Source organism: Microbacterium sp. NC79, from assembly GCF_019061125.1.
Lineage (GTDB): Bacteria > Actinomycetota > Actinomycetes > Actinomycetales > Microbacteriaceae > Microbacterium.
In genome coordinates, this window is sequence record NZ_JAHQYI010000001.1 from 1,727,174 (window position 1) to 1,784,844 (window position 57,671).

Annotated in this window: 55 protein-coding genes (2 of these 55 running past the window's edge); 4 read left to right on the forward strand and 51 right to left on the reverse strand. The window is 62.7% G+C overall.

Features of this window, described 5'->3' with window-relative positions:
• The 31 genes from KTJ77_RS07800 to infC form a co-directional block, all read right to left on the reverse strand.
• On the reverse strand, positions 1 to 180 hold the 5' end (the start) of the coding sequence (locus KTJ77_RS07800; protein ID WP_217337844.1) for a gamma-glutamyl-gamma-aminobutyrate hydrolase family protein. The gene continues 543 nt to the left of window position 1, outside the view; the window shows 180 of its 723 coding nt (coding positions 1-180); its start codon is at positions 178 to 180; its stop codon lies beyond the left edge, outside the window.
• A gap of 81 nt (positions 181 to 261) precedes the next feature.
• A complete protein-coding gene (locus KTJ77_RS07805; RefSeq protein WP_217337845.1) occupies positions 262 to 1,044 on the reverse strand; it encodes a 3-oxoacyl-ACP reductase in 783 nt (260 codons plus the stop codon).
• Between the two features lie 35 nt (positions 1,045 to 1,079).
• On the reverse strand, positions 1,080 to 2,468 hold the full coding sequence (locus KTJ77_RS07810; RefSeq protein ID WP_217337846.1) for an aldehyde dehydrogenase: 1,389 nt from the start codon (positions 2,466 to 2,468) through the stop codon (positions 1,080 to 1,082).
• Between the two features lie 31 nt (positions 2,469 to 2,499).
• Entirely contained in the window at positions 2,500 to 3,873 is a 1,374-nt protein-coding gene (locus KTJ77_RS07815; protein WP_217337847.1) for a glutamine synthetase family protein, read from the reverse strand.
• A 25-nt stretch (positions 3,874 to 3,898) separates the two neighbouring features.
• The gene (locus KTJ77_RS07820) at positions 3,899 to 4,627 is read right to left on the reverse strand and encodes a FadR/GntR family transcriptional regulator (RefSeq protein WP_217337848.1); all 729 of its coding nucleotides are present in this window, start codon (positions 4,625 to 4,627) and stop codon (positions 3,899 to 3,901) included.
• A 15-nt stretch (positions 4,628 to 4,642) separates the two neighbouring features.
• Positions 4,643 to 6,190: an amino acid permease gene (locus tag KTJ77_RS07825; RefSeq protein WP_254367397.1), complete on the reverse strand. Its 1,548-nt coding sequence runs from the start codon at positions 6,188 to 6,190 to the stop codon at positions 4,643 to 4,645.
• A gap of 162 nt (positions 6,191 to 6,352) precedes the next feature.
• Positions 6,353 to 6,928, reverse strand: coding sequence for an NUDIX hydrolase (locus tag KTJ77_RS07830; protein WP_217337850.1), 576 nt, complete (start codon positions 6,926 to 6,928; stop codon positions 6,353 to 6,355).
• A complete protein-coding gene (locus KTJ77_RS07835; RefSeq protein WP_367948901.1) occupies positions 6,921 to 8,573 on the reverse strand; it encodes a CTP synthase in 1,653 nt (550 codons plus the stop codon). Before KTJ77_RS07835 ends, KTJ77_RS07830 begins: the two co-directional genes overlap by 8 nt.
• Before the next feature lie 157 nt (positions 8,574 to 8,730).
• Entirely contained in the window at positions 8,731 to 11,472 is a 2,742-nt protein-coding gene (locus KTJ77_RS07840; protein ID WP_217337852.1) for a DUF2207 domain-containing protein, read from the reverse strand.
• Positions 11,473 to 11,560: 88 nt separating this feature from the next.
• Positions 11,561 to 12,367 carry a hypothetical protein gene (locus tag KTJ77_RS07845; protein WP_217337853.1) on the reverse strand — a complete coding sequence of 269 codons (807 nt, stop codon included), beginning with the start codon at positions 12,365 to 12,367 and terminating at the stop codon, positions 11,561 to 11,563.
• 66 nt (positions 12,368 to 12,433) lie between these two features.
• Positions 12,434 to 13,258, reverse strand: a complete 825-nt coding sequence (locus KTJ77_RS07850) for a DUF4184 family protein (RefSeq protein ID WP_217337854.1) — start codon at positions 13,256 to 13,258, stop codon at positions 12,434 to 12,436.
• Positions 13,259 to 13,276: 18 nt separating this feature from the next.
• Complete coding sequence (gene tyrS, locus KTJ77_RS07855; protein WP_217337855.1) at positions 13,277 to 14,578, reverse strand: tyrosine--tRNA ligase; 1,302 nt, start codon at positions 14,576 to 14,578, stop codon at positions 13,277 to 13,279.
• Positions 14,579 to 14,655: 77 nt separating this feature from the next.
• A complete protein-coding gene (locus KTJ77_RS07860; RefSeq protein WP_217337856.1) occupies positions 14,656 to 15,078 on the reverse strand; it encodes a hypothetical protein in 423 nt (140 codons plus the stop codon).
• Positions 15,079 to 15,195: 117 nt separating this feature from the next.
• A complete protein-coding gene (gene argH, locus KTJ77_RS07865; protein ID WP_217337857.1) occupies positions 15,196 to 16,617 on the reverse strand; it encodes an argininosuccinate lyase in 1,422 nt (473 codons plus the stop codon).
• The gene (gene argF, locus KTJ77_RS07870) at positions 16,614 to 17,549 is read right to left on the reverse strand and encodes an ornithine carbamoyltransferase (protein WP_217337858.1); all 936 of its coding nucleotides are present in this window, start codon (positions 17,547 to 17,549) and stop codon (positions 16,614 to 16,616) included. The genes argH and argF overlap by 4 nt, the downstream gene beginning before the upstream one ends.
• The gene (locus KTJ77_RS07875; protein ID WP_217337859.1) at positions 17,546 to 18,754 is read right to left on the reverse strand and encodes an acetylornithine transaminase; all 1,209 of its coding nucleotides are present in this window, start codon (positions 18,752 to 18,754) and stop codon (positions 17,546 to 17,548) included. The genes argF and KTJ77_RS07875 overlap by 4 nt, the downstream gene beginning before the upstream one ends.
• A complete protein-coding gene (gene argB / locus KTJ77_RS07880; RefSeq protein WP_217337860.1) occupies positions 18,751 to 19,656 on the reverse strand; it encodes an acetylglutamate kinase in 906 nt (301 codons plus the stop codon). Before argB ends, KTJ77_RS07875 begins: the two co-directional genes overlap by 4 nt.
• Complete coding sequence (argJ, locus tag KTJ77_RS07885; RefSeq protein ID WP_217337861.1) at positions 19,653 to 20,810, reverse strand: bifunctional glutamate N-acetyltransferase/amino-acid acetyltransferase ArgJ; 1,158 nt, start codon at positions 20,808 to 20,810, stop codon at positions 19,653 to 19,655. Before argJ ends, argB begins: the two co-directional genes overlap by 4 nt.
• The gene (gene argC / locus KTJ77_RS07890; RefSeq protein WP_217337862.1) at positions 20,807 to 21,853 is read right to left on the reverse strand and encodes an N-acetyl-gamma-glutamyl-phosphate reductase; all 1,047 of its coding nucleotides are present in this window, start codon (positions 21,851 to 21,853) and stop codon (positions 20,807 to 20,809) included. Before argC ends, argJ begins: the two co-directional genes overlap by 4 nt.
• A gap of 240 nt (positions 21,854 to 22,093) precedes the next feature.
• Complete coding sequence (locus tag KTJ77_RS07895) at positions 22,094 to 22,849, reverse strand: polyphosphate polymerase domain-containing protein (protein WP_217337863.1); 756 nt, start codon at positions 22,847 to 22,849, stop codon at positions 22,094 to 22,096.
• The gene (locus KTJ77_RS07900) at positions 22,849 to 23,496 is read right to left on the reverse strand and encodes a DUF4956 domain-containing protein (protein WP_217337864.1); all 648 of its coding nucleotides are present in this window, start codon (positions 23,494 to 23,496) and stop codon (positions 22,849 to 22,851) included. Before KTJ77_RS07900 ends, KTJ77_RS07895 begins: the two co-directional genes overlap by 1 nt.
• Before the next feature lie 188 nt (positions 23,497 to 23,684).
• Complete coding sequence (gene pheT, locus KTJ77_RS07905) at positions 23,685 to 26,210, reverse strand: phenylalanine--tRNA ligase subunit beta (protein ID WP_217337865.1); 2,526 nt, start codon at positions 26,208 to 26,210, stop codon at positions 23,685 to 23,687.
• Positions 26,210 to 27,250: a phenylalanine--tRNA ligase subunit alpha gene (gene pheS / locus KTJ77_RS07910; protein ID WP_217337866.1), complete on the reverse strand. Its 1,041-nt coding sequence runs from the start codon at positions 27,248 to 27,250 to the stop codon at positions 26,210 to 26,212. The genes pheT and pheS overlap by 1 nt, the downstream gene beginning before the upstream one ends.
• Before the next feature lie 149 nt (positions 27,251 to 27,399).
• Positions 27,400 to 28,302, reverse strand: coding sequence for an amino acid ABC transporter permease (locus tag KTJ77_RS07915; protein ID WP_217337867.1), 903 nt, complete (start codon positions 28,300 to 28,302; stop codon positions 27,400 to 27,402).
• Positions 28,299 to 28,955, reverse strand: coding sequence for an amino acid ABC transporter permease (locus KTJ77_RS07920; RefSeq protein ID WP_217337868.1), 657 nt, complete (start codon positions 28,953 to 28,955; stop codon positions 28,299 to 28,301). The genes KTJ77_RS07915 and KTJ77_RS07920 overlap by 4 nt, the downstream gene beginning before the upstream one ends.
• A 63-nt stretch (positions 28,956 to 29,018) precedes the next feature.
• Entirely contained in the window at positions 29,019 to 29,933 is a 915-nt protein-coding gene (locus tag KTJ77_RS07925) for a glutamate ABC transporter substrate-binding protein (protein ID WP_217337869.1), read from the reverse strand.
• 34 nt (positions 29,934 to 29,967) lie between these two features.
• On the reverse strand, positions 29,968 to 30,717 hold the full coding sequence (locus tag KTJ77_RS07930) for an amino acid ABC transporter ATP-binding protein (protein WP_217337870.1): 750 nt from the start codon (positions 30,715 to 30,717) through the stop codon (positions 29,968 to 29,970).
• A gap of 209 nt (positions 30,718 to 30,926) precedes the next feature.
• Positions 30,927 to 31,733, reverse strand: coding sequence for an RNA methyltransferase (locus KTJ77_RS07935; RefSeq protein WP_217337871.1), 807 nt, complete (start codon positions 31,731 to 31,733; stop codon positions 30,927 to 30,929).
• A 116-nt stretch (positions 31,734 to 31,849) separates the two neighbouring features.
• Positions 31,850 to 32,236 carry a 50S ribosomal protein L20 gene (gene rplT, locus KTJ77_RS07940; RefSeq protein WP_217337872.1) on the reverse strand — a complete coding sequence of 129 codons (387 nt, stop codon included), beginning with the start codon at positions 32,234 to 32,236 and terminating at the stop codon, positions 31,850 to 31,852.
• Between the two features lie 32 nt (positions 32,237 to 32,268).
• Positions 32,269 to 32,463 carry a 50S ribosomal protein L35 gene (gene rpmI, locus KTJ77_RS07945; RefSeq protein ID WP_217337873.1) on the reverse strand — a complete coding sequence of 65 codons (195 nt, stop codon included), beginning with the start codon at positions 32,461 to 32,463 and terminating at the stop codon, positions 32,269 to 32,271.
• 64 nt (positions 32,464 to 32,527) lie between these two features.
• Positions 32,528 to 33,154 carry a translation initiation factor IF-3 gene (gene infC / locus KTJ77_RS07950; protein WP_217338397.1) on the reverse strand — a complete coding sequence of 209 codons (627 nt, stop codon included), beginning with the start codon at positions 33,152 to 33,154 and terminating at the stop codon, positions 32,528 to 32,530.
• A gap of 245 nt (positions 33,155 to 33,399) precedes the next feature.
• Between infC and KTJ77_RS07955 the strand changes: the two genes are divergently transcribed.
• Positions 33,400 to 33,807 (forward strand): DUF1844 domain-containing protein, encoded by a 408-nt coding sequence (locus tag KTJ77_RS07955; RefSeq protein ID WP_217337874.1) that lies wholly within the window; start codon positions 33,400 to 33,402, stop codon positions 33,805 to 33,807.
• A gap of 52 nt (positions 33,808 to 33,859) precedes the next feature.
• Here the strand turns inward: KTJ77_RS07955 and KTJ77_RS07960 are convergent, their stop codons facing one another.
• The 6 genes from KTJ77_RS07960 to KTJ77_RS07985 form a co-directional block, all read right to left on the reverse strand.
• A complete protein-coding gene (locus KTJ77_RS07960; RefSeq protein WP_217337875.1) occupies positions 33,860 to 34,627 on the reverse strand; it encodes an SseB family protein in 768 nt (255 codons plus the stop codon).
• Positions 34,611 to 35,357, reverse strand: coding sequence for a bifunctional 1-(5-phosphoribosyl)-5-((5-phosphoribosylamino)methylideneamino)imidazole-4-carboxamide isomerase/phosphoribosylanthranilate isomerase PriA (gene priA / locus KTJ77_RS07965; protein WP_217337876.1), 747 nt, complete (start codon positions 35,355 to 35,357; stop codon positions 34,611 to 34,613). Before priA ends, KTJ77_RS07960 begins: the two co-directional genes overlap by 17 nt.
• Before the next feature lie 41 nt (positions 35,358 to 35,398).
• The gene (gene hisH / locus KTJ77_RS07970) at positions 35,399 to 36,046 is read right to left on the reverse strand and encodes an imidazole glycerol phosphate synthase subunit HisH (protein WP_217337877.1); all 648 of its coding nucleotides are present in this window, start codon (positions 36,044 to 36,046) and stop codon (positions 35,399 to 35,401) included.
• Positions 36,043 to 36,648 carry an imidazoleglycerol-phosphate dehydratase HisB gene (gene hisB / locus KTJ77_RS07975; protein WP_217337878.1) on the reverse strand — a complete coding sequence of 202 codons (606 nt, stop codon included), beginning with the start codon at positions 36,646 to 36,648 and terminating at the stop codon, positions 36,043 to 36,045. Before hisB ends, hisH begins: the two co-directional genes overlap by 4 nt.
• 2 nt (positions 36,649 to 36,650) lie before the next feature.
• Complete coding sequence (locus tag KTJ77_RS07980; protein ID WP_217337879.1) at positions 36,651 to 37,730, reverse strand: histidinol-phosphate transaminase; 1,080 nt, start codon at positions 37,728 to 37,730, stop codon at positions 36,651 to 36,653.
• Between the two features lie 126 nt (positions 37,731 to 37,856).
• Positions 37,857 to 38,261 carry a LysM peptidoglycan-binding domain-containing protein gene (locus tag KTJ77_RS07985; protein WP_217337880.1) on the reverse strand — a complete coding sequence of 135 codons (405 nt, stop codon included), beginning with the start codon at positions 38,259 to 38,261 and terminating at the stop codon, positions 37,857 to 37,859.
• A gap of 244 nt (positions 38,262 to 38,505) precedes the next feature.
• Here KTJ77_RS07985 and lexA point away from each other — a divergent pair, with 244 nt between their 5' ends.
• On the forward strand, positions 38,506 to 39,201 hold the full coding sequence (gene lexA / locus KTJ77_RS07990) for a transcriptional repressor LexA (protein WP_217337881.1): 696 nt from the start codon (positions 38,506 to 38,508) through the stop codon (positions 39,199 to 39,201).
• A 163-nt stretch (positions 39,202 to 39,364) separates the two neighbouring features.
• Here lexA and metE read toward each other — a convergent pair whose 3' ends face one another.
• Positions 39,365 to 41,680: a 5-methyltetrahydropteroyltriglutamate--homocysteine S-methyltransferase gene (metE, locus tag KTJ77_RS07995; protein WP_217337882.1), complete on the reverse strand. Its 2,316-nt coding sequence runs from the start codon at positions 41,678 to 41,680 to the stop codon at positions 39,365 to 39,367.
• Entirely contained in the window at positions 41,677 to 42,621 is a 945-nt protein-coding gene (locus KTJ77_RS08000; protein ID WP_217337883.1) for a methylenetetrahydrofolate reductase, read from the reverse strand. Before KTJ77_RS08000 ends, metE begins: the two co-directional genes overlap by 4 nt.
• Before the next feature lie 229 nt (positions 42,622 to 42,850).
• Here KTJ77_RS08000 and KTJ77_RS08005 point away from each other — a divergent pair, with 229 nt between their 5' ends.
• On the forward strand, positions 42,851 to 44,734 hold the full coding sequence (locus KTJ77_RS08005; RefSeq protein WP_217337884.1) for a prolyl oligopeptidase family serine peptidase: 1,884 nt from the start codon (positions 42,851 to 42,853) through the stop codon (positions 44,732 to 44,734).
• Here KTJ77_RS08005 and KTJ77_RS08010 read toward each other — a convergent pair.
• A complete protein-coding gene (locus KTJ77_RS08010; protein ID WP_217337885.1) occupies positions 44,727 to 45,401 on the reverse strand; it encodes a YitT family protein in 675 nt (224 codons plus the stop codon). The two genes, KTJ77_RS08005 and KTJ77_RS08010, sit on opposite strands and share 8 nt — an antisense overlap.
• Complete coding sequence (gene hflX, locus KTJ77_RS08015; protein WP_367948902.1) at positions 45,401 to 46,876, reverse strand: GTPase HflX; 1,476 nt, start codon at positions 46,874 to 46,876, stop codon at positions 45,401 to 45,403. Before hflX ends, KTJ77_RS08010 begins: the two co-directional genes overlap by 1 nt.
• 188 nt (positions 46,877 to 47,064) lie before the next feature.
• Between hflX and KTJ77_RS08020 the strand changes: the two genes are divergently transcribed.
• Positions 47,065 to 47,706, forward strand: a complete 642-nt coding sequence (locus tag KTJ77_RS08020) for a class I SAM-dependent methyltransferase (protein ID WP_217337886.1) — start codon at positions 47,065 to 47,067, stop codon at positions 47,704 to 47,706.
• A 23-nt stretch (positions 47,707 to 47,729) separates the two neighbouring features.
• Here KTJ77_RS08020 and dapF read toward each other — a convergent pair whose 3' ends face one another.
• The 10 genes from dapF to KTJ77_RS08070 all read right to left on the reverse strand — a co-directional run.
• Positions 47,730 to 48,608 (reverse strand): diaminopimelate epimerase, encoded by an 879-nt coding sequence (dapF, locus tag KTJ77_RS08025; protein WP_217337887.1) that lies wholly within the window; start codon positions 48,606 to 48,608, stop codon positions 47,730 to 47,732.
• 38 nt (positions 48,609 to 48,646) lie between these two features.
• Positions 48,647 to 49,558 carry a tRNA (adenosine(37)-N6)-dimethylallyltransferase MiaA gene (gene miaA, locus KTJ77_RS08030; RefSeq protein ID WP_217338399.1) on the reverse strand — a complete coding sequence of 304 codons (912 nt, stop codon included), beginning with the start codon at positions 49,556 to 49,558 and terminating at the stop codon, positions 48,647 to 48,649.
• A 2-nt stretch (positions 49,559 to 49,560) separates the two neighbouring features.
• Entirely contained in the window at positions 49,561 to 51,117 is a 1,557-nt protein-coding gene (miaB, locus tag KTJ77_RS08035; protein ID WP_217337888.1) for a tRNA (N6-isopentenyl adenosine(37)-C2)-methylthiotransferase MiaB, read from the reverse strand.
• Positions 51,118 to 51,193: 76 nt separating this feature from the next.
• Entirely contained in the window at positions 51,194 to 52,213 is a 1,020-nt protein-coding gene (locus KTJ77_RS08040) for a regulatory protein RecX (RefSeq protein ID WP_217337889.1), read from the reverse strand.
• Positions 52,210 to 53,250 carry a recombinase RecA gene (gene recA, locus KTJ77_RS08045; RefSeq protein WP_217337890.1) on the reverse strand — a complete coding sequence of 347 codons (1,041 nt, stop codon included), beginning with the start codon at positions 53,248 to 53,250 and terminating at the stop codon, positions 52,210 to 52,212. The genes KTJ77_RS08040 and recA overlap by 4 nt, the downstream gene beginning before the upstream one ends.
• Before the next feature lie 278 nt (positions 53,251 to 53,528).
• Positions 53,529 to 53,750, reverse strand: coding sequence for a DUF3046 domain-containing protein (locus KTJ77_RS08050; protein ID WP_217337891.1), 222 nt, complete (start codon positions 53,748 to 53,750; stop codon positions 53,529 to 53,531).
• A gap of 6 nt (positions 53,751 to 53,756) precedes the next feature.
• Entirely contained in the window at positions 53,757 to 54,083 is a 327-nt protein-coding gene (locus tag KTJ77_RS08055; RefSeq protein ID WP_217337892.1) for a helix-turn-helix domain-containing protein, read from the reverse strand.
• A 209-nt stretch (positions 54,084 to 54,292) separates the two neighbouring features.
• Positions 54,293 to 54,775: a CinA family protein gene (locus KTJ77_RS08060; RefSeq protein ID WP_217337893.1), complete on the reverse strand. Its 483-nt coding sequence runs from the start codon at positions 54,773 to 54,775 to the stop codon at positions 54,293 to 54,295.
• Entirely contained in the window at positions 54,762 to 55,346 is a 585-nt protein-coding gene (gene pgsA, locus KTJ77_RS08065) for a CDP-diacylglycerol--glycerol-3-phosphate 3-phosphatidyltransferase (RefSeq protein WP_217337894.1), read from the reverse strand. The genes KTJ77_RS08060 and pgsA overlap by 14 nt, the downstream gene beginning before the upstream one ends.
• Positions 55,346 to 57,671, reverse strand: the 3' portion of a protein-coding gene (locus KTJ77_RS08070; protein WP_217337895.1) for a DNA translocase FtsK. Its footprint extends 467 nt past the window's final position; the window shows 2,326 of its 2,793 coding nt (coding positions 468-2,793); its start codon lies beyond the right edge, outside the window; its stop codon occupies positions 55,346 to 55,348. Before KTJ77_RS08070 ends, pgsA begins: the two co-directional genes overlap by 1 nt.

The following is a 57,671-nucleotide window of genomic DNA, read 5'->3' on the forward strand; positions in this document are numbered from 1 at the left end:
GGCGAGCGCCTGGGCGTGAGCCGCGGAGGCAACCGGCGGCAGCAGCACGACCGCGCCTCCGGCATCCTCAATCGCTTGCGCGTATTCGGCGGGAAGAACGTCAGCCGCAATCGGCTCCCAACCGCGCCATGCGGCTTCTTGCCGATAAGTGGTCACGCCAATCGTGGGAATCACAGTCACGATCTCTCCTGCACAACGGGTTGTTAGGTTTGGGGTTCACGGCGGCGGTGCGCGAAAGCGAAAGCACCGCCGCCGTTGGCCTCAGTCGATCCAGTCGCTTTCCAGCGGAGTCACGTATGCGTGCGACAGTCCGCCGTCGACGAGAAACTCCGTGGCCGTGATGAAGCTGGACTCGTCAGAACCAAGGAAGGCAACAGCATTTGCCAGCTCTTCTGGTTCCGCAAACCGCCCCATCGGGATGTGCACGAGGCGCCGTGCCGCACGCTCGGGGTCTTTTGCGAAGAGTTCTTGCAGCAGCGGAGTGTTGACCGGCCCCGGGCATAGCGCGTTGACACGGATGCCTTTGCCAGCAAACTGCACCCCGAGCTCACGGGTCATCGCGAGCACGCCACCCTTCGATGCCGTGTAGGAGATCTGCGAGGTTGCCGCCCCCATCAGCGCCACGAATGAGGCGGTATTGATGATGGAACCACTGCCCTGCTCCATCATGTACGGAAGCACGGCCTTGCAGCAGTAGTAGACGCTGGTCAGGTTGACGTTTTGCACCAGATTCCACGCCTCAATGTCTGTCTTGAGGATCGAGTCATCCGATGCGGGACTAATGCCGGCGTTATTGAACGCGATGTCAATGCGACCGTACGTCGCCTTCGCCTGGGCGAACAGGTTCTCGACCTGATCCTTATTGGTGACATCGACCGCGACAAAAAGCCCGCCGAGTTCGTCGGCGATCGCCTGACCGTTGGACTGCGGGAGATCACCAATGACGACCTTCGCGCCCTCCGCGACGAACTTGCGAGCTGTCGCGAGACCAATTCCGCTTGCGCCACCCGTGATGACGCCGACTTTGCCTTCAAGCTTGCCCATGAATACTGCCTTTCCTGTGAAAATCTGTGCTGCCACTACTCGGTGGCGATAAAAACGTTCTTGACGTCGCTGAATGAATCTGGCGCGTCGGGACCAAGCTCACGCCCGAGGCCCGACTGTTTGAACCCACCGAATGGCGTCCAATAGCGAACAGACGAGTGCGAGTTCACCGACAAGTTGCCGGATTCCACGCCGCGTGCGACGCGAAGCGCGCGGCCAATATCGTTCGTGAAGATCGACCCGCTGAGACCGTACTCGGTGTCATTCGCCATCCGGATGGCATCCTCTTCCGTCTTGAACGGCATGACGGCGACGACCGGTCCGAAGATTTCTTGCGTCCAGACCGGGTCGGCTTCGCTGCGAGGTAGCGCCACTGTCGGCGACAGCCAGAAGCCATCGGCCGGAACCTCGGCGCCGGTGAACGCGACATCGGCACCATCGATGAACGACTGGACCGCCGCTTTTTGCTTGGCCGTGATCATCGGCCCCATTTGGGCGCGCGGATCGTTCGGGTCTGTGACGGAGAACTCCTTGACGGACTGCTCGAGCAGCGTGAGGAACCTGTCGTAGACGGAGTCTTGCACCAGGATCCGCGAGCGCGCGCAGCAGTCCTGGCCCGCGTTATCGAACGCGCTACCAGGCGCCGACGCGGCCGCCTTTTCCAGGTCGGCGTCAGCGAACACAATATTTGCGCTCTTACCGCCCAGTTCCAGCGTCAATCGCTTCACCTGGTCAGCGCACCCGCGCATGATGTTCTTGCCCACGTCGGTCGAGCCGGTGAAGCACACTTTGCGCACCGCCGGGTGGGTGACAAATCGGTCGCCAACGACGGAGCCCTTACCGGGAATCACCGTGAAGACGCCGTCGGGAATTCCTGCAGCTGTCGCCAACTCGCCGAGGCGCATGGCGGTGAGCGGGGTCACCTCAGCGGGCTTGAGCACGACGGTATTTCCTGCCGCGAGCGCGGGAGCAAAGCCCCACCCCGCGATCGGCATGGGAAAGTTCCACGGCACGATAATGCCGACAACTCCTAACGGTTCGTGAAAGGTGATATCGACGCCGCCGGCAACGGGGATCTGCTTGCCGAAGTGTCGTTCCGGCGCCGCGGAGTAGTACGTCAAGACGTTTTTGACGTTGCCCGCTTCCCACACCGCGTTTGAGATGGTGTGCCCGGAATTGAGAACCTCAAGCGCTGCCAACTCATCGGTGTGAGCATCGACCGCTGCTGCGAAGTCACGCAACAGCTGGGCGCGATCCGCTGGCGCAAGTGCCTTCCACTGGGGGTAGGCGGCCGCCGCACGTGCGATCGCGTCATCCGTCTCGACGAGGCCGGCAAGCCCCACTTCACCGACAGCCTGCCCCGTCGCCGGGTTGATCACTACCGATATGCCGCCGCCAGAATATGGCGAGGTTGGAATCTTCATTCGTGTGTGTCCTCTGTTGTCAAGGTTGTGCTTAGAGCCGCTCAAAGCCGCGTCGCAGTTCCCAATCGGTGACGGCAGCGTTGTACGCAGCAATCTCCAGGTCGGCGTAGTGCACGTAGTGGTCAACAACGTCGTCACCGAGCGCCGCACGCGCGGTCGACGACGCGGCGAGGGCGTCACGCGCCTCCTGCATCGTCGACGGAACCAAGGGGGCATCAGATCGGTACGCGTTACCGAGGAGTTCGGGCTCAAGCTCCAGCTTGTTCTCAATGCCATACAACCCACCTGCCAGCATGGCGGCAACCGCGAGGTACGGGTTGACGTCGCCGCCCGGAAGGCGGTTTTCCATGCGTGCACCGGAACCATGACCAACGAGGCGTACGGCACACGTGCGGTTGTCGTTGCCCCAGGCGATCGCGGTCGGCGCGAAAGAGCCGAGGGCAAAGCGCTTGTAGGAGTTGATGTTTGGCGCGTAGAAGAGCGTGAAGTCTTTCATCGTGGCGAGCACGCCGGCAATGAAGTGGTCGTACAGGGCGGTGCGCGTGCCGCTCTCCTTGTCCCAAAACACCAGCTCACCGTCGGTGCCACGCAACGACATGTGGATATGACACGAGTTTCCTTCGCGCTGGTTCGGCTTGGCCATGAAGGTGATGGACCCGCCGCGAGCGCGCACAATGTCTTTGGCCATCGTCTTGTAGACGGCGTGGTTGTCTGCGGTTGTCAGCACGTCTGCGTATTTGAAAGCAATTTCGTGCTGACCGAGGTTGCACTCCCCCTTCGCCGATTCCACATCGAGGCCGGCCGCGTACATGACGCGGCGAATCTCTCGCAGCGTCGGCTCGACAAGGGCGGAACCAAGAATCGAGTAGTCGACGTTGTACTGGTTAGCCGGAACCAGGTTTCGGTAGTCCTGGTTCCAGGCATCTTCGAAGCTGGTCTGAAACAGCACAAACTCGAGCTCGGTTCCGGCGAGAGCGATGTATCCGAGGTCGGCGGCCTTGGAAATCTGCGCCTTCAGGATGGACCGCGGAGAAACGGATACCGGCGTGCCGTCCATGAGCGCGAGGTCGCACTGGATCATGACGGTGCCAGGCAGGTTTTCGACGCGGCGGATGGTGTCGAGGTCGAGGAGAAATTCCATGTCGCCGTAGCCCGACTCCCACGACGTGAGGGCATAACCGTCGAGCGTATTCATGTCGACGTCGACGGTGAGTAGGTAGTTACACCCCTCGGTGCCGTGGCCAAGCACGGAGTCAACGAAAAACTGCGCATGAATGAACTTGCCTTGAAGACGCCCCTGCATGTCGGTGAACGCGAGCATCACGGTGTCGATGTTGCCTGTCGAAATCTCCTCACGGAGCGCCTCGACGGTCAGCATTCGGTCGTTTCGCGGGTGGGCAGTCATAGGTACTCCTCTTCGCCAATCTCGATTACGCGAGCAGACCGCGAAGCAGTGCTGCGGTTCCGTCGCAATGATCCTGCATAAGCTGTCGCGCTGCGACGGCATCCTTGGTCAGAATCGCGCGCACAATAGCGCGGTGTTGCTGGTCCGAATGTTCAATATTGCGTTCCAAAAACGGGATGCCCGCCAGCAGGTGATGGACCTTCACCTGCAGGTGGTTACATGCCGAGGCGAGCTCTTCCGACCCACACACACTCGCGATTGAGAGGTGGAGCCGTGCGTCTGCTCGCCTGTACGATTCCGGGCTCTCGGCGGTGGACACGTCGTTCAGCGCCTGTTCGAGGAGCGCTGCTTGGTCTGGGGTGAGGTCAGTCAGCGCTGCACGCTCTGCCGCGCCCGGTTCAATCACCGAGCGAAAGATCACAACGTCGTCGATCTCAGCCCGGCGCGAGCGCGCCGTCTCGTGCCCAAAGTGCGCTGACGGAATCTGGTCGCAGACCGTGGTTCCGCCGCCTCGTCCCCTCGTCGTTTGCACGAACCCTGCTGCTCGCAGAGCGCTGATGGCTTCGCGGAGCGTGGCTCGCGACACGTTGAGTCGTGCCGCGAGCTCACGCTCTGCTGGCAACTTCTCGCCTGGGCGGAAGATTCCGATCTGAATCGCGGAGCCGAGTTGTTCGACGCACGATTCGAAAGGCATCTGGGTCCGCGCGCCGCGGATGACGACATCCACGAGCGGTGAAACGGGTTGCGTTGCCATGGTGACCTCAGGTATTCACTCTTCGAGCAGTTCGTCAGCGTTCTTGGTGAGGTGCTCTGCTTCAGCCTGCGTCATGAAGTCGCGCTTGCCGTAGGCGTACCAGAGCACGATCGCCAGAATCGCCACCACCGCTACCGCAATGGGTGAGTAGTTGAAGGTGTCGACGTTGATGTCGGCGAACGGCGGGAGCACAAACAGCACGATGATGATGGCAACCCACACAACGGCGATCCAGCCGACGAGCGTCGACCACTTGCCGAGGTTCCACACGCCCGGCTCCCACTTCGTGTCGAGGCGACGCAGCAACACGGGTGTGACGTACGCGATGTAGAGGCCGATGACCGCAACCGACGTCACGGCCGCGTACGCGGTGAAGCTGAACAGCGCCGGCGTTGCCAGGATGATCGACAGCACAACACACAGCCAGATCGAGTTCGTGGGTGTACCCGTGCGCGGGTTCACCTTCGCCCAGATCTTGGAACCAGGAATCGCGTTGTCGCGCGAGAAGGCGTAGGTCATACGGCTGTTGGCGGTGACCGATGCCATACCGCAGAAGAACTGGGCGACGACGACAATCGCGAGCAGTCCCTGAGCGACGCCCGGGTTGCCTTCCAGCGCGTCCAGGAAGATCTGCGCGGGGCCAGACCCCGTGCCGGTCGATGTGATCTTCGTGAGGCCCTCTTCTGAGCCATCCTGAATCGCCGAAACGATGCTGAAGAGCAGAATCCAACCACCGATGATCGAGATCAGAACGCTCATCACGATGCCCTTCGGGGCGGCCGTCGCTGCGTTCTTCGTCTCTTCTGCGACGTGCGCGGAGGCGTCGTATCCGGTGTACGTGTACTGCGCCATGAGCAGGCCAAGCAGGAAGACGAAGAATCCGTTCGTCCAGCCGGTTTCGTTGTGCCATGTCGTGAACGACCAGTTTGGTGACTGGTGCGTAGGCGGCAAAAGCCACAGCACGCCGACGATGATGGCCACACCGACGATATGCCACCACGCGGACACCGTGGAGAGAAAGGCCACGAGCTTCACGCCGAACGTGTTGAGCGCGGCGTGGATCAGGATGATGATGACGAAGGTGAGGAACGTGTTGTAGGGGTTGACCTCAACGCCCCACAGCAGGTTCAGGAACGCCATCGTCGTCATCGCGGCGCCGTAGTCGATGGCGGCGGTCACGGCGACTTCGCCGAGGAAGTTAAACCACCCGACGAACCATGCCCACTGGCGCTTGTTCTTCTTTGCGAGTCGTCCCGCCCAGAAGTACAGGCCGCCTGCGGTGGGGTACTTCGAGCAAATCTCCGCCATCGCGAGCGCGACGCACAGCACGAAGATACCGACGAGTGGCCAACCGATGTTGATCGCGACCGGCCCGCCAGACTTCATGGCGATGTTGAACGAGGTGATACATCCGGCGAGGATCGAAATGATTGAGAAGGAGACAGCAAAGTTGCTGAATCCGCTGAGTCCTCGGTGTAGTTCTTGCTTGTAACCAAGCGCGGCAAGCTCTGCCGCGTCTTCGTCGTGCGACGGCGTTGTCGCTTTGGTTGATTCTGTGCTCATACTACTTCCCATCAAATTCTCAGAAAGGAACGGTTGAGCGATTTTTGCGCCCAGAGCAGGCGCTTGTCAATGGTCTGACTTCAAACCGTTTAGAGAATTTGATGGGAAGCAGTTCGCACACGGGCGCGCGAACAGAGCGTTAACGCGGCGAATATGCCGTGCTTAGGCTGCGCGCTCGCGGCGCAGAAACTCAGCCGCAGCCAGCGCACCCAGCGCCAAGGTTCCGTTGCGGAACTGCCCGGCAAGCGCCGCAGAAACGGCGTCGTCCAGGCTCACCCAGTGCGGCACAATTTCAGCCTCTTCGCCCTCGCGCACATAGTCGGTGACCACGTGCGAAAGGTCGCGGGCAAGGTATACGTGAATGACCTCGCTGCTGGAACCCGGCGTCGGCGTGAACGACAGCAGGTGATCCCACGTTGCCGCCTGCAGATCAACCTCTTCCGCGAGCTCACGCTGTGCGGCAACGATCGGGTCTTCGCCTGGCACGTCGAGAAGGCCGGCCGGAACCTCCCAGTCGCGCTCCCGAATCGGGTGGCGGTACTGCTGCAGGATCAGAATCTGATCGTCTTCATCGAGCGCCACGACGGCGGCGGCACCGGGGTGCGCAATGTAGTGGCGGTGCAGCGTCTCGCCTGCGAACAGGATCGTGTCGTTATGCACGTCCCACACGCGCCCGCGGAACGGACGATCCGTATTCTGGATCGTCACGTCCGCGGGCTCGTCGCGGAATTTAGTCATCCTGCGAGTCGTCCTGGAACAGTTCGCTGGACTTGTGACGGTCAAGCGATGCCCCAATCAGACCAGCAAACAGCGGGTTCGCCTGCGTCGGCCGCGAACGCAGTTCGGGGTGCGCCTGCGTCGAAATGTAGTACGGGTGCACGTCGCGCGGCAGCTCAACGTACTCCACCAGGTCGTGCTCAGGGTTGATGCCAGAGAACACCAGTCCTGCTTCAGCAAGCTGTGCGCGGTAGGCGTTGTTGACCTCGTAGCGGTGACGGTGGCGCTCAGACGCCGTCGTGGCGCCGTAGATCTCCGCAGCAATGGAACCTTCCAGCAGGTTTGCTTCCTGCAGACCAAGGCGCATGGTTCCGCCCAAGTCGCCACCGGCGATGATGTCGACCTGCTCAGCCATCGTGGCGATGACGGGAGCCGCAGCCTCCGGGTCAAACTCGGTGGACGACGCGCCAGCGATACCAGCCACGTTGCGTGCATATTCGATGACCATCGACTGCAGGCCGAGGCAGATGCCGAGCGTGGGAATGCCCTGCTCGCGAGCGAACTTCAGCGCGCCCAGCTTGCCTTCGATGCCACGGATGCCGAATCCACCAGGAACCACGATGCCGTCGAGAGCCGCAAGGTGCTTTTCCGCGCCGTCCGGGGTTTCGCACAGGTCAGACGCGATCCAGGTGATGTTGACCTTGGTCTCGTGGGCAAAGCCGCCTGCACGCAGGGCTTCGGTGACCGAAAGGTAAGCGTCAGGGAGGTCAATGTACTTGCCGACAAGACCGATCGTGACTTCGTTCTTCGGGTTGTGAACGGCGTTCAGAACCTTCTGCCAGCGCGACCAGTCGACATCCGTTGCCTTCTCCGTGAGACCGAAGGCGCGAACGATGTACTCGTCAAGGCCCTGGTTGTTGAGCATGCTGGGGATGTCGTAAATCGACGGCACATCGACGGCGTTCACGACGGCGTCTTCGTCAACGTCACACATGAGCGCGATTTTGCGCTTGTTCGATTCGGTGACTGGGCGGTCGGAGCGGAGCACGAGCGCGTCGGGCTGAATACCGATGGAGCGGAGCGCTGCGACCGAGTGCTGCGTGGGCTTGGTCTTCTGCTCACCCGATGCACCCATGAACGGAACCAGGGATACGTGCGTGAAGAACACGTTGCCGCGGCCGAGTTCGTGACGAATCTGGCGGGCAGCTTCCAGGAACGGCTGCGACTCGATGTCGCCGACCGTGCCACCGACTTCCGTGATGATCACGTCGGGCTGCGGGTCGTTCGAGGCCTGCAGACGCATACGACGCTTGATCTCATCGGTGATGTGCGGAATGACCTGCACGGTTGCACCCAGGTAGTCGCCGCGGCGCTCCTTGGCGATGACCTCGGAGTAGATCTGACCGGTCGTCACGTTTGCCGCACGCGACAGGTTGATGCCGAGGAAGCGCTCGTAGTGTCCGATGTCGAGGTCGGTCTCCGCCCCGTCATCGGTCACGAAGACTTCACCGTGTTCGAACGGGTTCATGGTGCCCGGGTCGACGTTGAGGTACGGGTCAAGTTTTTGCATGACAACGTGGAGTCCGCGAGCAGTCAGCAGATTGCCGAGACTGGCGGCGGTGAGGCCCTTACCCAGGGAGGAAACCACACCTCCGGTCACAAAAATATGCTTGGTGACCTTGGCCGAAGCCTGAGGTGCAGAAGAAGAAGATGAGCCGTTACCAGAGAAATTATCCGCCACGGGCTTCCATGCTATCACCGGTATCTGAGTTCCGGTCAGGGTCTGCGCATTTGCCTGATCCGGGGGCATTCTCTCCGGCGCGTCAGTCGCTCCCCCACTGCCGCCATCGGATGGAGCGGGGTCGCTCAGGTGGTTTCAGGTGATTGTGGTTTTGTACGGCAGCGATGATCGCCAGCGCGCCCGCAGCGAGGCTCATCAACCCGGCATTTTGGAGGCCGCTGAACCCGTCAAAATAGCCGCGCGAGCCGAACGCTATGTACAGCGCTGCCCACAGGATGAGCCAGACCACAGCAGCACCGATCAGAACACCAGACAGCTGCCCCACCCAGCGACCTGACCGCCGCGCCATCACGACGCAGACGATCGCCGCCGCAAGCAGCGCCGCGGCAACCGCAATCACGACAGCCAAGACTCCCACGGTGCTCGCCGTGCGCCACCACCGGTCGATGCGGTCTTGCTCACTGACCAAGCTCGAATCGAGCGTCAGATCGTACCGGTGCGCGTCCCCCACCCGCGGTGTTTGGATGGACAACACGAGCCCATCGCCGGTCTCGGAGAGGGGCACACTGCTGCCGACAATGAGCGGCACCACGTCTGGCGCAATCGTGAGGGTCGACACCGCTGCCGAAACGCCCGGCACGGTGTCTTGCGTGACTCGATCAATGCTTTGCGTCGCATCCCACACCAGGTGCGGCACGATGGTTCCGCCTGCGTCCAGCATCTGCACCGGATGGCGCACTTCGGTGTCGATGCGCACAACGAAACTCTCGCCGATAGCGCCATCGACCTCAATTTCCACCGCAACGGCGGTGTCTCCGGTTTCCGCGCGGAATCGCGCAGGCACTCCATCGATCCACACCCCACGAACCGCGACGTCCCACCGGTTCCACCCGTCGGCCGTTGGGTATTGCACCCCATAGGACGGCACCCCATACCGCGATACATCGTCAACGAGCACGGTAACTTCTTCCCGCACCGCGAGCACGAGATCGTCGCCGTCACGCGTCAGGGTGCCTGCGATGCTCGCAGCTTCCGGCGTCGTTGCGTGCGTCTGCGCGTAGACGTCGCGCCCGTCCGGAGTTGCGATGGGCCCTGCGACGCTCGCAAGCACGACCAGAGCGATGGGAACGATGAGCCCGAGCCACACCCACCGCACGCGGGGATTGCCACGCAGCCGCGGCGCCTTTGCTGGTTCCAACTCGGGAAAGACCCGGTCGAAGAGCTCTCGTACTTCTCCGCGATCAGAGAACATCGCGACGTATGGCAGCAGGCGGTCAGATGCCGTCACGCGCGAGCGCAACTGGGTCTGCGTGATGTACAGCTCGATGCCCGCAATATGTTCTTTGTAGAGTGCGCCCTCGCGTGACAGCGGGTCGCGCCCCGACACCAGTACGAACACGGTGATCGCCGCGGCTACCGTGAGACCAATCACGATCAGCATCCACCAGCCCGGAATACTGGACGAGCGAATCGCCATCTGACGCAAAACGGCGAGCTGAGCGGCCAGCAGAACGATCGTGGCCATGATGAAAGATTCGAGCACGATACCGGTGCGTTTGCGCCTCAGGTGGTGCTTCTTCTCGAGGTGACGCGCCATCATCGCGTCGGTGGAGACCGGGGGCTCATTGCGCAGCACGATGCGCTTCGCGCGGCGTGCGATACGGAGTTTGTCTTGCGGATCGTCTGCCTCGGCACGATGCTCTAACGCGTCCGCGACAGCGATGGATTGCGGATTTCCTGCGCGTCGAGCAGCGACATAAGCCGCGATCGCGGGCGGCTCGCTCTGCGGCACAATCCATCCGCGCCCGCGTGCGTCGCCCCACGCAATGCGTCGAGCAGCGATGGCAAAGACGATGACACCGCCGAGCAGCAGAAGCGGAACCATGGGTAGCAGGGCAAACACGATGGTGCCCGATTGAGCGCGGGAAACGGCGAAGGTATCGGGAGCAAAGCCCATCCGAACTTCGACGATTCCGTCACCCTCGCTGGAGTTCACGTCGACGCGATAGGTCGTTGATGATTCCCCCACCTCGGCTTCGAACGGCTTTGCCCACCAGTCATGCTCCGAGTCCGACACTTCCGGTGCGGTCACAATGCGGTCAGCGATCTCCGTCGGTGCGGTGATCGCAACGTCGAGGCTGTTGAGGTCAGTGGGCCAGGCCGCACCAAGCACGTTCCACGCCAACGTGTTCTGCGTACCCTCATCGAATGCCATGTTGTCGAGCTGGTACGACAGCTCAATCGTGTTCTTGCCTGCCTCCACGGCGACGACGGCGCGCGCCAGATATGTCTCGTTGAGGTGCGAGAACTTCTCGTCGACGGCAACGCCATTCACGCTGATCGACAGGTTTGTCTCGTAGATCTCGTTCAGCCCAATGCGCGTTGGCACGATGCGTTGAAACTCTCCAGGAAACGCCGCGTCCAAGGTGATGTTCTCGGTGACCTCAACGCGCAGTTGGTCGGCGCTGTTCGCGCTCAAGCTCAGTTGAACGTCGAGGTCTGCGGTCGCGTCCAACGGCGTAAGGTGCTCCTTCGCCTGCTTCTCGAGAGCCGCCCAGCTCGCTTCGCCGCCTCGCCAATCGACCGACGTTGAGCCGGGAGCGATCGCCATCGCCACGAAGACGATTGTGATGAGAACACTGACGATAATGATCGGCGCGCGCACATTGATCGAACCAACGCGACGCGAATAGTTTTCCAGCGTCTGAAGTATGCAGGCAAGCGAGCGCCACAACGGGGTGTACTGCGGACCTTCAGGAGCATCGACAGCGCCGGCAGGTCGCACATCCTCGTGCGGGTGTTCGCCTGCTGACGTCGCTGACACAGCACTCCCCCTTCAAAACGTTGCCAGTCTAAACGTGACGCGCCGCCGAGCACGAAGCTCGACGGCGCGTGTAGGTCACGTGCTGCGACTAGAACGCGGGTGCGACACCCTGCTGACGTTGGCGCCATTGTGCCATCGCTTTCAGGTACTGCGTCGAAATCGGAACCCACAGCGCGACAATCACCAGGATCGGCAGGATGAGGGAGATCAGGCTGGTCACGTCGGCAACGTTGATTCCGCCGAGGCCGGCGAAGACGATGAGCACGGCGATGATGTTGATGACAAACATCGCCGGGTAGACGATGCGGCCCCATGCCATCCCCAGCACGATTCCGACGAATGCGGCCGCATTGACTATGACTGTGGCGAGCGTGAGCCAAGCGAGCAACCGGATCTTGCCCGTCAGCTCGTGATCATCGCCCAACACGGCAGCAACATCGCCCACTGAGCTAAACGACTGCACGACCGAGAACAGCGCGAATGCCAGACCGATGCCGAGCACAATAATCGCTGCGAGATACGGTGCTGGATATTTCGGCTTGCCTGCGGCGTCGTATTTCAGACCGCCGCTCGTCTGCGCGGCGTCGTAGCCCATCTGTCCGGGATACCCTGGCGCGCTGTTTGGTTGCGCGGTGTAGCCGTACGGTGCCGGCTGTTGGGCCGCTCCGGGATCCGACTGTTGTGCCCCACCTTGATACGGCTGTTGTGGCATTCCGGGATATGGCTGTTGTTGCTGTGGCATCCCCTGCGGCGGTTGCGCGGCGGGATAGGCGGGCTGCTGCGGCATCGCGGGCGTGCCCGGCTGATGCTGCGCAGGAGTGGAACCAGGGTTTGGTGCGCCTGACGGAGCAGGGTGCTGGTTCGGAGGCGGAAATCCGTTCGGCATGTCACTCATGCGCGAAAAATAGCAGAACACCGCGCCGCGCAACAGTGGGCACGGTGCGCGACCGCGATAACGGAGCTACGACTGGGGTGCGCCTGTGGCGCGCACCGGCTGACGCCGCGTGCGCGCCAGCACCCCAAGACAGAGCGCGAGAGTGAACAGGGCCCAGACCGCGCACGCGGGCGGCAGAACGCGATACGCCAAGTGTGCGATGGTCCATTCGCTCGTGAGCGGCCCATAGGCAATGAAGCCCCACACGGTTGCGACGATGAGGCTGGCTGGCAGCGCGACCACCCAGAGGGTGCGAAGCCACGCGGGCAGGAGCCGGTTAATAGACGCGCGACGTTGCCGCGCCAGCCACCTGACACCCCAGATCGTGAGAATCCCCAGACCCAGTGCGCTTGACGCATGTTGGAGCCACTTGAATGCCGGCAACGGCCCCCAGGCCGCGTCGAGCCAGGCGTAGTGCTGGCGCCCTTCGTGAGTGAAGGAGTCCCACACGACGTGTGAGACGATCCCGATGGCAAGCGAAAGCAGCAGCCAACCGACCTGCTTCATGGTTCCGCTCGCCGTCACCGGCCCCGGCGAGCCGACGAACGTTTCGCGCATCGTCGCCCGCGTATTCTGCTGCCACGCCGCGGGGAGGCGCTCGGCAATGAATCCGGGCAGCAGATGCACCGCGGCCGGGCGCATCACACAACGCCACAGCAGTAACAGCACGAGGGCAATTCCGCCCGTGAGCACAATCGCCGTGAGGTCATGCGTCGTGGAATACGACGGAACCACCTGCCGCACAAACAGCGGAAGGTCGGGTGTCATGGCCCCCACGGCGATCGCAGCGGGAATGAGGGGTGTGCGCAGAAACGGCAGCGCAATAACGGCATGGCTGGGCGTGAATGGCACGTCAGCTTGCCGTATCGCTTATCCGCGGAAGAGGCCCGCGAGGGCCTTCTTGCCGCGACGTAGCACACTCACGTCGCCAGGCAACGCAAACGTCACGACAGCGTCGTCTGCGGCGACCTTCTCGCCGTCGAGCGAAACGCCGCCCTGCGAAATTGCGCGGCGCGCTTCGCTCGCGCTGGCGACCAGACCGGTGTCAAGCAGCGCCTGCACAACGGTCGTCTCCGGCGCAAGGGTGGCGTTGGGAAGCTCTCCCAGCGACGCCCGCAGCGTCTCAGCGTCAAGGGCTGCCAGGTCACCCTGACCGAACAGCGCTTCAGAAGCGGCAATCACGTCAGCGGTCGTCTGAGCTCCGTGCACGTACGCGGTGACCTCGAGTGCGAGACGCTTTTGCGCCTCACGACGGAACGGCTCATCGGCAACCTTCTGCTCGTACTCTTCGATCTCAGCGCGCGTCAGGAACGTGAATACCTTGAGGCGGGCGATCACGTCAGCGTCGTCGGTGTTCAGCCAGAACTGGTACATCCGGTACGGGCTGCACATCGTGGCATCCAGCCAAATTGCGTTGCCCTCGCTCTTACCAAACTTGGTTCCGTCGCTGTTGGTGATCAGCGGCGTGCCAATCGCGTGCACCGACGTGCCCTCGCTCTTGCGGATCAGATCGGTGCCGCTGGTGAGATTGCCCCATTGGTCAGAGCCACCGGTCTGCAGTACGCACTCGTACTGGCGGTACAGCTCCAAGAAGTCCATGCCCTGCAGCACCTGGTAGCTAAACTCGGTGTAGCTGATGCCCTCGTCCGAGTTCAGACGCGCAGACACGGCGTCCTTCTTCAGCATGGTTCCGACACGGAAGTTCTTGCCAACCTCGCGGAGGAAGTCGATCGCAGAAAGCGGTGCCGTCCAGTCCAGGTTATTCACCATGCGAGCGGCGTTGTCGCCCTCGAAGCTCAAGAAGCGCTCGACCTGACCGCGCAGCTTCGACACCCATTCTTCGACGGTTTCGCGCGTGTTCAGCGTGCGTTCTGCCGTCGGGCGCGGGTCGCCAATGAGACCAGTGGAACCACCGACAAGACCGAGCGGCTTGTGGCCGGCGAGCTGCAGACGACGAAGCAGCAGCAACTGCACGAGATTACCGAGGTGCAGGCTCGGTGCGGTCGGGTCAAAGCCGCAGTAATACGTAACCGGCGGCCCAGCAAGCAGCGCACGAAGCGCATCCTGATCTGTGGACACATGCACGAGTCCGCGCCAAACGATTTCGTCCCAGACGTTTTCAAACGTTGAGTCGTTCGCCACCGCGGCCGTGTTAACCGGTTGAGTTGACATACCCTCCAGGTTATCAGCGGCGCGGAGCCGCCCCGCGCGTGTGACGCGTTCCGCCTCCTGCGCTCACTGAACGGTGGCTACGTCAGCGGGAGCTCTTCCCATGTGACGGTTGCCTCCCGAAGACCGCCGAGCACCGCACCGGAGAACCACTGGATTCCGTAGTCGAGCGATTCGGCAACGTCTTGTCCACCCGATCCGAACAGCAGCACAACGCGGTCTTGATCGATGCTTTCGCGCTGGCAAAACCACCCACCGTGTACCCAGGTCATGTCATCGCTCGGGCCATGTAGGTGTGCGGCCCACGTGTGAAACAGATCCTGAAATTGCGCAGTGTCTGGTGTGGAGACTTTCACACGCACGGTCGCCTTCTTGCGCAGGCCCCGATTGTGCTCCGATGACCACACCCAATCCATGTTCATGCGATAGCGGCGCGGATCCTGCTCATCGAGTTCCGGGAGAACACCGGGAGTTGGCACAACGGCGTCATCAGCAGGGGTCATAGCGTCAGCCTAGCCACGCCGATGGCACCAGGATCCACCGAGCCCACGGGTCACGGCGTGTTCCCTGCAAAATGCAACGGCAAAATCACAAGGGGTTGATCAGCGAGACGGGGTGGGTTAGCCCCACACGGCGCGGAGCTCGCTGAGGCGTTCGGTGAGTGACTCGCGCTGGATCGCAACCTGTGCGGGCGACGTGCCACCGGTTCCGTTGCGGCTGGCAACCGAACCGGCAATCGACAGCACCGAGCGAACCTCTGGCGTCAAATGTTCAGACACCTCGGCGAGCAGCGCGTCGTCAGCGTCTTCCAGGCCGATGCCGCGAATCTCGCAGGCGCGCACGAGCGAACCCGAGACTTCGTGCGCGACACGGAACGGCACGCCCTGCTTGACGAGCCACTCGGCAACATCGGTGGCGAGCGAAAAGCCCTGGGGGGCAAGCTCGGCCATCCGGTCGGTATCGAACGTGAGCGTTGCAATCATGCCGGTGAACGCCGGCAACAACACCTCAAGCGTGGTGACCGAGTCGAAGACCGGCTCCTTGTCTTCCTGCAGGTCGCGGTTGTATGCGAGCGGCAGGGCCTTGAGCGTGGCCAGCAGGCCCGTCAGGTTGCCGAGCACGCGGCCTGCCTTGCCGCGGGCGAGCTCGGCGATGTCGGGGTTCTTCTTCTGCGGCATGATGCTCGAGCCCGTTGAGAACGCGTCATCAAGCGTGACGAAACCGAACTCGCGCGTGTTCCAGAGGATAATCTCCTCCGCCAGACGCGACAGGTTGATCGAAATCATCGTCGCGATAAAAGCGAACTCGGCGACAACGTCGCGGGCGGCGGTGCCGTCCATCGAGTTCTCGCTCGGGCGGGCAAGGCCCAGCTCACGGGCAACCAACTGCGGGTCGAGCCCGAGGGTTGATCCGGCGAGCGCTCCCCCACCGTACGGCGAAACGCTGGCGCGCTCACGCCAGTCGCGCAAGCGTTCCAGGTCGCGCACGAGCGGCCACGTGTGTGCCAACAGGTGGTGTGCGAGCAGAACGGGCTGTGCGTGCTGCAGGTGCGTACGACCCGGCATGATGGCGCCCGGGTGTGCGTCGGCCTGCGCGGCGAGCGCGTCGATGAGGCCGGTGACCTCACCGGCGATGATCGCGGCATGATCGAGCAGATACAGGCGAACAAGCGTCGCGATCTGGTCGTTGCGGCTGCGACCGGCACGCAGGCGGCCACCGAGCTCAGCGCCAGCGCGCTCAATGAGACCACGCTCCAGGGCACCGTGCACGTCTTCGTCAGACTCGGCGGCGACAAACGCACCCGACGTGACATCAGCCTGCAGTTGGTCCAAGGCCGTCTGCATGCCCACGAGCTCGTCAGCGGTCAGGTAGCCTGCCGCGTTCAGCGCGATTGCGTGTGCACGCGAACCGGCAATGTCGTATTCGGCAAGCGCCCAGTCAAAGTGGGTCGACTTGCTGAGAGCGGCGAGCGCAGCCGACGGCCCACCCGCAAAGCGGGCACCCCACAGGGCGCCCTCATTGGTTCCGTGTTCTTCGCTCATGCTGCTTCTCCCTGCTTAGCAAGCAGCCACACCAGCAGCGCCTTCTGCGCGTGCAGGCGGTTCTCCGCCTCGTCCCAAATCACAGACTGGGGGCCGTCGATCACGTCAGCGTCAACCTCATAGCCGCGGTCAGCTGGCAGGCAGTGGATGAAGATGGCGTCGCTGTCGGCCAGCGCCATGACGTCTTGCGTGACCTTGTATTCGCCAAGGTCGCGCAGCCGCGCCAGCTTTTCTTCTTCCTTACCCATCGACACCCAAGTGTCGGTGACGATGATGTCAGCGCCGGCGGCAGCCTCGTTGACATCGGTCATCAGGGTGATGGAGCCACCGGTTGCGGCGGCAATGCGGTCAGCGTCTGCGACAACATCTTCGCGCGGTGCGTAGTCAACGGGCGATGCGATGCGCACGTGCATTCCTGCCATGGCGCCAGCCAGCGCGTACGAGTGCGCCATGTTGGACTGCCCGTCGCCGAAGAACGACAGCGTCAGCCCCGCAAGCTCACCCTTGTGCTCCTTGATCGTGAGCAGGTCGGCAAGCAACTGGCAGGGGTGGAAGTCATCAGACAGCGCGTTGACGACCGGCACGCGTGTGCCTGCAGCCATCTCTTCGAGACCGGCCTGAGCGTAGGTACGCCACACGATTGCCGCTACCTGGCGCTCGAGCACGCGTGCGGTGTCTGCGGGGGTTTCCTTGCCACCGAGCTGGCTGTTGGCGGTCGAGATGATCAGCGGCGAGCCGCCGAGGTCAGCGATACCGACCGCAAACGAAACGCGGGTGCGGGTGGAGGACTTGTCGAAGATGACCGCGACGGTCTGCGGACCGGCGAGCGGCTGCTGCGACCAGCGATCAGCCTTGAGCTGGACGGCCAGGTCAAGGATTTCGGCCTGCTCGGCTGGCGTAATGTCGTCGTCACGCAGGAAGTGGCGGGTCACGAGTTGGTCTCCTCAGGGCGAAGTTCGGGGTGAGCGGCAACGACGGTGGCAAGAGCCTGACCGAAAAGGTCAATGAACTCAGCCACTTCCGCGTCGCCAATGGTGAAGGCCGGGGCAATACGAATGACATCGTCCGTCGGCGCGTTAACGATCAGGCCGAGCTCGTGCGCTGCGGCACGAACGTCTCCTGCCACCGGTGCCGACAAGTGGATGCCAATCAGCAGTCCCTGCCCCGTGGTTCCGGTGACGAGCGGCAACGACGCGACAGCCGCACGAATCTCGCCACCGCGATTGCGCACGTTGGTGAGCAGGTCTGCGTCTTCAATGTGACCAAGCACGGCGTTGCCGACGGCGGTCGCGAGCGGGTTGCCACCAAACGTGGAGTTGTGCGTGCCGGGGTAGAACAGGTCGCTGGCCTCGCCCCACGTCACCATGGCGGCAAGCGGGAAGCCGCCAGCGATGCCCTTGGCAAGGGTCATGGCGTCGGGAACCACGCCGTACACCTGGTGTGCGAACCAGGCACCGGTACGGCCGGTTCCGGTTTGGACCTCATCGACGATGAGCAGGGCGTTGTGCTCGGTTGCGAGCTCGCGGGCACGCACGAGGAAACCCTCGGGGTGCTCGACGACACCGGCTTCGCCCTGGATCGGCTCAATGAAGATCGCGGCAACGTCATCGGTGAAAGCAGCTTCGAGCGCTTCAATCGTGTTGTCGATGTGCTCGACACCCGGAAGCAGCGGACGGAACGGGTCTTGATACATCGGCTTCGGCGTGAGCGCGAGCGATCCGGTCGAGCGGCCGTGGAAGGCGTGGTTCAAGCTCAGAATCGTCGACTTGCCATACTTGCCACCGTGCAGGCGTGCCAGCTTGATCGCGGTCTCGTTGGCTTCCGAGCCCGAGTTGGCGAAGAACACGCGTCCGGCGTCTCCCGTGTTGGCGAGACGCTTGAGGCGAGCAGCCATATCGAGCTGCTGCTGCGTGGCGAAGTAGTTCGACACGTGCGAAAGCACAGCGGCCTGCTGAGACACGGCGTTCACAAACACCGGGTGCGAGTGACCGAGCGAGTTCACGGCGATGCCGCCGAGGAAGTCGAGGTAGCGCTTGCCATCGGCATCCCATACCGAGGAGCCTTCGCCGCGCTCGAGCAGCGCCAGGCGTCCGCCCAGGCTCGTCAAGTCGCGGGCTGCGTCATCCTGCCAGGTCATCCTGCTACCACCTCTGTACCGATTCCCTTACTGGTAAATAGTTCGACGAGTACCGAGTGCGGCACACGGCCGTCGATGATGGCGGCGGAACCAACACCGCCGTCGACAGCATCAAGGCACGCCTGCATCTTGGGAATCATTCCCGATTGCAGGCTCGGCATAATGTCGCGAAGTTCGGTCGACGTCATGTGTGACACGAGCGAGTCCCGGTTGGGCCAATCGGCGTACAGGCCGGGCACGTCGGTCAAGACGACGAGCTTTTGTGCCCCGAGCGCCACGGCAAGAGCGGCGGCCGCGGCGTCAGCGTTCACGTTGAGCGACTGACCGGGGTGGTCAAGGTCGGGCGCAATCGATGAGACGACCGGGATGCGGCCCGCGGCGAGGTGATCGAGCACGGGTGTTGCGTCAACATGCACGACGTCACCAACGCGGCCAAGGTCAGCCTCGACGCCGTCCACAACGACGCCACGACGGCGCCCACCAAACAGGCCAGCGTCCTCACCGGAGAGGCCGGTCGCGATCGGGCCATGCGCGTTGATCTTGGCAACAAGCTGCGGGTTGATTTGGCCGGTCAGCACCATGCGCACCACCGAGATCGCCTCGGTCGATGTGACACGGTAGCCGCCCTTGAACTCGCTCGGGATCGCCAGGCGATCCAGCATGTTGGAGATCTGTGGGCCACCGCCGTGCACCACGACAGGCTGAATGCCGACGTACCGCAGGTACGCCATGTCGGCGGCGAAGGCGTCTTGAAGTTCTTCCGACACCATCGCGTTGCCGCCGTATTTCACGACGATCGTCGCACCCTGGTAGCGCTTAAGCCACGGCAGGGATTCGATCAGCATGGCGGCACGGTCTGACGCCGCGATGGGGTCAGTGACCTGAAGTTCTTTATCTGTCATGAGGCGTAGGCGCTGTTCTCGTGAACGTAATCGTGCGTGAGGTCATTGGTGCGAATGCGAGCTTCAGCGCTACCAACCTTGAGGTCGATGACGAGGCTCGTCGCGCGCGGGGTGAGGTCGACCTCTTCGCGCGGGCGGTCGGGGCCGCCTGCCGTGCAGACTCGCACGCCGTTCATGAAGACGTCGACGTCATACGGGTCAAACTCGGCCTGCGTGGTTCCGATTGCTGCAAGCACACGACCCCAGTTCGGGTCGTTACCGAAGATTGCGGCCTTGAATAGGTTGTTGCGAGCGACCGAGCGACCCACCTCGACGGCGTCGGCTTCTGATGCCGCATTCTGCACGTCGATCGTGATGTCGTGGCTGGCGCCTTCTGCGTCGCTCTGCAGCTGAGCTGCCAGGCTGTCGCTGACGTCACGCAACGCTGCGGCAAACGCATCAAGATCGGGGGTGACGCCGGACGCGCCTGACACCATCAGTGTGACCTGATCGTTGGTCGACATGCAACCGTCTGAGTCGAGACGGTCAAATGTGACATTCGTCGCCGCGCGCAACGCCTGATCGGCCTGCTCAGCGGTCAACACGGCGTCGGTCGTGATGACGACAAGCATCGTGGCGAGACCGGGTGCGAGCATGCCTGCCCCCTTCGCCATGCCACCGATCGTCCAGCCATCGCCGTGCGCTACGGCCGTCTTAGCCTTGGAGTCGGTCGTCATGATCGCGAGTGACGCGTTTTCGCCGCCGTCAACAGATAGGCCGGCGATGCCCTGCTCGACACCCGTGAGGACCTTGGCACGGAAGTCTTCGTCACCGAAACCGATGAGGCCGGTGGAGCACACGACGACGTCGCCTGTGCTCACGCCGAGGAGTTCCGCGGCCTTTTCAGCGGTCTGGTGCGTGGTCTGAAAACCGAACGAACCGGTGAAGCAGTTTGCGCCGCCCGAGTTCAGCACGATCGCTTCGACGACGCCGTCCTGAAGGACCTGCTTCGACCAGATGATCGGGTTTGCCTGGGCACGGTTGGACGTGAAAACGGCGGCGCCCACCTTGAGGGGCCCGCGGTTGACGACGACAGCAACATCCCGGTTGCCTGTCGACTTCAAGCCGACCGCAACGCCTGCGGCTTCGAATCCTTGTGCTGCCGTGACACTCACGGTGCTACTCCGTTCACACTCAGGCCGGTGCTCTCGGCGAGCCCCAGCGCAATGTTCATTGATTGAATGGCGGCACCGGCGGTGCCCTTGGCCAGATTGTCGACGGCGGTCACCACGGTCACGCGGTTCGCCGCACGATCGATCGCGAGGCCCATCAGCGCGGTGTTCGCGCCCACAACATCTGCGGTGCGCGGGAAGAGACCAGCGGGCAGCAGCTGCACAAACGTCTCGTCGCCATACGCGCTCTCCCACGCGTCACGAATCTGCGCATCGGTCACGCCTTCGGCGATCTTCGCGGTCGACGTCGCGAGAATTCCGCGCGACATCGGAACCAGCACAGGCGTAAACGACAGCGTCACGTCTGCTGCACCCGCGTTCTTCAGGGCCTGCTGAATCTCGGGAATGTGGCGATGTGTTCCGCCCACGGCATAGGGGTTGGCGGAACCAAGAATTTCGCTCGCGAGAAGGTTGGTCTTGAGGCTCTTGCCTGCCCCCGATGGGCCAACGGCGAGCACGCTGACGATGTCATCAGACTCGATCACACCGGCAGCGATGCCGGGCACAAGGCTCAGGCTCACGGTCGAGGCGTTGCATCCGGGGGCAGCAATACGGTTCGCGCCGACGAGGTTTTCGCGCTGCTTGCGGCCATCGCCGATCAGCAGCTCGGGCACACCGTACGTCCACGGGTCGTTGAAGTGACCGCCGTAGAACGCTTCCCACGAGGCCGGGTCGGTCAGGCGGTGGTCGGCACCGGCATCAATCACGAGGGGCGTGTCGCCGAGCGCGTCCGTGTACTGACCGGATTGGCCGTGCGGCAGCGCGAGGAAGACCACATCGTGGCCGGCAAGAATTTCCGGCGTGGTGTCTTGCAGCGTGAGGTGCCGCAGCGAACGGAGGTGCGGCTGATGCTGCACGAGGGGCTGACCGGCGTTGGAGTGAGCAGTAACTGTGCGAATCTCAACGTCGGGGTGGTTTGCCAGGAGGCGCAGAATCTCGCCGCCTGCATAACCGGATGCGCCGGATACGGCGACCGAATACGTCATGTCTCTACCTTAATTCAGCGGAATGGGGGCCGAAGGCGGCGACACCGGCATTCCACTGCATACGCAGGACTGAACGCAGGGTCGCCTAGATTCGGCGGCCGCCGCGACGTCGGCGCACGACAGTGACGCTCGAAGCGAGCGTCGGCAGCGTCTGCGCGAAAGGCATGCTGTGAGGTTACTCCTGTCGGGTGGAGGGCGGCAAATCGCGTGCGGAACTGCCGCCCTCTGGTCTGCCCGTTTTCAGCGCCCGGAGAAAGGGCCGCGCACGAGCCTCGTCCAACGGTTTGACGGCAAATGTGGACGGAGCACCGCCATGCCTGTGCCGTACTTACTCATCGATTGCGGGCGGTAGCCCATACGCCATAGCCGCCGGTCGATGTCAGAGGGCTGCGCTGCCGATTTCGTCTCCACAATGGCCATATCCGGTAGCCGGAGGCATTCGCCCTCATGATCTCGCCACGCCAACGCCGTGTCGATCGTGGCGCGTGCGAACCCTTCGTGAGCGAGCAACGTCGTTCGCTCATACGTCGACGTGACCGTCGGGCGCAGATCCGAAGCGATGCCGCCATCAACAGCGCCAGCCTCCAGCATGCGCGCAACCTCGGTACGCGCCTCATCCGTGAGGTCATCGACGTCTTCGTGTGCGATTTCGCGACGGCTCTTTGCGGTGACCCCACGCGGACCGCGCAGCTTGACTTCGACGAACGCTCCCCCGGTCTCAACGTAGCTACGGGTACGCACCTTGAAACGCAGTCTGCGTGGCTGCGCGGCCGTGTGATAGCTCTTCAGGTCGGGGGTGTCGAAGTACACCGAGCGGTAGCGAAACGTGCGCTCCTGCTCAATCTCCAAAACGCGGGTGGCCGGATCGAGCTGACCAAAGAGCGAGTCGAGCGCCGCGATGGGGAGCAGGTATTTGCGATCAAGGCGCGTCATGAGACCGGCATCGGCGACGAGGTCGGCGAGGCTGATCGGATCGAAACGGCTGATCTCACGCATTAGTTGCCCCCGCCCGCCAGAACGCTTGTGCGCACTTCGGTGCGTGGCGGAACCGGCATGACCATGCGGGACGGAGCCATCGGGCGGCGCTTGCGTGCGGCGTCGACACGAAAGCACACGGTGACGAGCGTGGTGTCGTTAACCAGGTCGAGTCGTTCCACGGTAAACGAGCGCACTGTCGCACCGAGCAGGTCTTGCAGAACCCGGGTCAGCTCATCGTCTGCTGTTATGGCGCGGTCGAGGTTGACGGTTTGGTGCCTCGTGCTCGCGAAAACCGCCGGGTGGTCAACGACCGCCAAGACCGCGAGGATCAATGCGGCGAGGGCGACAGGAACCCACAGCTGCGCGTTACCGAGGCCAAACAGAAGCCCGATGGCGAGTGCGGCGAAGTAATACGCCACTTCGCGTTGTGAGATTTCGGATGAGCGCAAGCGAATGATGGACAGCACACCGAAGAGTCCGAGGCCGAGGCCCATCGCCACCTCGGCGGAACCGAGCACAATGGTGACGGCGAAGACGCCAATGTTGACGCCGGTGAATGCGACCACGAGGTCTCGGCGATGGTGACGCGGGTAGTAGAGCGCCAGCGTGAGGATCAGAACGGCAACGAGGTTGGCGCCCAACATGATGATGGATTGCGTGGTCATGATGACTCCTAGATGTCTTGGTAGTTCCATCGTGGAGATCGGTTCTAAGTCGCCTCTAAATCGTCACTAAGAGTTTCCATAGGTATCGCGAGAGTGAACAACGCGACGCGAACGTCGCGACAAGATGACAGCGCGAAAAAGGCCTCCGGGCCGCGCATTCGCGCCCCGGAGGCCTGTTTTCGCGTGGATTAGTCGCGGATCTGCGCGCCGAACTTCTCGGCCGCCACAGCGACACCCGCGAGCTTCGCCTCGGTTGCTTCGGCAGCCGTCAAGGTACGGTCGCCCGCACGGAACCGCAGGGCAAACGTGAGGCTCTTCGAGCCGTCGTCAACGCCCTGACCGCGGTAATCATCAACCAGACGCGTCGACTCAAGCAGGTCACCAGCACCCGCAACGAGCGCTGCGGCAACCTCAGCTGCCGGAACATCAGCCGGAACGATGAGCGAAACATCCTGCGTTGCCGCGGGGAAGCCGCTCAGGTTTTCAGCCACTTGGAGCGCGCCAACAGCGTCGATCACGGCGTCCAGGTCAAGCTCCGCGACGACAACACGGCCGTGCAGATCGGCTTCTTCAGCAACAGCGGGCAGCACCTCGCCCACGTAGCCCACCGTGCTTCCGCCGACGCTCAGCACACCCGTGCGTCCCGGGTGCAGCGCTGCACGCTGACCCTGCACGACATCAATCTGCACACCGGCGGCGGCACCGATGACGCGAACAGCGTCCAGTGCTTCGGCCAGCCCGGCTGCCTCAGCGGCGCGGCCCGGCTGTTTCGGCGAGATGTTGCCTGCCAGCAGCACGGCGACGTGGCGCGGTTGCGGCGGAATTGCGGCAAAGAGCTCATTGAGGGTTTCTTCGCTCGGACGCTGCCCCAGCGGCGGAACGTCGACGGTGCCGTACTCGACGCCCGGTTCTGGCAGGAAGACCGCGCCGGTTTCAAACAGTGACAGGTCGGTGAGTCCGCGCGAGGCGTTGCGGTGAGCAACGGCGAGGAGCCCCGGAACCAGGGAACGGCGCAGGTACGGAGCCTGACCATCCAGAGCGTTGGCCAGCTTGATGCTGGGCAACTGCTCCCCCGTGGCGGAACCGTGCAGGTTGTTGGCCTCTGCGGTCGTGAACGGGAAAGACGGCGTCTCAACGAATCCGGCGGCAGCCAGCGCGTTGGAAACGCGACGGCGCGCCTGCTGTGCGGCCGTGAAACCGCGGCCGGACGGCGGCGTCGGCAATACCGACGGAACGCGGTCAAGACCATGCACACGGGCGACTTCTTCTGCCAGCGTCCACTTGTCCGTCAGGTCGGGACGCCACGTCGGCGGCACCACTTCGTAGGCGTCTGCCTCATCCGTGACATCGCAACCGATGCGGGTGAGAGCGTCAACGACCTCGTCGGGCGTGTAGTCGACACCGATCAGGCCCGAGACGAAGCCGTGCGGGAGGGCAATGCCCTCGGTGAAGACCTCCGTGAACAGAGCGCCACCGGTGGTGTCGTGCGTGCCACCGGCGAGTTCGACCATCAGGTCGGCTGCCCGCCGGGCCGCGGCGAAGCCGATGAGCGGGTCAACACCACGTTCAAAGCGCTTCGATGCCTCGCTGGGAAGCTTGTGGCGGCGAGCCGAACGGGCAATCGAAACCGTGTCGAAGTTGGCTGCCTCAATGAGGACGTTCTTCGTGGTTCCGCTCATCTCCGAATGCAGGCCACCCATCACGCCTGCCATGCCCACGGGGCCCTTGTCATCGGTGATGAGGAGATCTTCAACGTGCAGCTTGCGCTTTTGACCGTCGAGAGTCTCAAACGTCTCACCCTGGTGCGCGCGGCGCACCGTGATGCCACCGGTGAGGGTGTCGAGGTCGTAGCCGTGCAGCGGGTTTCCGAGTTCGAGCATCACGTAGTTCGTGATGTCGATGAGGATTCCGAGCGAACGAATGCCGGCGAGCGTGAGGCGCGCGACCATCCACGGCGGCGTCGGGCGCGAGGGATCCACGTCGCGAACCACGCGCACGACGAACTCGTTGACCGCAGCGTTGCCGCGGATCGGGTTGTCGTCCTGCACCGTGATCGGGAAGTCTGTGCCCTGTTCGAGAGCGGCGAAGTCGACCTCTGCCGGGTCGCGGAAGTCGGCGCCGGTTGCCAGCGCATACTCGCGAGCGACACCGCGCAGGCTCATCGCGTAGCCGCGGTCGGGCGTGACGTTGATTTCAACGGCGACATCGTTCAGACCCAGCAGCGCGAGGGCGTCAGAACCCACCGGCGCATCAACGCCGAGCTCGGCCAGGCGGATGATGCCAGCGTGGTCGGTGCCGAGACCAAGTTCTTTCGCCGAGGCCATCATGCCGTCGGAGACATGGCCGTAGGTCTTCCGTGCGGCGATGGGGAACGGGCCAGGCAGGACGGAACCCGGAAGGGTCACCACGACCTTGTCGCCCTTGAGGAAGTTCGACGCGCCACACACGATGCCGTGAATGGCCTCGCCGCCGTCAGCCGCGGTCTCCCCCTCCGGGGCAACCTGCACCTGGCACCAGCGAATCGTCTTGCCGTTGGACTGCGGCTCTTCAACGAAATCGAGCACCTGACCCACGACGATAGGGCCGGTCAGCTCAAACGTGTGAACGTCTTCTTCTTCAAAGCCGACGGAAACCAGGGACGCAAGAATGTCTTCAGGCGTTGCCTCCGCCGGAACGTCAACGTACTCGCGAAGCCACGAAAGCGGGACGCGCATCAGACCACCATTCCGAACTGCTCACTGAAGCGAACATCGCCTTCGGCCATGTCGCGCATGTCTTGAACGTCGCTACGGAACATGAGCGTGCGCTCAATGCCCATACCGAACGCGAATCCTGAGTACACCTCGGGGTCGAGCCCGGCTGCACGCAAAACGTTGGGGTTCACCATGCCGCAACCACCCCACTCGATCCAACGGGCACCACCCTTGAAGGTGGGGTGCCACAGGTCAAGCTCAGCCGATGGTTCCGTGAATGGGAAGTAGTTGGTGCGGAACCTCGTCTTGGCTTCCGGCCCGAACAGCACCTTTGCGGCGTGGTCGAGCGTGCCCTTGAGGTGCGCCATCGTGATGCCCTTGTCAATGACAAGGCCCTCGAACTGACTGAACACCGGCAGGTGCGTCGCATCGAACTCATCGGTGCGGTACACGCGGCCAGGGCACAGCACGTAGATCGGCACGTCGCGCTCCAGCATCGAGCGCATCTGCACGGGTGACGTGTGCGTACGCATCACGAGGTGACGCTCGGCCGGGTCGACGAAGAACGTGTCCTGCATTTGACGCGCGGGGTGATCCTCATCGAAGTTGAGGGCGTCGAAGTTGAACCACTCGTGCTCAAGCTCGGGGCCTTCGGCGATCTCCCACCCCATGCCAACGAAGATGTCGCTGATCTGCTCCTGCAACAGCGTCAGCGGGTGGCGGGCACCCACACGCGTGCGCGATGCGATCGCGGTGATGTCAACGCGCTCAGCCTCGAGGCGAGCGGCCGTCTCTGCCTGCGCGAGTTCTTCCTCGCGCTGCGTAAAGGCCTTATTCACCTCACCTCGGGCTTGCCCCACAAGTTTGCCGAATTCGGCCTTGTTTTCGGGGGCGACAGAGCGCAGCGATGCGTTCAGCTTCGCGAGGGGCGAGCCTTCTGCAGAGTGCGCGGCTCGAGCCGCCTTCAGCGCTGCAGTGCCGTCAGCTGCGGTGAAAGCAGCGAGGGCATCCTGCACGGCTGCGGCGACCGCTTCCGGAGTGATGGTTGGTGAATCAGACACAGTAGTTGAGTCTACCGGCCGTCTGCTCCCCCATTTCCGCACGCTGTCCTACGAGGATGGCACCGTCAGGTTCTGCACCCGCCGATAAACGCCGATGGTGCCCGCCGGGATTACTCACCGACGGGCACCATCCTCTTGGCGCGGGAAACTTACCTCTTCGGTCTCTTACCCGTCGACTGTGCGGCGATGACCTCGGTCACCGTGCCTTCGTGCATCACAGCGGTCTCGTCGGCCTCAAGGCGAATGGCCTTGGGCGACGCCGAAACCCGCTTCTGCACGATGTGGGCGACCCACGACAGCAGCAGACACATCGAAATGTAAATCACCGAAACAACGATCGTCGTCGGAATAATCGGGCGTCCGTCTTGGCTCATCAGGTTCTTGGCAAGCTTCAACAGCTCATCGTAGGTAATGATCGATCCGAGCGAGGTGTCTTTCAGCGTCACCACCAGCTGCGCGATGATGACAGGCATCATGACGCGAACAGCCTGCGGAAACAGGATGAACGCCATCACACCACTCTTGCGAAGACCGATGGCATAACCTGCTTCGCCCTGACCACGCGGCAGCGATTCGATACCCGCACGGAAAACTTCGGCGAGGACGGAACCGTTGTATGCGATAAGCGCGGCAACGACGGCAATGAACGGCGTCGTCTTCAGCCCGAGAACTGGCAGACCGAAGTAGACCAGCATCATCATGACCAGAACCGGTACCGCTCGCAGGATTTCGGTAATCCATGTGACAACCACGCTGACGACGCGGTGATCGCTGAGACGGCCGATGGCCAACAGGATGCCGAAGATGAGTGACCCGACGGCTGCAACGGCGAAAGCGAGAAGCGTGTTTCCCAGCGCGGGAAGAATCATGTTCTGCCACACGCTGGCGTAGGTGAAGACAGCCCACTTGCGTTCGGTGAACTGACCGGTCTCCACGAGCCGCCAGATCACGAACCCGATGATGGCAATCAACACCAGCACGGTGATCGCGCCGAGAATACGGTTACGGCGGATGGCCTTCGGCCCCGGAACATCGTAAAGCACAGAAGTCATCGTGCGATCCTCCACTTGTTCTCAAGGAAGCGCTGGAGCCAGCTCAGGAGCAAGACCAACAGGACGAAGATCACGGCAACCCAGAGCAACACTTCGAGCATGCTGCCTGGACGACCGGCGCTATCAGCGATGGCCGCACGCACGGCCGCGAGTTCAGCGACCGAGAAGCCGGCGGCGACCGTCGTGTTCTTGAGCAGTGCGATGAGCACGGAGAGCATGGGCGGAACCACGGCGCGGAATGCTTGCGGCAAGACCACCAGCGTCATGACCTGGCCGTAGTTCAGGCCGATGGCACGCGATGCCTCAGCCTGGCCGACCGGAACCGTGTTGATGCCAGCACGAATTGCCTCTGCGACGTACGTCGCGGTGTACACGCCGAGCGCAATAACCGCCGTTGGTACGTAATCGATCTTCGGCAGGCCCAGCTGTGGGTAGGCGAAGACGAAGAAGAAGAAAACGAGAGTCAGTGGCGTGTTTCGGATCCAGTTGACGTAAACCGTTCCTACGGCGCGGGCAATGGGCACGGGTGACACGCGCATGGCGCCGACGAGTGTACCCAAGACAAGTGCGAGAACTGCACCACCGAAGAACAGGATCAGCGTGTTACCGATCGCTTCACCCCATAGATCGAGGTTGCCGGTAATGGCGTCCATGTTCCTCCTCTCTGCAACAAATGAGAGGGGGCGGAACGAATGGTTCCGCCCCCCTTCGACTTTTTAGTAGTTGTCGACCGCGGGCTGTTCGACCTTGATACCCGACTGACCGAGGTTCTTGTCGAAGATGCCCTGCCAGACGTCTCCGCCATCGGTCAGCATCGTGTTGATGTGCGAGCGCAGCGCGTCGTCACCCTTAGGCAGACCAATACCGTACTTCTCAACCGAGAAGGGCTCGCCAACAACCTTGATCAGGTCCGGGTCCTTGGCTGCGTAGCCGATGAGGATGGCCTGGTCGGTGGTGACAGCCTGTACCTTGCCGCTGATGAGGTCTTCGACACAGAGCGAGTACAGGTCGTACTCCTTGGTCGGAACCTCAGGGAAGTTTTCCTTGATGTTCTGGATCGGCGTCGAACCCGTCGCGGAGCACACGGTGGTGTCCTTGTTCAGGTCCTTTTCGCTCGCGATGTCGCTGTCCTTAGCAACAAGCAGACCCTGGCCGGTGATGAAGTACGGGCCAGCGAAGTCGATCTGTTCCTTGCGCTTGTCGTTGATCGAGTAGGTGCCGACGTAGTAGTCGATGTCACCGTTTACGATCGCCTGCTCGCGGTTAGCCGAGGGGATGGCCTTAAATTCGATGGCGTCCTCGTCGAAGCCGAGCGATGCGGCCACCCAACGAGCGATGTCAACATCGAAGCCGGTACGCTCACCGGTCGTGACGTCGAGGTAGCCGAGACCCGGCTGGTCTTCCTTGACACCAACGATGACCTTGCCATCTGCCGTCATCTTGTCAAACGTGGGCGAGCCTTCGAGCTTGACGTCGGTGGCTACCGTCCACGGGTTTTCCGCGTTGCCGGTACCAGCGTCGCCGCCGTCGCCACCGTTGCCGTCGCTGGGAGTGCCGCCCTGGCAACCCGTCAGAGCGAGAAGGGCAGCGGCTGCAATACCGATGCCGGTTAGGGTGCGTGACTTACGCATGTTTTCCTCCTTGGTAGGGGTACTTTTTCTCACGTCAGTTCGTGAGGAGTTTAGAAAGGAAGTCCTTAGCGCGAGCGCTCTTGGGGTTCGTGAAGAATTCGTCGGGCGTTGCTTCCTCGACGATCTGGCCGTCTGCCATAAAGACGACACGGTTCGCTGCCTTGCGTGCGAAGCCCATCTCGTGGGTGACGACGATCATCGTCATGCCCTCAGCAGCGAGCTCGATCATGACGTCGAGAACCTCGTTGATCATTTCCGGGTCAAGTGCCGACGTCGGCTCGTCAAAGAGCATGACCTTCGGGTGCATCGCGAGCGCGCGAGCGATAGCCACGCGCTGCTGCTGACCACCGGAGAGCTGTGCAGGCATCTTCTGCGCTTGGTGCGCCACACCGACGCGTTCGAGCAACTTCATGGCCTCAGCTTCGGCTTCGGCCTTCTTCATGCCGAGCACCTGGATGGGCCCCAGCGTGACGTTCTGCAGGATCGTCTTGTGCGCGAAGAGGTTGAACGACTGGAAAACCATTCCCACTTCAGCACGGAGGTGAGCCAACGCCTTACCCTCAGCCGGAAGCTCTTTGCCGTCGATCGAAATGGAGCCGCTGGTGATCGTCTCCAGACGGTTGATCGTGCGGCACAGAGTCGACTTACCTGACCCCGATGGGCCGATAACAACAACAACCTCTCCCTTGTTAACGGTGAGGTTTACATCTTTGAGTGCGTGGAAGTCGCCATAGTGCTTCTGGACGTCCTTGACCACGACGAGGGGCTGTCCGCTCTCAGTCATGTCTCGACATTAGGAGCCGAACACCCATTTCAGCCACCTGTGCGCGCGACGGTTACTCAGTCGTAACATTCAGAAAATGGTGACAAGCGATTTCGCGCACGAATGCCAATAATGCACCGTAATTCGTGCTACCTTCCGACGTTTCCCTCAAATTCACGAAACAAACGAGCGCTTGGTTGGTACGACCTCGCGCGCTGCGATATAACCGGCTAGCTCTTCGTGCGCTGGGCGAACGCCGATTCGTAGAGACACACGCTGGCGGCTGTTGCCAGGTTGAGCGATTCGGCACGTCCGTAGATCGGCAGCTTCAGTGCGCGATCAGCCAGCGCGAGCGCTTCGTCTTCCAGACCACGCGCCTCGTTACCGAACAGCCAAGCCGTGGGCTGTGCCAGAACGCCAGCAGATCGCGCTTCGAGGAGGTCCTCCCCCTTGACGTCTGCCGCGATGGTGGTGAGCCCCGCTTCCCGACACCGCGACATCACGTCGGCGACATCGGCGCCCACCACGATCGGAACGTGAAAGAGCGAACCGGTCGTGGAGCGCACGACCTTCGGGTTGTAGGGATCAACGGTCTTGCCCGTCAAGATCACACCGTCTGCACCCGCTGCATCAGCCGCACGAATAATGGTTCCCAGGTTTCCAGGGTCACGCACCTGCTCACACACAGCGAGGAGCACGGGACGGGCAGCGAACACCTCGTCAAGGGTCGCAGGCCACTGCTTAGCAACGGCGATCACGCCCTGCGGTGTCACGGTGTCTGCCATCGCGTCAAGCACAGCCTCACTCGCAAGCGTGACCGAAATGCGGTTTCGGTCAGCACCTTCGCGGAGGTCAGCGTGCCGCTCCCACGCGGCCGGCGTGGCATACAGATCGACGATACTGTCGGAGCGAAACTGCAGCGCCTCACGCACTGCCTGTGGCCCTTCCAACAGGAACAGACCTGACTCATTGCGCGCACTGCGCTTCGTCAACTTGGAAACAGCGCGCACGCGCGGGGACCGTGGGTTCTCGAGCACGTCTTCAGTCTATGGTTGCGCGTTGACCGCATGAGCGAGCGGCACGTGAATTCTGTCCCCAGAAATGCACCAAGGGCGCCCTCTTCGTCAGAGGACGCCCTTGGGAAGCGAAAAGCTTATGCAGCCGACTTCGGTGCGTTGACGTCTGCAGGCAGAGCAGCCTTGGCAGCAGCAACGAGCTTCGTGAACGTGGCAGCGTCGTTGACAGCGAGGTCAGCGAGCATACGACGGTCAACCTGGATGCCAGCAAGGCCGAGGCCCTGGATGAAACGGTTGTACGTCATGCCGTTTGCGCGGGTGGCAGCGTTGATGCGCTGGATCCACAGGCGGCGGAAGTTGCCCTTGTTCTTACGACGGTCGCGGTATGCGTAGACGAGCGAGTGGGTGACCTGCTCTTTCGCCTTACGGTACAGACGCGAACGCTGTCCGCGGTAGCCGGATGCGCGCTCGAGAATAACGCGGCGCTTCTTGTGGGCGTTAACCGCCCGCTTTACACGTGCCATTTCTGGTGTTCCTAATCTTCAAACGGGCGCTATTAGCGGCCGAGGAGCTTCTTGATGACCTTGAAGTCCGCACCAGATACAACCTGGTCGGCGTTCAGGCGACGCTTACGCTTGCTGGCCTTGACCTCAAGGTTGTGGCGCATACCTGCCTGCTGCTTCATGATCTTGCCGCTACCGGTGACCTTGAAGCGCTTCTTGCTGCCCGAGTGGGTCTTCTGCTTCGGCATCTTCTCTTCCTTAGTGTTTCGCCCTAGGGGCGTCTGGGTTCGCCCGGGGGCGAGGCTTATGTGCCTATTCGGCGGAATCCGAGGAGGACTCGGCTGCGCTCGGCGCCTTGTCCGTACGCGCGTCACGAGCGGCCTGCTTCGACGCGGCACGAACAGCGTTCTGCTCAGCCTTCGTCTCAGACTTGTTCTTGTGCGGTCCGATCACCATCACCATGTTGCGGCCGTCGATCGTCGGATTCGACTCGACGGTTCCGAACTCTGCGACGTCTTCTGCGAACTTCTTCAGCAGGCGAACGCCCTGATCGGGACGCGACTGCTCACGACCGCGGAACAAGATCATTGCCTTGACCTTGTCGCCAGTCTTGAGGAAGCCCTCAGCGCGCTTGCGCTTGGTCTCGTAGTCGTGTGCATCGATCTTCAGGCGGAAACGCACCTCCTTGAGGACGGTGTTCGCCTGGTTGCGGCGAGCTTCCTTAGCCTTCTGAGCAGCTTCGTACTTGAACTTCCCGTAGTCCATGATCTTGACGACGGGAGGCTTCGAGTTAGGAGCAACCTCAACAAGGTCGAGGTCTGCTTCCTGTGCGAGGCGAAGCGCGACCTGAATGGCGACAACGCCAATCTGTTCGCCACCGGGGCCGACGAGTCGAACCTCCGGAACGCGAATGCGCTCGTTGGTGCGGGGATCGCTGATGCGGAACTCCTCTGGATGTGTGGTTCATAGCCACCGCGATACGAGGGTTCGTGTCGCGGGCGAAGGTATGATCACTCCACCCGCACGACGTGAGACGCCGGCTTTGCACCCTAACTACCTCCGACAGATTCGGAGGCGGAGCGCAGACCCGGTAGCCTAGAACGGCAAGCGCGGGTGGGATGTGATCCACTTTCGTACTGAGGCATAAGCCCCAGAGCCCGCATTAGTTTAGCAGAGAGTTAGACGTGAACACGATTCCGGCCGAAAACAGCCACGAACACGACCCTGAGCGCCTGGCTCAGTGGGAAAAAGCAGACCAGGCAGCGTCTGAGGCTGCGCGCGATATTGCCGATGTTCCCGCGGTCGAGGTCATTACGACCGCAGCGGTTCACCTGCTTAGCGCTGCGGCAGTCAAGCTCGGCCTTGCAGACGACCCCAACGCCGCACAGCAGATCGACCTCGATGAGGCTCGCAAGCTGATCGATGCGCTTGCTGGGCTCATCACTGCAGGCGCGCCCGCCGTCAGCGACATGCACGCACGTTCGCTGCGTGATGGACTGCGCTCCGTGCAGCTCGCGTTCCGTGAGGCGTCGGCCATCCCCGACCCCATCGGTAAGGGGCCGGGCGAGAAGTGGACAGGTCCGGTCAACTAAGACCTGTTGTCCTGAGCGGGCGTTGATGCACAGCATCGGCGCCCGCTTTGCGTTAATTGGCGCGACTCAGCTTGACCGACAGAGAGTCAACGAGCACGGCAATGCGGTTATCGGCAGCCCAGCGCTGTGCGAGACGTTGCAAAACGGCATCGAGCTGCGACTGATCGAGCCCATCGACGAGCTGCAGCGTCACGATTAGCTCCGGGCCGCGAAGCCGGGCGTCAGGATCGCCTGAGGCCACCGTGAGGTCGATGACGGCCAGTTCCGTGCCGACGGATTCTTGCAGCGCCTGAAACACTTCTGGTGATTCGTGACTCGGCACCCACGCCTCATCTTGCGCAAGGGCCCACACCGCGGGCCGACGCACAATGTACTCGGTCTCTGCGGTCGGGTCGACAACCAAGAGATCGGTCTGGTCTGATGCGGCCGAGAGCGCGGCACGCACACCGGCCACGGGAATGGGTCGAGCGAGCGGATCCCACGTGCGCATCGAATCCACGCTCGTAAAGATCGGCAACACGGTGCGCCCGTCAGGAGCGGCTACCGTCACAATCGACAGCTCCTGCGTCTTGTCGACGGTGAGGCCCGTCGGCCCAACGCCTTCGTCGCCCTTCTCCGCGATCAGCGGGATGAGCACGCGCGCGGTGCGCAATGCCTCCACAATGGCGATCTGGTCGCCGGAACCATTGCGAAAGTTTGTGAGAGCGGCGAGCAGTGCGGGATCGGCTGAGCCGTCATCGCCGGCAGCAGGGTTGGGTTCGAATCGCCTGCCTTCCCAGGGCACGCCAGCCGAATCGGCAGTGTTAGTCTCCTGCGACATCCAGAGCCTCTGCCAGCGTGAATGCACCGGAGTACAACGCCTTGCCGATGATCGCGCCTTCAACGCCGAGCGGAACCAAATCACGCAGTTCTGCAATGTCATCAAGCGACGAAATACCACCAGAGGCGACAACGGGCTTGACCGTGCGCGAGCAGACTTCGCGAAGCAGCTCGAGGTTGGGTCCGCGGAGGGTGCCGTCCTTCGTGACGTCGGTGACCACGTAGCGCGAGCATCCGGCGTCTTCCAGGCGCGCGAGCACTTCCCAAATGTCGCCTGCCTCTTGCGTCCATCCGCGAGCCGCCAGCGTGGTTCCGCGCACGTCAAGGCCGACAGCGATTGCTTCGCCGTAACGGCCAATAACGTTTGCCGCCCATTCTGGGTTTTCAAGCGCTGCGGTGCCGAGGTTGATGCGGGTGACACCCGTCTCGAGCGCTGCTTCCAGCGACGCGTCGTCGCGGATGCCACCGGAGAGCTCGACGTTCAGGCCGCGTACCTGCTTGATGACGCGACGGATCACTGCGGTGTTCGCACCGCGGCCGAAAGCAGCGTCAAGGTCAACGAGGTGGAGCCATTCGGCGCCCTGCTCTTGCCACTGGGCGGCAGCGTCAACCGGGTCACCGTAGTTGGTTTCCGAGCCTGCCTCGCCCTGGGTCAGGCGCACGGCCTTTCCTCCTGCAACGTCAACAGCTGGCAACAGAGCCAACGCGGGAGTGTTCGTGAAGTCGTTCATAAGTCCTCTAGCAAGCAACCTTCGTGCAAACGGCACAGATGTTAGAGCGTAGCCCCGCCCAGCGTGCCGATCCAATTCTTCAGGAGTGTGATCCCGGCTTCGCCGGACTTTTCCGGGTGGAACTGGGTCGCCGACAGCGGCCCGTTCTCAACCGCAGCAATAAATCGTGAGTGGTGTGTTGCCCAGGTGACCTTGGGCTGTGGGAACGGCGGAATGACGTCGAGGGTCCACTCCTGCGCGGCGTTGGAATGCACGAAGTAGAACCGCTCGTTCTCAATGCCGCGGAAGAGTGCGCTGCCCTCCCCCACCTCCACCGTGTTCCAGCCCATGTGCGGCAGGACAGGGGCTTCGATCTCGCGGACGACACCTGGCCACTCGCCAAGGCCCTCAGCGCCAACACCGCGTTCGACACCTCGTTCGAACATGACCTGCATGCCCACACAAATACCGAGCACGTGGCGTCCGCCGGCGAGGCGGCGGTCGATCAGCTCTTCTGAGCGTTCGGCGCGCAGCGCGTCCATCACGGCAGCAAATGCACCGACACCAGGCACGACGAGACCGTGTGCCTCCATGACGAGCTTCTTGTCTTTCGTCAAGCGGGCGTCGGCACCGGCGGCATCCAGTGCCTTAACGGCGGAGTGCACGTTGCCCGACCCGTAGTCGAGCACCGCAACAACCGGACGGGTCACAGCGCACCCTTCGTGCTCGGGATGCCCGAGACAAGCGGGTCAATCGACTTTGCCTGACGGAAGGCCCGGGCAAACGCCTTGAACTCAGCTTCGGCGATGTGGTGCGGGTCGCGACCGCCCTTCACGTTGACGTGAACGGTCAGGCCTGCGTTGAGGGTGATGGCCTCGAAAACGTGGCGGACGAGGGAGCCAGTGAAGTGTCCGCCGATCAGGTGGAACTCGAAGCCTTCGGGCTCACCGGTGTGCACAAGGAAGGGGCGTCCTGAGATGTCGACAACGGCCTGAGCGAGGGCCTCGTCGAGCGGAACCAGGGCGTCGCCGTAGCGGGAGATTCCGGCCTTGTCGCCTAGCGCTTCGCGAATCGCCTGGCCGAGCACAATGGCGGTGTCTTCCACCGTGTGGTGCGCATCGATGTGGGTGTCGCCTGTGGCCTTCACGGTGAGGTCAGTCAGCGAGTGCTTGGCGAAGGCGGTCAGCATGTGATCGAAGAACGGCACGCTCGTGTCGATGGAGCTCTGACCGGTGCCGTCGAGGTTCAGTTCGAGCTCAATCGTGGATTCGCTCGTGGAACGGCGGCGGGAAGCAATACGGGGGGCGGTCATACTCAGAATCCTAGCGAGGCGAGGGCGTCAAGGAACGCGGTGGTTTCTTCTTCGGTTCCGGCTGACACACGCATGTGTCCGGGGATACCGACGTCGCGGATCAGAATGCCGCGTTCGAACAGGGCTTGAAAGGTTGCCTGCGGGTCAGCTACCCCACCGAACAGCACGAAGTTTGTCCATGATTCGTAGGGGCGATAGCCAAGTGCTGCGAGGGTCGCGGAGATGCGGTCACGCTGTTCCACAATGTCGTCAACGGTCGCCAGCATCGTGTCGGCGTGACGCAGGGCAGCCAGCGCCGCGACCTGCGTCAACGCGCTGAGGTGATAGGGCAACCGGACGAGCCGGAGCGCGTCAATGAAGGCGGGGTCAGCTGCAAGGTATCCGACGCGAGCACCAGCAAAGGCGAAGGCCTTACTCATGGTGCGTGAGACCACCAGACGGGGGCGAGATTCCAGGAGCGTGAGAGCGCTCGGGGCATCGTGCGGGGCGAACTCAAAGTAGGCCTCATCGACGACGACGATGCCGTCAGTTGCGTCGTATACGGCTTCGATGACATCAAGTGTCAGCGGCGTTCCTGTGGGGTTGTTCGGCGCACACAGCAGCACCACATCCGGCTTCACTTCCTGCACTTGTGCGACAGCGGAAGCCGCAGCCAGCGAGTAGTCGGCGCCGCGTTCGCCTGCGAACCATGTCGCGCCGGTCGCGCGGGTCAGCAGCGGGTACATGGAGTATGTCGGCCCGAAACCCATCACCGTGCGCCCGGGGCCCGCAAACGCCTGCAGAATGTGTTGTAGCACCTCGTTTGAGCCGTTCGCCGCCCATATCTGGTCGGCTGTCAACCCGTGACCGAGGTAGTGAGCAAACGCCTCGCGCAGCAGCGTGAACTCGCGGTCTGGATACCGGTTGAGGTCGCGCACCGCGAACGAGAGGGACTCAACAATGTCACTCGTCACCGAATCCGGAATGGGATGCGTGTTCTCGTTAACGTTCAGTGCGACCGGAAGCGGCGCCTGTGGGGCGCCGTACGGAGTCATCCCGCGAAACTCGTCGCGGATGGGCAGATCACTGAAGGAGATCGTCACTACTCCATGGTAGGTCTGCGGTAGGCGGCCGCGGAAACCGGGCGGTCGAACATTACGCAGGGTCTCGATACGGCTGGCCTGATCCTCAGCGCGGCGCGCTTGAGCGCGTGCATGATCGCGGCGGTGTTACTTCGTGAATTCAGCGGGAATGGCCAGCGTCTGGCCTGGCGTGATCGCTGAAGAGGGCAGCGCGTTCAGTGAGATCATGCCATCGATAACATCGCGGGGGTCTGCGTGCGGTGCTACATCGCTCGCGATCGACCACAGCGAGTCGCCTGGCATCACGTTGATCGTTTCGAATGTTGCCTGCACGCCCTCATCGAGGGAAGCCTGCGCAGAACCACCACTCAGTACGGCGAAGGCGATAGCAGCCACGACGGGAAGAGCAACGACGGCTGCGAGTACGCGGCGGCCGCGATCGGTCATCCGAAGGCGCGTGGCGACCGCAGAATGACCAGCCACAGCAACCACACCGGGCCCCGAAACGACGCGAGCCGGACGAGCGGTGGCGTTGATGCTGATGGTGCTCATGATTCCTCCTTGTGGTGCGCTTCGCTTCCAACCCTCGGCCGGGAGGGCCGGAAGCGAAGCTACGTTCCGAATCTATGTTCTATGTTCGAACATGTCAACCTGTTTTTCGAACGACTTCGAAAAAAATCTTTCAACACACTCGAACAAAAGTCTTTGTTTATCCGAAAAGTCGGATACGGTTTCGATAGCGAAAGCACATCATCAACCTCCGACATTGGTCGCTGGGTGGCAAAAGGAGAACGCAATGAGCGCGGAAGAGACTGCGAGTGGTCCGGGCAATGAGGCCCCACGTACACGTCGCCGCAAGAACCTCAGCGACAAACAAATGGCGATCCTCGAAGTGATCCAACGTTCCATCGCGCGTCACGGCTATCCGCCGAGCATGCGCGAAATTGGCGACGCGGTAAACCTCAAGTCGCTGAGTAGCGTTACTCACCAACTGGGTCAGCTCGAACTGAGCGGATACCTGCGTCGCGATCCCGGTAAGACTCGCGCGATGGAGGTGCTGATCGATCTTCCTGGCATCGCCGCCGAGAACCCGGCCGATGCCGCACCGTCCGTCGGCGATGCCGCACTGGTTCCGCTCGTCGGTCAGATTGCAGCAGGCGTTCCGATCACGGCGGAGCAACAGGTCGAAGAGATCTTCCCACTCCCCCGCCAGCTTGTTGGCAAGGGCGAACTGTTCATGCTGAAGGTGAACGGTGAGTCGATGATCGATGCCGCGATCTGCGATGGCGACTGGGTTGTCGTGCGCGTGCAGAGCGACGCGGAAAACGGCGACATCGTGGCGGCCATGCTGAACGATGAGGCCACCGTGAAGGTTTTGCGTCGTCGTGACGGCCACACCTGGCTACTCCCCCGCAACAGTGCTTTTGAGCCCATCCTTGGCGACCAGGCCACGATTCTCGGCAAGATTGTTGCGGTGCTGCGCGCCGTGTAATCTGCAGCATCCTCCTGAGGACTTTCGCGAGCCGATCCGTCGGCAAGCGAAAGTCCTCTTGCTGTTTGCGCTGATCGTCGCGCCACGGTTCCGGCATCAGCGCCACACAAAGCGAAAGCCCGCCCCACTCGATTGAGTAGGGCGGGCTGTGAGCTGTCGCGCGTTACGCGCCGATCTTCTCGCGCACGTTCTTGGTCGCTACCACCAGGTTGCGCAGTGATTCAACGGTCTCGTCGTAGCCGCGGGTCTTCAGGCCACAATCCGGGTTCGCCCAGATGAGCTTGTGCGGCAGGGCGTCAGCGGCACGCTGCAGGATCGACTCTTGCTCATCAACAGAAGGCACACGCGGCGAGTGGATGTCCCATACGCCGGGGCCAACGCCGTGCGGGAAGCCCGCGTCACGAATATCGTCAATCACGTCGCCACGGCTACGCGCAGCCTCGATCGACGTGACGTCGGCATCAAGCGCCGTGATCGCATCGATCACAACGCCGAACTCCGAATAGCACAGGTGAGTGTGGATCTGAGTGGCGTCCGCAACACCGGCGGTTGCCAGCCGGAATGATCCGACCGACCACTCAAGATACGCCGGCTGGTCGGCAACCTTGAGCGGCAGCAGTTCGCGCAGGGCGGGCTCATCAACCTGAATGATGGCGATGCCCGCCTGCTCGAGGTCACCGATTTCATCGCGGAGAGCCAGACCAACCTGGTTCGCCGTCTCAGCGAGCGGCTGGTCATCGCGCACGAACGACCAGGCCAGGATCGTCACAGGGCCGGTCAGCATGCCCTTGACGTGCTTGTCGCTGAGTGACTGCGCAAACTCCGCCCACCGCACGGTCATCGGCGCGGGGCGTGAAACGTCGCCCCACAGTAGCGAAGGACGCGTCGCACGCGAACCGTAGGACTGCACCCACCCGTTCTGGGTGACGGCAAAACCGTCCAGCAACTCGGCGAAGTACTGCACCATGTCGTTGCGCTCGGCCTCGCCGTGCACCAGGACATCGATATCTAGATCGTGCTGCAGGTCGATGACCCGACCAATTTCAGCCTTGAGGAACTCATCGTATGCGGCGTCATCGATCTCGCCACGCGCGTGAGCGGCGCGCGCCTTACGGATCTCTCCGGTCTGCGGGAAGGAACCAATGGTCGTTGTCGGCAGGAGCGGCAGGTCAAGGGCAGCGTCCTGAGCGGCGACGCGCTCCTCCTCGTTGCCACGCACGAAGTCGTCAGCCTGCAGCGCACCTGTGCGTGCACGGACAGCGTCAACGCGAACGCCAGGAGCCGACGCACGGTCCGCAAGAGCCGCAGTCGCAGCATCAAGCTCCTCAGCGATCGCTTCCCGCCCCTCGGTGAGGCCCTGTGCGAGCGTCACGATCTGGCCAACCTTCTGGTCAGCGAATGCGAGCCAGGAAACGAGACGCGCCTCGAGCTGGGTTTCGTCAGCGACGTCGTGCGGCACGTGCTGCAACGAGGTCGTCGTGCCAGCAGCAACCTGCGCGGCACCGAGTTCAGCGAGCGATGCGAGCTTGTCAAAAGCGCCGGCGAGGTCACCACGCCAAATATTGCGGCCGTCGATCACGCCACCGACAAGAACTTTGTTTTCCAGGCCAGCGACGGGCGCGGGAACGGAACCACGGCGCAGGTCGATGGCGATGCCGTCGACAGCGGAACCAGCAAGAACGCTCCACGCTTCAGGCGACAGCTGCGCGTAGCCGGCGGCGACAAGAATCTGGGGGCGGTTGGCGGCGCTGGCGAGCACGTCGTAAGCGACGCGAGCGGCCTCAGCCAGCTCAGCGGCGGCGTAGGGCAGACTCTCGCTCACGAGGGCGGGTTCATCCAGCTGCACCCACTCAGCTCCTGCTGCCGTGAGCGCTGCGAGCAACTCAACATAGACAGGCAGAACGTCCTGCAGTCGCGACAGCGGCGAGAAGCCCTCGGCTGCGTCATCGCTAGCCTTAGCCAATGCCAAGAACGTGACGGGCCCGACGATCACGGGGCGGGTAGTGAAACCGTCCTGCTTGGCTTCGGCGACCTGATCGGCAAAGCGCGTGCTTGACAGCGAGAAGGCGGTGTTCTCGTCGATTTCCGGAACCAGATAGTGGTAGTTGGTGTCGAACCATTTGGTCATTTCGAGCGGCGCACGCTCACCCTCTCCACGTGCCGCGGTGAACAGCGCGTCGAGACCAAAGGTTCCGTCAGCCTGACGCAGGTGTGCGAAGCGCGCGGGCAGAGCACCAAGCGTGACGGCGATGTCAAGCACCTGGTCGTAGTAGGAGAAGGACTCAGGGATCGAAGAGTCAGACTGACCGAGGCCGAGTTCTGCCAGGCGGGCACGGGTTGCCGCGCGGAGACCGGCAGCGGTTGCTTCCAGTGCCGCAGCGTCGGTCTTGCCAGCCCAGTGCGACTCCACGGCACGCTTCAGCTCACGCTGACGCCCGATGCGCGGGTAGCCGAGGATGGTTCCTGCGGGGAATGTCATCGTACGTTCTCCTTTTGAATGAGGATGTCGGCTTCGCGGAGGACCGCGAGGACCGTGTCGTGGTTGTTAAAGGCGTAAAGGTGAATGCCGGGAGCGCCGCCGTCAGCGACCGCGCGGGCGAGGTTCGCCGCGTACTCGATCCCGAGTTCGCGCTGGCCCTCGACTGTGGGCTCAATTTCGAGGGCGATCGCGAGCTCGCTTGGCAGTTCTTCGCCACTCAGCTCGAGCACACGGTTAAGACGCGCGGGATTCGTAATCGGCATGATGCCAGGCAAGATCGGGATCGTGACCCCGGCCTGACGGGCACGCTCGACGAAGGCGAGGTAGGCGTCGGCGTGGAAGAACAGCTGCGTAATCGCGAGCGTCGCGCCAGCGGCCTGCTTCGCCAGCAACGCGTCAAGGTGTTCGCTCGCGTGGCGGGAGCGGGGGTGTCCGTTCGGGAATGCCGCGACGGCGATACGCACGCGGCTGCGACGATCGACCCGCGCAGCCCCCGGGATACCCGGCAGGTCGCTTTCGCGGAACGGCACGCGCTCCGCCTGGACCCGATCGATCAACTGCACAAGTTGCGCAGAGCTTTCCAAATCGCCGAGGTAAATGTCTTCCTCGCGGGTGCCCGCAGGCGGGTCGCCACGCAGCGCGAGAAAAGACTCGATTCCGGCGTCAAGAAACTCGCGAATCAGCGTGGTTGCGCCCGCGTATGTGTTGCCAACGCAGGTGAGGTGGGCAAGCGGGTCAACGTTGGTGTGCTCGCGAATGTACTTCAGCACTTCAAGCGAGCGCCCACCCGATGAGCCACCCGCACCATACGTGACCGAGATGAACTGCGGCGCGACTGCGGCCAGCTCATCAATCGTGCGGTGAAGGGCCTGCACCGATGTTTCGGTGCGAGGCGGATACAGCTCGAAGGAGAACGGAACCGTTGCAATTTCTTTAGCCATTGTGTGTCTCCTTCCAGGGTCGAGGCGGGCTCCAGCGCGCCGAGGTTTGCGCCAGCCAGCTCCGTTCGAGAACGGGGTGCCTGGCGCTCGTGTTCGGGGCTCCGAACGTCGTGGCACCACGCTAAGGCCGAGGGTTTCGCGCGCCACAATCCTGAGTGACGAAATATGTTTCACGATGACGAAATGTTTCTCCGGCTCGTGACAGACGCACACCAGATAGCCTCAATGCATGGCACGTTCACTCCCCTACGGCTCCTGGCCATCGCCCATCTCCGCCGCCGACGCCGCCGCTGGTTCCACCCGCTTTGACGGCGCCCGCTTCGTAAACGGTGAGGCGTACTGGGTGCAATCCGTCGCCGGACGCATGACGATTTTTCGCGAGGGTGCGAGCGAACCGCTGCTCCCGGAACCATGGAACGTGCGTTCTCGTGTGCACATGTACGGTGGCGGTGCGTGGAGCGCTGGCGCCGATGGCACCGTCTTTTTCGTGGAGGCGAGCGACCAGCGTGTCTGGTCGTTGGCACCTGGCTCTGCTGAGCCGCGCCCGCTTACCCCGGTCGACGAGACCGCAACGTACGGCGGCTTAACGATCAGCGCCGGCGTCCTGCTTGCGGTGCGCGAGCGACGTCTGACCACCGGCATCGAGCGTGACATTGTCACCATCGCAACCCGCGGCGGCGCCGATGACGACGACGCCGTCATGTCGCTCGCTTCGGGAACTGATTTCGTGGCGCAACCAGCGCTCAGCCCCGATGCCGCGAGCCTTTCGTGGGTCGGATGGAACCACCCCAACATGCCGTGGGATCATGCCGACGTTTTTGTGCGGTCCCTTGTGGCTCAGAACCATCCGTTCTCGGTTTCGGATGGCGCCGGACTGCAGCCGCAGTGGAGCAACCGCGGAGATCTCTTCTTCGCCGATGACCGCTCGGGGCGTTGGAACCTTCGTGCTGTGCCTGCTGGTTCCGCCTCTTCATTGCCTGTCGCGCCCAGCGACGCTGATACCGGCGGCGCGCTGTGGGTGCTCGGGCTGTCATGGTTCCGGCTTCTGGACGACGGCCGCGTGCTTGCCGTGCGCACCGACGGCGGTGACCGTCTCGTGCTGATCTCACCTGATGGTGAGCGCGAGATTGAGACGCCGCTTTCGGCCGGACTCATGGTTGAGGACGTTGACGGAACCAGGGCGCTGGTGAGCGGTGCGGGTGAACAGGTGCCTGGTGGCGTTTGGCTGCTCGACGTCGATGACCCGACCATCCTCCGGCCCGTCGCGGGAGGTGTTGCGGCATGGGGCTCCGAATGGCTGCCCCACGCCGAGTCGATGACGCTCGATGGCCCACACGGTGACATCCACGCGTTCTATTACGCCCCCACGAATCCGAATACGTCGGCTGCGCCTGGCGAGCTTCCGCCTGTGCTCATCATGGTGCACGGCGGCCCGACCGATCACGCGTCACCAGCGTTGTCCCCCACGATCACCTATTTCACGAGCCGCGGCATTGCCGTGTGTGAAGTGAACTACGGCGGCTCGACCGGCTACGGTCGCGCGTATCGTGAGCGCCTGCGTGGCCAGTGGGGTGTCGTCGACGTTGATGATGTCATCGCTGCGGCCGACGCGCTGGCAGCGTCGGGTCGTGTTGATCCCGACCGGATTGCGGTTCGTGGTGGGTCGGCTGGCGGTTGGAGCGTCTTGAATGCGCTGGCACGCAGCAACCGCTTCGCCGCGGGCATTGCCCGCTACCCCGTCACCGATGCGCGCGCGCTGGCGAGCGATGATGGCGAATTTGAGTCGCGCTACTTTGATGGCCTGATCGGCCCGCTCCCTGAGGCCAACGACCTGTACGTCGCGCGTTCTCCGCTGACGCATGCCGCGCACATCGGCAGCCCCGTTCTGTTGGAGCAGGGCGACGATGATCCCGTAGTTCCGCAGAGCCAGGCAGAACTGATTCGCGACGCGCTGGTCGCCAATGGTGTGCCGCATGCGTATGTGCTGTTCGCGGGCGAGGGCCACGGTTTCCGCAAGCCCGAAACGCTCGTGCGATCACTGGAAAGTGAGCTCGGTCTTTTGGGCGCTGTCTTCGGTTTTGACGCAGACGTGCCCGCCCTCGTGCTCAGCTAGCAGGATCGGCGAGGCGTGCCGATCGGCGCGCCCGCCACCGCGTGACTGGCGGTAGGAAGAGCTGGATGAGCGGGCCCACGCCAAACGCAAAGATGAGCGTACCAACGCCCACCTTGGTTCCGAATGCCCAACCAATCAGCGCCCAGCCGATGATGAGAACGCTACCTTCCAGCACCGTTCGCACAAGCCATACCGGCTGTTTGGTGACGCGCACGAGGCCCGTCATGAGACCGTCACGAGGGCCAGGGCCGAAGTCGGCGTCGATGTAAAGCACCGTCGCAAAGGCCAGAATGATGAGCCCAGCACCGAAGTAGACGCACCGTAACCACAGCTCTTCCACCGGCGGCACAAACAACAGCGCAAGGTCGGCCCACAGCCCGACCGTGAGACCGTTCATGAGCGTGCCAATGCCGAAGCGTTGCCGCAGGGGTAACCACAGCACCAGCACGATGACGGAAATCAGGATGGTTGCCGTGCCGTAAGTGAGGGGCGCGTGCTCGATGAAGCCAAAGCTCAGGACATCCCATGGGGCAACACCGATGTTGGCTCGCACCATGAGCGCCAACGCAAAGCCGTACAGCGCCAACCCCACAATGAGCTGGATCCAACGGTCAATTGTGTCCTTACGGCCAGACGTCGTAGCCGGAAGGAAGAACTTCCACCACATTAGACGGCGTACTGCTGAAGCTCGGCGGCGAGTCGTTCGCCGACACGGGCATGAACTCGCGTGCCCTCTGCCTCATGCTCTGACGAAATCAGCAGGCCACTCTCGTGAATCTGCGAAACCAGCGAGCCGCGGTCGTATGGGATGAGCGCGTGGACCTCGACGGCCGGAACCGGGAGAGCATCTTCGACGGCGGCGCGCAGCTCGGCGATACCTTCGCCGGTACGACTGGACACGAAGTAGGAGTCTGGTTGCAGGCCGCGCAACACGAGACGGGTGTCATCGTCGACGAGATCGGCTTTATTGAACACCACGATCTCGCGTGCTTCGCGTGCACCGACGTCTGCCATGACATCGCGCACGGTCTGCAGTTGGCTACCCGGATCCGGGTGGGCCGCGTCGACGACGTGCAGGATGACATCGGCCCCAGCCACCTCTTCAAGCGTGGACCGGAACGCCTCCACCAACTGGTGGGGCAGGTTACGCACGAAGCCGACCGTATCGGTGAGCGTGAAAACGCGGCCGTCGCTTGTCTCGGTGCGTCGCGTTGTCGCATCAAGGGTGGCGAACAGGGCGTTTTCAACGAGCACGCCCGCCTCGGTGAGGCGGTTCAGCAGGCTGGACTTGCCCGCGTTCGTGTAGCCAGCAATCGCCACCGATGGAATCGTGTGGCGTTTGCGCTCCGCACGCTTCGCCTCTCGTGCAGGCGCGAAATCGCGGATCTGCTGGCGTAGCTGCGCCATGCGGGTGCGAATGCGACGACGATCAAGCTCAATCTTTGTTTCACCGGGCCCACGCGAACCCATACCGGCGCCACCGGCACCCACCTGGCCACCAGCCTGGCGGCTCATCGAGTCACCCCAACCACGCAGGCGTGGCAACAGGTATTCGAGCTGTGCAAGCTCAACCTGCGCCTTACCCTCACGGCTCTTGGCGTGCTGGCTAAAAATGTCAAGGATCACGGTGGTGCGGTCAATAACTTTAACCTTCACCACGTCTTCCAGCGCACGGCGTTGGCTCGGTGCGAGTTCTGAGTCAGCAATCACCGTGTCTGCGCCAAGCGCGGCAACCACATCGCGAAGTTCTTGCGCTTTTCCGCGACCGATGTAGGTGGCAGGGTCAGGGTGCGGGCGACGCTGCAACAGACCGTCGAGCACGATAGCGCCTGCCGTTTCGGCAAGCGCGCTCAACTCACGAAGCGAGTTCTCCGCGTCGACTTGCGCACCCTGCGGGTACACGCCGATCAAGACAACGTTTTCCAGACGCAACTGGCGGTACTCGACCTCAGTAACATCTTCGAGTTCGGTCGAGAGTCCTGGCACACGGCGCAGCGCGTGGCGGGCTTCGAGGTCCCACTGCTCCCCGTCGGTTGAGCCATGGCCAGCCGTGGCGTCATCTTGCAGAGCTTGGGCGGCTCCAAAGACGCGCGTCGTGGTGCGACGTTCGGCGTGCGCCAAAACGCGCTCCACCGGGTCAATACCGTCGCCATCGTGCTCGGAGGCTCCGGCCTCGCCTGTGGTGAGGTCTGTCGTGGCGTCGTCGCCAGAACGGGTGTCCTCAGGGAAATCTGTATCGCTTGGCAGGATAATCGTCCTCTCGCACCGCTTACGCGGTTCAGTCAAGCCTAACCTCCGAACCGGGCTTCGCTCCGATAGTCTTGACCCCCATGAGCAGTGATCACTATTTCAGTGCCACGCCGTCCAGCTCGTACACCCCGCGCACCATTCATGTGACGCTGCAGGGACGTGCCGTGGAGCTGACCACGGCGGGCGGAACCTTCTCCCCAGACCGCTTAGATGCCGGCACCGGGGTGCTGCTCAACAACGTGCCCGCACCGGCCCCTGGCGGCAATCTGCTCGACATCGGGTGCGGATGGGGTCCGATCACGCTGAGCCTCGCAATGGCCTCGCCGCACGCGACGGTGTGGGCTGTCGATGTCAACGAGCGCTCCCTCGAGCTCACCCGCCAAAACGCGGCATCGCTTGGACTCGAGAATGTGCGCGTTTGCAAGCCAGATGAGGTGCCTGACGACATCGTGTTTCGCACGATTTGGTCAAACCCGCCGATTCGAGTGGGCAAGGATGAGCTCCACGGCCTGTTGCGCAGGTGGCTGCCACGCCTCGATGAGCGTAGCGACGCGTGGCTGGTGGTTGCCCGCAATCTTGGTTCTGACTCGTTGCAGCGCTGGCTGGATGCGACGCTCGGTTCAACGTTTACGACGTCGCGTCACGCCACCAGCAAGGGCTACCGGGTACTACGGGTGCGCAAGCATGGCACGCCACACACCGAGGCACTCGACCTCACGTAACCCCCTGGGTGCATCGACCCGCGCTACGCGAGTGAAATGGTTCCACTGAACACGAGCGAAGCCGGGCCAGACAATCCGACGTGCTCGCCCTCTTCTGTGGGAAACATGCGGACCCCGACGACTCCTCCCGGAACCTCGACGCGCCAGTTGTGCGGCGCGTGGGGGCCAGCCCAGTGCCGCACGGCAAGCGCAGCTGCCGCGATGCCGGTGCCACATGACAGCGTTTCTCCTACGCCGCGTTCGAACACGCGCATGCGAATGTGGCCGACGCCGTCGACGATCATGGGATCCTCCGGGACCACGAACTCGATGTTCGCGCCGGCCGCGGGTGCCGGGTCAAGATGTGGGATGACAGCGAGGTCAAGGTCATCGAGTTCAGCGTGCGAAGCGAGCGCGACCACGACGTGAGGGTTGCCAAGGTTAAGGCTGAGCCCGGGGCGCGCCACCGCAAGACCGCGCGTGCGTACCAGCGGCTCCGTCTGCTCGAGTTTCCAGCGCCCCAGGTCTACCTGGAAACCCTGCGCCGACCGGGTGAGGTCTTTGATGCCAGCGCGGGTACCGATCGGCAGCGTTGAGCCCGGTTCGATCGTGGCGAGGCCAGAATCCAGCAGATACTTCGCGAACACGCGGGTACCGTTGCCACACATTTCGGCTTTCGAACCGTCAGCGTTGCGATAGTCCATGAACCATTCGGCAGCGGGATCTTCCGCGAGAATCGCGGCGCCCTCGGCGATCGCCGCCGAGCGCACAACGCGCAAAAGACCATCGGCGCCGATACCAAAGTGACGGTCACACAGCGCTGCGACCTGGTCATCGGTCAGCTCGAGCTCACCGTCAGGGTCAGCGATAATGACGAAGTCGTTGCCGGTGCCGTGGCCTTTGGTAAACGCGATCTGGGGCATGAGTCCAGTCTATTGACGCCGGTGATGCGGCCGCGTCATTACTTCGCGACGAGAAGGTCGGCGGCCGTTGTGTCGCGGGCGTCGATCCAGTGCGCGTGCTCGTAGCGGCGGAACCATGACACTTGGCGGCGGGCGTAGCGTCGCGTCAGCGCCTGGGTCTCGGCGATTGCCTCAGCCTCGCTCATGTCGCCACGCAACTGCGCCAGCGCCTGCGCGTACCCGATGGCGCGAGGTGCCGTGGTTCCGTCTTCCAACCCGTGCTTGCGGAGCTCTGCAACTTCGGCAACCATGCCCTGCTCCCACATGCGCACCACACGCGCGTCAAGGCGCACCACGAGCTCTTCGCGCGGGATGCCCGTCGCGATGATGCGGTGCGGTTGCCAGGCAACCGGCTTCTCAGGCAGTGCTGCCTTGTGGGTGTCTTTTCCGAGCTCGAGCACTTCGAGCGCGCGCACCAGGCGACGTCCGTTGTGCGGGTCGATGCGTGCGGCAGTTTCCGGGTCTTTTGCGGCGATGCGTTGATACATGGCACCTGGACCGTGCTCGATCAGCTCAGCCTCGAGGCGCGCGCGCAGGGCCTCGTCGCGAGGCGGAAACTGAAAGTCGAAAAGCACGCTGGAGACGTACAGACCGGAACCACCGGCAAGGATCGCCGTGTGGCCGCGGCCATGAATGGCTGTGATGGCGGCGCGTGCCTCGCCCTGGTACCACGCGACGGCGGCATCTTCTGCGGGATCAAGCACATCCAGCATGTGGTGCGCGATGCCGCGGCGCTCCGCTACCGGCAGTTTCGCGGTTCCGATGTCCATGCCACGGTACAACTGCATGGCGTCAGAGCCGACGATTTCGGCCGTTTCGCCGCGACGAGCGAGCTCTTCGGCAATGTCAAGCGCGAGATCACTTTTGCCTGTGCCTGTGGCACCGACGACGGCGATGAGGCGCGATGAAATCGTCACGCCTGCGGGCGCAGCACAGGCAGGCCAAGGCCAACGATGCGCTTGCCATCTTCGCCGATAGCCGTCGCTGGTGCTGGCACGCCGCAGGACTCCGCCTGCGAGCGGTCCCACGCATCACCCGCACGAGTGCGGCGAATGCGCAGCTGCTCACCGTCGGCAACATCAGCGACCAGGTAGTGCGGAGCGCCTCGCGTCACGGTTACGGTGACCACATCGCCTGGGCGTGGAGTTTCGGAACCAGCGGGTACCGAGAAGTGCACAAGACGGTTGTCTTCTGCACGGCCAGACAGGCGGTGCGTTGCCGAGTCTTTGCGACCCTCGCTGGCGCCGACGAGCACGTTGACCTCACGACCGACCTGAGCTTCAGCTTCGGCCTGTCCTACGCGCTCCTGAAGGGCGATGAGACGGTTGTACCGCTCCTGCACCACCTCTTTGGGCACCTGGTTCGGCATGGTCGCTGCCGGCGTGCCCTCACGGATCGAGTACTGGAACGTAAACGCACTCGCAAAGCGCGATTCTTCCACCACACGCATGGTCTCGAGGAAGTCTTCTTCGGTTTCACCTGGGAAGCCGACGATGATGTCTGTTGTGATCGCGGCGTCCGGCATCTTTTCGCGCACGCGGTCCAGGATGCCGAGGAACTTTGCGGAGCGGTAGGAGCGACGCATGGCCTTGAGTACCGCGTCAGAACCGGACTGCAGCGGCATGTGCAGTGAAGGCATCACTGCGGGAGTTTCCGCCATGGCGTCGATGACATCGTCGGTGAAGGCGGCGGGGTGCGGGCTCGTGAAGCGAATGCGTTCGAGGCCTTCGATTTCACCCGCAGCGCGCAGAAGCTTGCTGAACGCTTGACGGTCACCGAACTCAACGCCGTAGGAGTTCACGTTCTGACCAAGCAGCGTGACTTCAACGGCCCCGTCGTCGACGAGCATTTTGATCTCGTTGAGGATGTCGCCCGGGCGACGGTCTTTTTCTTTACCGCGCAGCGCAGGAACGATGCAGAACGTGCAGGTGTTGTTACATCCGACCGAAATCGATACCCAGCCGCTGGAGACCGAATCACGTTTCGTCGGCAGGGTGGAGGGGAAAATCTCGAGCGACTCAAGGATTTCAAGCTGAGCCTCGTCGTTGTGACGCGCACGCTCGAGCAGGCCGGGTAGCGACCCGAGGTTGTGGGTGCCGAACACGACGTCGACGTACGGCGCCTTATCGATAACGGCTTGCTTGTCCATCTGCGCCATGCAGCCGCCGACGGCGATTTGCATGCCCTCCTTGCGACGCTTGACGGACGCGAGGTGGCCGAGGGTGCCGTAGAGCTTGCCTGCGGCGTTTTCACGCACCGCGCACGTGTTGATCACGATGACATCGGCTTCTTCGCCGAGCTCGGCGGGAAGGTATCCGGCGCTCTCCAGCGACCCGGACAAACGCTCCGAGTCGTGAACGTTCATTTGGCAACCGAGAGTACGCACTTCATAGGTGCGCTGCGTGCCGTCAGGACGAAGCGCAGCGGGCGATGGCTCGATCAGCGTCGGGGCGTTGGAAGGGTAAGACATGATGGTGCCATTCTACGTTCCTTGCGGAGCATGCGGACCTTCTGGCGCGATGGCCCCGCGTTGTGCTGGTGCCTGGCTAGCGGAAACGAGGCCTGCTGACTTCACGGAGCGCCTGCTGCGCCGCATCGCGTGCGATACCGCCCGAGAATCCGCGGCGCGCGAGCTGCCCCATCAGGCGGCGCAAGGCGACCTCGGGTTCCAGCCGTGACAGGCTCATCGCTTTGGTGCGTGCGTACTCCAACGCGCGCTCATCGTCGTCATCCGGAAGCTCAGCCAAGGCGGCGTTCGCGATGTCGCGGTCAATTCCTCTCGCCGATAGTGCGAGGGCAATTGCGCGGCGCCCCTGCCCTTTACGAGTCGATCCGGCGTAGACGATTTGCTCAGCCAGCACAGCGTCGTCAAGATATCGACGCGCGATGCACGCATCGACCACCTCATGCTGGATGTCGTCGCTGACGTCGAGTCCGCGCACGTATGCACGCGCTTCGGAAATCGACAGGCCCTTACCCCGCAGCTTCTTCAGAAGCGCCGCCTCGGCGCGGTGCCGCTGCTGCTCAGGGGATTCGTCAGAAGTCTCGTCGTCGATGCTCTCGATCACACGCAAACGCGGCCTGCTGCGCGGGGCGCTCGCTTGCGCCGTGCCGCGCTGACCGCGTGCACCGCGTGCGGGAGACGGTACCTTCGGTGCGTCGTCGGACTCGATGTCTGCGCCAGGCAGCGGCTGCATGCGGCGTTCATCGGCTGGCTTGCTGAGCTCCGAAGCTTTCATCAGCGTCGGTTTCTTCGCTCCCCCGATGGTTGGCAGCGGGATCGACGATGACGTGGGGTGTCGTCGGCGCGACCCTGCCTCATCGTGAGCGTTCGCCGCCGATGGTGCCGACGAAAGCGGACGCACCGGTGCCTGCTCAGGATCAACCCACCATCCTTCGGCGTCCGTCGAATCGGCCGGGTTCTCGTCATTCACCCAGGCGTTGGCCCGTGGCTCAGACGTTGCCTGCGCTGGAGCAGATTCATCAGGCGACGCAGGCGTCGAGCGACCGAACAGGGGAATCACGGGGGCGATCTCGTCGCCCCCGCGATTCACGTGCTCGTTCATGCCGAGCGACGCTCCTCGGCGGTCGCCTCTTCAGCGACAGCGCCACCGATGCCCAGCTTCGCGAGAATCTTCTTTTCAATCTCGTTCGCGGTGTCCGGGTTCTTTAGCAGGAAGTTGCGCGCGTTTTCCTTGCCCTGGCCCAGCTGCTCGCCGTCGTAGGTGTACCATGCGCCAGACTTCTTCACGATGGCGTGCTCGACGCCGAAGTCGATCAGGCTACCTTCGCGGGAGATGCCGACACCGTAGAGAATGTCGAACTCGGCCTGCTTAAACGGCGGGGCCATCTTGTTCTTGACAACCTTGACGCGCGTGCGGTTACCGACGGCTTCGGAGCCATCCTTCAGCGTCTCAATACGACGAATGTCGAGGCGCACCGACGCGTAGAACTTCAGAGCCTTACCGCCGGCGGTCGTTTCGGGCGAGCCGAAGAACACACCGATCTTCTCGCGCAGCTGGTTAATGAAGATCATCGTTGTGTTGGTCTGGTTCAGACCACCCGTCAGCTTTCGCAGTGCTTGCGACATGAGGCGGGCCTGGAGTCCGACGTGGGAGTCACCCATTTCGCCTTCGATTTCCGCGCGCGGCACGAGGGCGGCGACGGAGTCAATGACAATCAGGTCAATCGCACCCGAGCGCACCAGCATGTCGGCGATCTCCAGAGCCTGCTCACCCGTGTCGGGCTGCGAGACCAGAAGCGCATCGATGTCGACGCCCAGCTTCTTTGCGTAGTCAGGGTCAAGGGCGTGCTCCGCGTCAATGAACGCGGCGATACCGCCTGCACGCTGCGCGTTAGCGATCGCGTGCAGTGTCAACGTGGTCTTACCAGATGACTCAGGGCCGTAAATCTCAATAATGCGGCCGCGGGGAAGCCCGCCAATGCCGAGAGCAACGTCCAAAGCAATCGACCCGGTCGGGATCGTCGCAACGGGGGCGCGCTCATCGCTGCCGAGGCGCATGACGGACCCCTTGCCGAACTGTCGGTCAATCTGGGCGAGGGCAGTTTCTAGTGCTTTTTCGCGGTCTGCGGGTGATGGCATGACGTGCTCCTAAGTGCTCGCGTTCTCTGTCGCCTATAGGCTGTCGCGCCGCCCCACGAGTGCGGGGCGTGTCTTCGACAAGGCGTCGGTTGGTGATGATGTTGACGCTACGCTGAGCCTCCGACATTGCTTATGTCGGGCCTCGAGACGTGGACAAAAACGCCATCACTAACCGTTGTGAAGGAGCCTACGCCCTACTAGAACGAATATTCGAGGACACGCCGGAGAAAGTTTCGAAAAGCAAAAATCTCCGGCCGCGTATGCGACCGGAGATTTTGTTAGCGACGAGCGCGATCGATGCGCCCTGCCCCATACCAGCGACTTTCCGGAACATCTGCCTCAGCGCAGAGCGCGAGCCAGATCTCCCGAGGCGGCACGCCAGCATCCAAAGCGGCGTTCGGCGTCTTGCCGATGGCGGGAAGATGAAGATCTTCCAGCATCGTCATTGCCCGGCCACCGAACTCACCCTCGACGGCACGCAAGAACTCGCTACGACGCATAAAGAATTAGTGCAGCGACAGCTCAGGTTCGACCGCAGCCACCAGCTCGTCGGGAACCGTGTCCGGGAAGGAGCTGACCGTCTCGAAGGGTGTCAGCCCCTCAAGGACGGCGATGCGATCCCCCACCTCACGCATCACGACGGAAATCGGAACATCGAGCGCTTCAGCAACGGCAGCGAGAATTTCACTCGATGCCTCCTTCTGGCCGCGCTCGACTTCGCTCAGGTAGCCCAAAGCGACGCTTGCGCGGCTAGCAACCTGACGAAGAGTCTGTCCCTTTTGCTGGCGGAGGTCGCGAAGCACGTCGCCAATTTCCTGACGTACCAAGATCATTTCGTCCTCCTCCGAATGAACACCCTAACCGGGTGGACAACAGTACCTTACGAACGTTAACCGTTTGAAAGGCTTACATCGAGCGTATAACCCGATTCCCTCAGAACAACCCTGAATGGCCGAACTTCATTCCCCAGAATCCTATGTATTCGCTGAACAGGGCCCGTATCAGTCATGTTCCGCGCTTTCTGTGGTCGTGACGATACTCGTCACAGCCCCAGCGCGCGACCCACCGCGTCAACGGCCAGCGCCACCGTCTTGGTACGAATCTCAGCGCGCGAGCCGCTGAGCTGGAGCGGAACTACGAGCTGTGTCTCGGGGGTAGAAATGCCAATGTACACGGTTCCGACCGGTTGCCCGTCAGCGGGGTCGGGGCCGGCGACCCCGGTGGTCGCAACACCGACGTCGGCGCGTGCGCCAGCGATGCTGACTACATCACGCACCCCCTCGGCCATTTGTGTAGCAACATCAGGGTGGACGGCGCCGTGCCTGGCGAGAAGGTCAGCGTCAACGCCCAACACGGCCTGTTTCACACTCGTCGCGTACGACACGACTCCTCCGAGATACACCGCAGAGGCACCCGGTACCGAAACGAACGCGTCGGCAAGCAGTCCCCCGGTCAACGACTCCGCTGTCGACAGCATGTACCCGCGACGCACGAGTTCGTTGAGAACCTGATCAGCGGGGATCATTGCTTTCGCCACGCTGTGCACGGCGCCCCCGAACTTCGGCAGCCACGATGTCGACACCGCTGACGACGGTGAGAACCACGGCGATTGTCATCGTGATCGCGTTGACGATGTGAATCCAGTCACCGACGACGTTCCACAGCGGCAAGAGCGCGAGGGAAAGCGCGAGTGCCTGCGCCACGGTCTTGAGCTTGCCCATCCATGCGGCAGCAACGACGTGGTCTGAGGCCACAGCAAGACGCATGATCGTGATCCCGATCTCGCGCACCAGCACCAGGATGGTGATCCACCATTGCAGTTCGGCAAGGATCGAGAGCCCGACGAAGGCGAGACCCGTGAGAGCCTTATCTGCAATCGGGTCGAGCAGCTTTCCGAGATCGGTGACGATGTTGTACTTGCGGGCGATGTAGCCATCGATACCGTCGGTTGCGATTGCGACGATAAACAGGATTGCGGCAGCCCAGCGCAGGGTGCCATCGTGCCCGCCATCGGCAAGCAACATCCAGAAGAACACCGGCGCGCACAGAATGCGCACAATGGTGATCGCGTTAGGGAGTTGCCGCGGTACGGCCATCAGTCACGTCCTGTCAGGTTCCATGCGTCTTCATCGCCGTCGTCGTCGACTTCTTCGACGGGCAGGCCATCGTACTGTGCGGCGATGGGGTCGACACCGTAACGATCCGACTCTTCCCCGCCCGCAGGAGCGGGGTCAGCAACAGGCGGCGCGGGTGGCTCCGGTGCGACCGCGGGAGCTGCCGGCGGCTCTTCTCCGCGCAAGCGTGCGAGAACGGACGGCAGTTGTTCCGTCGTTACCAGCACGTCACGAGCTTTGGAACCCTCTGAGGGGCCGACGATTTCGCGTGACTCCAGCAGGTCCATGAGGCGCCCGGCTTTCGCGAATCCGACACGCAACTTGCGTTGCAGCATCGAGGTCGACCCAAACTGGCTCGACACGATGAGCTCAGCCGCGGCGAGCAAGAGTTCGAGGTCGTCACCAATGTCGGCGTCAACTTCTTTCTTCTCAGCGACTTGCTCAACATCGGCACGGTACTCGGGGCGAGCCTGCCCCGTGACGTGCTTAACAACCTTCTCAATCTCAGACTCGCTCACCCATGCGCCCTGCACACGCAGCGCCTTTGAGGCACCCATGGGCAGGAAGAGTCCGTCGCCCTGACCGATCAAGCGGTCAGCACCTGGCTGGTCGAGAATAACGCGCGAGTCCGTGACGCTCGTCACCGCAAACGCGAGACGCGACGGGACGTTGGCCTTAATGAGGCCAGTGACCACGTCGACAGAAGGACGCTGGGTGGCCAACACCAGGTGGATACCTGACGCGCGGGCAAGCTGCGTGATACGAACGATGGAATCTTCGACGTCGCGTGGCGCGACCATCATGAGGTCGGCGAGCTCATCGACAACGACAAGGAGGTAGGGATACGGCTTGAGCACCCGCTCGCTGCCCGCAGGCACCTCAATCTCGCCGGCGACGACTGCCTTGTTGAAGTCATCGATATGACGGAACCCGAACGATGCCAGGTCGTCGTATCGCATGTCCATCTCCTTCACGACCCACTGCAGCGCTTCTGCCGCTTTCTTGGGGTTCGTGATGATGGGCGTAATCAGGTGCGGTACGCCGGTGTACGACGTCAGCTCCACACGCTTCGGGTCGATGAGCACCATGCGCACTTCACTCGGCTTGGAGCGCATCAGCAGGCTCGTGATCATCGAGTTCACGAAGCTGGATTTACCGGAACCAGTGGAACCGGCAACGAGAAGGTGGGGCATCTTCGCCAGGTTGGCGACAACGTAGCCACCGCCCACGTCTTTACCGACGCCGATGGTCATCGGGTGCGTGCTCTTCTTTGCGGCGTCGGAACGGAGAATGTCGCCGAGCGTGACAATTTCGCGGTCGGCATTCGGGATCTCAATACCGATCGCGCTCTTACCCGGAATCGGGGCCAGAATGCGCACTTCGTTGGAAGCGACGGCATAGGCGATGTTGTTCGTAAGCGCGGTGATGCGCTCCACCTTCACGCCGGGGCCAACTTCGACCTCATATTGGGTGACCGTCGGTCCTCGCGAGAATCCGGTGACCTTCGCGTCGACACCAAACTGCTCAAATACACCGCTCACCGCTGCAACGACGATGTCGTTGGCGGCCGAGTGGGCGACACCTGGCGGGCCTTCCTTGAGGGTTGCATCGCTCGGCAACGTGTAGGGCGCGACCGGTGTGCCCAGGCCCCGCTCCCCCGGCCCCTCGGTTCCGAAGCCGGAAAGGCCAGGCAAATCGGTGGCCGTCTCGTTCTGATCGAGGTCTTCCTTGATCGAAGTCGCGGCAGTTTTGTTGGAGAAATCGGCAGCGTTGCGGAGGTCAGTGAGCACCTGGGTCGGTGCATCAGGCGAAATCGTCGGCGCGCTGGCAGCGGGGGCCGCCTTCGTAACGGCCTGTTCGAAACTGCCATCGTGCTTGGACGGATCGAGCAGAGCCGTGAGCGCGTCAGAGTCGAGCCCGGAATCATCCGCCTCTTCACGGCCCGACTTGTTGCGACGCCACCACGGCACGCTCTCATCACCCTTGGCGTGCTCATCTTCGGTGTCATGAAATGTCGGGCCAGAGGTCTCGACCTTTTCCGGGCGATCCTCGCCAAACAGCCAGGCGTAAAGATCACCAAGGCGCTGCGGGATGCGGTTTGGCGGGGTCTTCGTGAGGATTAGCACGCTCAACACCGTCAGCAGCGAAAGCAGAATGTAAGCCACCACATCGGTGAGCAACGAAAGCGGCTGCCCGAGCATCCAGCCGAACAGACCACCAGCGGCACTCAGGGCTGGCATGCCTTGAGCTGCGTCAGCGGCAGCAGATTCGGACACCGTGGGTTGCGGCTTTCCGCCGGCAATGTGG

Coding starts and splice junctions, on each gene's coding strand:
- KTJ77_RS07805 (WP_217337845.1), bottom strand. CDS start 1,044: ATGGGCAAGCTTGAAGGCAAAGTCGGCGTCATCACGGGTGGCGCAAGC.
- KTJ77_RS07810 (WP_217337846.1), bottom strand. CDS start 2,468: ATGAAGATTCCAACCTCGCCATATTCTGGCGGCGGCATATCGGTAGTG.
- KTJ77_RS07815 (WP_217337847.1), bottom strand. CDS start 3,873: ATGACTGCCCACCCGCGAAACGACCGAATGCTGACCGTCGAGGCGCTC.
- KTJ77_RS07820 (WP_217337848.1), bottom strand. CDS start 4,627: ATGGCAACGCAACCCGTTTCACCGCTCGTGGATGTCGTCATCCGCGGC.
- KTJ77_RS07825 (WP_254367397.1), bottom strand. CDS start 6,190: ATGAGCACAGAATCAACCAAAGCGACAACGCCGTCGCACGACGAAGAC.
- KTJ77_RS07830 (WP_217337850.1), bottom strand. CDS start 6,928: ATGACTAAATTCCGCGACGAGCCCGCGGACGTGACGATCCAGAATACG.
- KTJ77_RS07845 (WP_217337853.1), bottom strand. CDS start 12,367: ATGAGTGACATGCCGAACGGATTTCCGCCTCCGAACCAGCACCCTGCT.
- tyrS (WP_217337855.1), bottom strand. CDS start 14,578: ATGTCAACTCAACCGGTTAACACGGCCGCGGTGGCGAACGACTCAACG.
- KTJ77_RS07860 (WP_217337856.1), bottom strand. CDS start 15,078: ATGACCCCTGCTGATGACGCCGTTGTGCCAACTCCCGGTGTTCTCCCG.
- argH (WP_217337857.1), bottom strand. CDS start 16,617: ATGAGCGAAGAACACGGAACCAATGAGGGCGCCCTGTGGGGTGCCCGC.
- KTJ77_RS07875 (WP_217337859.1), bottom strand. CDS start 18,754: ATGACCTGGCAGGATGACGCAGCCCGCGACTTGACGAGCCTGGGCGGA.
- argB (WP_217337860.1), bottom strand. CDS start 19,656: ATGACAGATAAAGAACTTCAGGTCACTGACCCCATCGCGGCGTCAGAC.
- argC (WP_217337862.1), bottom strand. CDS start 21,853: ATGACGTATTCGGTCGCCGTATCCGGCGCATCCGGTTATGCAGGCGGC.
- KTJ77_RS07895 (WP_217337863.1), bottom strand. CDS start 22,849: ATGCGTGAGATCAGCCGTTTCGATCCGATCAGCCTCGCCGACCTCGTC.
- KTJ77_RS07900 (WP_217337864.1), bottom strand. CDS start 23,496: ATGACCACGCAATCCATCATCATGTTGGGCGCCAACCTCGTTGCCGTT.
- pheT (WP_217337865.1), bottom strand. CDS start 26,210: ATGCGCGTCCCGCTTTCGTGGCTTCGCGAGTACGTTGACGTTCCGGCG.
- KTJ77_RS07915 (WP_217337867.1), bottom strand. CDS start 28,302: ATGACTTCTGTGCTTTACGATGTTCCGGGGCCGAAGGCCATCCGCCGT.
- KTJ77_RS07920 (WP_217337868.1), bottom strand. CDS start 28,955: ATGGACGCCATTACCGGCAACCTCGATCTATGGGGTGAAGCGATCGGT.
- KTJ77_RS07925 (WP_217337869.1), bottom strand. CDS start 29,933: ATGCGTAAGTCACGCACCCTAACCGGCATCGGTATTGCAGCCGCTGCC.
- KTJ77_RS07930 (WP_217337870.1), bottom strand. CDS start 30,717: ATGACTGAGAGCGGACAGCCCCTCGTCGTGGTCAAGGACGTCCAGAAG.
- rplT (WP_217337872.1), bottom strand. CDS start 32,236: ATGGCACGTGTAAAGCGGGCGGTTAACGCCCACAAGAAGCGCCGCGTT.
- rpmI (WP_217337873.1), bottom strand. CDS start 32,463: ATGCCGAAGCAGAAGACCCACTCGGGCAGCAAGAAGCGCTTCAAGGTC.
- KTJ77_RS07960 (WP_217337875.1), bottom strand. CDS start 34,627: ATGTCGCAGGAGACTAACACTGCCGATTCGGCTGGCGTGCCCTGGGAA.
- priA (WP_217337876.1), bottom strand. CDS start 35,357: ATGAACGACTTCACGAACACTCCCGCGTTGGCTCTGTTGCCAGCTGTT.
- hisB (WP_217337878.1), bottom strand. CDS start 36,648: ATGACCGCCCCCCGTATTGCTTCCCGCCGCCGTTCCACGAGCGAATCC.
- KTJ77_RS07985 (WP_217337880.1), bottom strand. CDS start 38,261: ATGAGCACCATCAGCATCAACGCCACCGCTCGTCCGGCTCGCGTCGTT.
- lexA (WP_217337881.1), top strand. CDS start 38,506: ATGAGCGCGGAAGAGACTGCGAGTGGTCCGGGCAATGAGGCCCCACGT.
- metE (WP_217337882.1), bottom strand. CDS start 41,680: ATGACATTCCCCGCAGGAACCATCCTCGGCTACCCGCGCATCGGGCGT.
- KTJ77_RS08000 (WP_217337883.1), bottom strand. CDS start 42,621: ATGGCTAAAGAAATTGCAACGGTTCCGTTCTCCTTCGAGCTGTATCCG.
- KTJ77_RS08005 (WP_217337884.1), top strand. CDS start 42,851: ATGGCACGTTCACTCCCCTACGGCTCCTGGCCATCGCCCATCTCCGCC.
- KTJ77_RS08010 (WP_217337885.1), bottom strand. CDS start 45,401: ATGTGGTGGAAGTTCTTCCTTCCGGCTACGACGTCTGGCCGTAAGGAC.
- KTJ77_RS08020 (WP_217337886.1), top strand. CDS start 47,065: ATGAGCAGTGATCACTATTTCAGTGCCACGCCGTCCAGCTCGTACACC.
- dapF (WP_217337887.1), bottom strand. CDS start 48,608: ATGCCCCAGATCGCGTTTACCAAAGGCCACGGCACCGGCAACGACTTC.
- miaB (WP_217337888.1), bottom strand. CDS start 51,117: ATGTCTTACCCTTCCAACGCCCCGACGCTGATCGAGCCATCGCCCGCT.
- KTJ77_RS08040 (WP_217337889.1), bottom strand. CDS start 52,213: ATGAACGAGCACGTGAATCGCGGGGGCGACGAGATCGCCCCCGTGATT.
- recA (WP_217337890.1), bottom strand. CDS start 53,250: ATGCCATCACCCGCAGACCGCGAAAAAGCACTAGAAACTGCCCTCGCC.
- KTJ77_RS08050 (WP_217337891.1), bottom strand. CDS start 53,750: ATGCGTCGTAGCGAGTTCTTGCGTGCCGTCGAGGGTGAGTTCGGTGGC.
- KTJ77_RS08055 (WP_217337892.1), bottom strand. CDS start 54,083: ATGATCTTGGTACGTCAGGAAATTGGCGACGTGCTTCGCGACCTCCGC.
- KTJ77_RS08060 (WP_217337893.1), bottom strand. CDS start 54,775: ATGATCCCCGCTGATCAGGTTCTCAACGAACTCGTGCGTCGCGGGTAC.
- pgsA (WP_217337894.1), bottom strand. CDS start 55,346: ATGGCCGTACCGCGGCAACTCCCTAACGCGATCACCATTGTGCGCATT.